Annotated in this window: 47 protein-coding genes, 1 pseudogene and 1 CRISPR repeat array; of the genes and pseudogenes, 19 read left to right on the forward strand and 29 right to left on the reverse strand. The window is 71.6% G+C overall.

The genetic code is table 11. The features are described 5' to 3' along the window. The first annotated feature begins 228 nt into the window (after nt 1–228). The 3 genes from ACRWK8_RS13720 to ACRWK8_RS13730 all read left to right on the forward strand — a co-directional run bounded on the left by ACRWK8_RS13720 (nt 229) and on the right by ACRWK8_RS13730 (nt 1,647). Complete coding sequence (locus ACRWK8_RS13720; protein WP_378742232.1) at nt 229–1,077, forward strand: helix-turn-helix domain-containing protein; 849 nt, start codon at nt 229–231, stop codon at nt 1,075–1,077. A 9-nt stretch (nt 1,078–1,086) separates the two neighbouring features. Further along, nucleotides 1,087–1,275 carry a DUF397 domain-containing protein gene (locus tag ACRWK8_RS13725; protein WP_431870625.1) on the forward strand — a complete coding sequence of 63 codons (189 nt, stop codon included), beginning with the start codon at nt 1,087–1,089 and terminating at the stop codon, nt 1,273–1,275. A gap of 267 nt (nt 1,276–1,542) precedes the next feature. Further along, entirely contained in the window at nt 1,543–1,647 is a 105-nt protein-coding gene (locus ACRWK8_RS13730) for a DUF397 domain-containing protein (protein WP_378742228.1), read from the forward strand. A gap of 114 nt (nt 1,648–1,761) precedes the next feature. Here ACRWK8_RS13730 and ACRWK8_RS13735 read toward each other — a convergent pair. Beyond that, nucleotides 1,762–2,129: pseudogene (locus tag ACRWK8_RS13735) on the reverse strand (GntR family transcriptional regulator); the annotation flags it as partial. 24 nt (nt 2,130–2,153) lie between these two features. Between ACRWK8_RS13735 and ACRWK8_RS13740 the strand changes: the two are divergent. Further along, complete coding sequence (locus ACRWK8_RS13740; RefSeq protein WP_378742459.1) at nt 2,154–2,615, forward strand: NUDIX hydrolase; 462 nt, start codon at nt 2,154–2,156, stop codon at nt 2,613–2,615. A gap of 171 nt (nt 2,616–2,786) precedes the next feature. After that, a CRISPR array of direct repeats spans nt 2,787–3,627; the repeat unit is 29 nt; unit sequence GGGTCCATCCCCGCGTGCGCGGGGAGCAG. Between the two features lie 207 nt (nt 3,628–3,834). On the opposite strand, the gene ACRWK8_RS13745 is transcribed toward ACRWK8_RS13740, so the two are convergent. The 3 genes from ACRWK8_RS13745 to purN are packed head-to-tail and all read right to left on the reverse strand — an operon-like array spanning nt 3,835 to nt 6,884. Beyond that, nucleotides 3,835–4,692, reverse strand: a complete 858-nt coding sequence (locus ACRWK8_RS13745; RefSeq protein ID WP_431870627.1) for a bifunctional methylenetetrahydrofolate dehydrogenase/methenyltetrahydrofolate cyclohydrolase — start codon at nt 4,690–4,692, stop codon at nt 3,835–3,837. Nucleotides 4,693–4,713: 21 nt separating this feature from the next. Continuing rightward, nucleotides 4,714–6,276: a bifunctional phosphoribosylaminoimidazolecarboxamide formyltransferase/IMP cyclohydrolase gene (purH, locus tag ACRWK8_RS13750; protein WP_378742224.1), complete on the reverse strand. Its 1,563-nt coding sequence runs from the start codon at nt 6,274–6,276 to the stop codon at nt 4,714–4,716. Then, nucleotides 6,273–6,884 (reverse strand): phosphoribosylglycinamide formyltransferase, encoded by a 612-nt coding sequence (purN, locus tag ACRWK8_RS13755; protein ID WP_378742222.1) that lies wholly within the window; start codon nt 6,882–6,884, stop codon nt 6,273–6,275. Before purN ends, purH begins: the two co-directional genes overlap by 4 nt. Before the next feature lie 326 nt (nt 6,885–7,210). On the opposite strand from purN, the gene ACRWK8_RS13760 reads away from it, so the two are divergent. The 9 genes from ACRWK8_RS13760 to ACRWK8_RS13800 all read left to right on the forward strand — a co-directional run bounded on the left by ACRWK8_RS13760 (nt 7,211) and on the right by ACRWK8_RS13800 (nt 18,042). Continuing rightward, the gene (locus ACRWK8_RS13760) at nt 7,211–7,603 is read left to right on the forward strand and encodes a DUF4190 domain-containing protein (protein ID WP_378742220.1); all 393 of its coding nucleotides are present in this window, start codon (nt 7,211–7,213) and stop codon (nt 7,601–7,603) included. A 236-nt stretch (nt 7,604–7,839) separates the two neighbouring features. After that, entirely contained in the window at nt 7,840–9,972 is a 2,133-nt protein-coding gene (locus tag ACRWK8_RS13765; protein WP_431870630.1) for a chain length determinant family protein, read from the forward strand. Then, nucleotides 9,969–11,381: a ligase gene (locus ACRWK8_RS13770; protein ID WP_431870632.1), complete on the forward strand. Its 1,413-nt coding sequence runs from the start codon at nt 9,969–9,971 to the stop codon at nt 11,379–11,381. The genes ACRWK8_RS13765 and ACRWK8_RS13770 overlap by 4 nt, the downstream gene beginning before the upstream one ends. Then, a complete protein-coding gene (locus ACRWK8_RS13775; protein WP_378742216.1) occupies nt 11,378–12,601 on the forward strand; it encodes a phosphotransferase in 1,224 nt (407 codons plus the stop codon). Before ACRWK8_RS13770 ends, ACRWK8_RS13775 begins: the two co-directional genes overlap by 4 nt. Nucleotides 12,602–12,722: 121 nt before the next feature. Continuing rightward, a complete protein-coding gene (locus ACRWK8_RS13780) occupies nt 12,723–13,598 on the forward strand; it encodes a sulfotransferase family protein (protein ID WP_431870634.1) in 876 nt (291 codons plus the stop codon). Further along, entirely contained in the window at nt 13,568–15,151 is a 1,584-nt protein-coding gene (locus ACRWK8_RS13785) for a lipopolysaccharide biosynthesis protein (RefSeq protein ID WP_431870636.1), read from the forward strand. The genes ACRWK8_RS13780 and ACRWK8_RS13785 overlap by 31 nt, the downstream gene beginning before the upstream one ends. A 71-nt stretch (nt 15,152–15,222) precedes the next feature. Continuing rightward, entirely contained in the window at nt 15,223–15,681 is a 459-nt protein-coding gene (locus tag ACRWK8_RS13790) for a glycosyltransferase family 28 protein (RefSeq protein WP_378742210.1), read from the forward strand. Beyond that, nucleotides 15,678–17,213, forward strand: a complete 1,536-nt coding sequence (locus tag ACRWK8_RS13795) for a glycosyltransferase (RefSeq protein WP_378742208.1) — start codon at nt 15,678–15,680, stop codon at nt 17,211–17,213. The genes ACRWK8_RS13790 and ACRWK8_RS13795 overlap by 4 nt, the downstream gene beginning before the upstream one ends. Nucleotides 17,214–17,457: 244 nt before the next feature. Beyond that, entirely contained in the window at nt 17,458–18,042 is a 585-nt protein-coding gene (locus ACRWK8_RS13800; protein WP_431870639.1) for a GNAT family N-acetyltransferase, read from the forward strand. A gap of 43 nt (nt 18,043–18,085) precedes the next feature. Here the strand turns inward: ACRWK8_RS13800 and ACRWK8_RS13805 are convergent, their stop codons facing one another. The 11 genes from ACRWK8_RS13805 to glmU form a co-directional block, all read right to left on the reverse strand. Further along, nucleotides 18,086–19,186: a glycoside hydrolase family 26 protein gene (locus tag ACRWK8_RS13805; protein WP_378742202.1), complete on the reverse strand. Its 1,101-nt coding sequence runs from the start codon at nt 19,184–19,186 to the stop codon at nt 18,086–18,088. 128 nt (nt 19,187–19,314) lie between these two features. Continuing rightward, on the reverse strand, nt 19,315–20,208 hold the full coding sequence (locus ACRWK8_RS13810) for a sulfotransferase (protein WP_378742457.1): 894 nt from the start codon (nt 20,206–20,208) through the stop codon (nt 19,315–19,317). A gap of 201 nt (nt 20,209–20,409) precedes the next feature. After that, a complete protein-coding gene (locus ACRWK8_RS13815; protein WP_378742200.1) occupies nt 20,410–21,567 on the reverse strand; it encodes a S8 family peptidase in 1,158 nt (385 codons plus the stop codon). 463 nt (nt 21,568–22,030) lie between these two features. After that, complete coding sequence (cysN, locus tag ACRWK8_RS13820) at nt 22,031–23,299, reverse strand: sulfate adenylyltransferase subunit CysN (protein ID WP_378742199.1); 1,269 nt, start codon at nt 23,297–23,299, stop codon at nt 22,031–22,033. Between the two features lie 63 nt (nt 23,300–23,362). Then, nucleotides 23,363–24,295 carry a sulfate adenylyltransferase subunit CysD gene (cysD, locus tag ACRWK8_RS13825; RefSeq protein WP_378742197.1) on the reverse strand — a complete coding sequence of 311 codons (933 nt, stop codon included), beginning with the start codon at nt 24,293–24,295 and terminating at the stop codon, nt 23,363–23,365. A 60-nt stretch (nt 24,296–24,355) separates the two neighbouring features. Further along, nucleotides 24,356–25,147, reverse strand: coding sequence for a 3'(2'),5'-bisphosphate nucleotidase CysQ (locus ACRWK8_RS13830; protein ID WP_378742195.1), 792 nt, complete (start codon nt 25,145–25,147; stop codon nt 24,356–24,358). A gap of 3 nt (nt 25,148–25,150) precedes the next feature. Further along, nucleotides 25,151–26,674 carry a sugar transferase gene (locus tag ACRWK8_RS13835; RefSeq protein ID WP_378742193.1) on the reverse strand — a complete coding sequence of 508 codons (1,524 nt, stop codon included), beginning with the start codon at nt 26,672–26,674 and terminating at the stop codon, nt 25,151–25,153. Nucleotides 26,675–27,054: 380 nt separating this feature from the next. Then, a complete protein-coding gene (gene pth / locus ACRWK8_RS13840) occupies nt 27,055–27,690 on the reverse strand; it encodes an aminoacyl-tRNA hydrolase (RefSeq protein ID WP_431870643.1) in 636 nt (211 codons plus the stop codon). A 105-nt stretch (nt 27,691–27,795) separates the two neighbouring features. After that, a complete protein-coding gene (locus ACRWK8_RS13845; RefSeq protein WP_378742189.1) occupies nt 27,796–28,395 on the reverse strand; it encodes a 50S ribosomal protein L25/general stress protein Ctc in 600 nt (199 codons plus the stop codon). Nucleotides 28,396–28,752: 357 nt separating this feature from the next. After that, the gene (locus ACRWK8_RS13850) at nt 28,753–29,721 is read right to left on the reverse strand and encodes a ribose-phosphate diphosphokinase (protein ID WP_431870645.1); all 969 of its coding nucleotides are present in this window, start codon (nt 29,719–29,721) and stop codon (nt 28,753–28,755) included. A 17-nt stretch (nt 29,722–29,738) separates the two neighbouring features. Continuing rightward, nucleotides 29,739–31,205 carry a bifunctional UDP-N-acetylglucosamine diphosphorylase/glucosamine-1-phosphate N-acetyltransferase GlmU gene (glmU, locus tag ACRWK8_RS13855; RefSeq protein WP_378742184.1) on the reverse strand — a complete coding sequence of 489 codons (1,467 nt, stop codon included), beginning with the start codon at nt 31,203–31,205 and terminating at the stop codon, nt 29,739–29,741. Nucleotides 31,206–31,758: 553 nt separating this feature from the next. On the opposite strand from glmU, the gene ACRWK8_RS13860 reads away from it, so the two are divergent. The 4 genes from ACRWK8_RS13860 to ACRWK8_RS13875 all read left to right on the forward strand — a co-directional run bounded on the left by ACRWK8_RS13860 (nt 31,759) and on the right by ACRWK8_RS13875 (nt 34,948). After that, the gene (locus tag ACRWK8_RS13860) at nt 31,759–32,754 is read left to right on the forward strand and encodes an acyl-CoA desaturase (RefSeq protein WP_378742182.1); all 996 of its coding nucleotides are present in this window, start codon (nt 31,759–31,761) and stop codon (nt 32,752–32,754) included. 14 nt (nt 32,755–32,768) lie between these two features. After that, nucleotides 32,769–33,419: a TetR family transcriptional regulator gene (locus ACRWK8_RS13865; RefSeq protein ID WP_378742180.1), complete on the forward strand. Its 651-nt coding sequence runs from the start codon at nt 32,769–32,771 to the stop codon at nt 33,417–33,419. Between the two features lie 88 nt (nt 33,420–33,507). Continuing rightward, nucleotides 33,508–34,017 carry a MarR family winged helix-turn-helix transcriptional regulator gene (locus tag ACRWK8_RS13870; RefSeq protein ID WP_378742178.1) on the forward strand — a complete coding sequence of 170 codons (510 nt, stop codon included), beginning with the start codon at nt 33,508–33,510 and terminating at the stop codon, nt 34,015–34,017. A 43-nt stretch (nt 34,018–34,060) separates the two neighbouring features. Then, nucleotides 34,061–34,948 carry a GDSL-type esterase/lipase family protein gene (locus ACRWK8_RS13875; protein WP_431870649.1) on the forward strand — a complete coding sequence of 296 codons (888 nt, stop codon included), beginning with the start codon at nt 34,061–34,063 and terminating at the stop codon, nt 34,946–34,948. An 81-nt stretch (nt 34,949–35,029) separates the two neighbouring features. Here ACRWK8_RS13875 and ACRWK8_RS13880 read toward each other — a convergent pair whose 3' ends face one another. Then, nucleotides 35,030–35,521, reverse strand: coding sequence for a glutathione peroxidase (locus ACRWK8_RS13880; RefSeq protein ID WP_378742172.1), 492 nt, complete (start codon nt 35,519–35,521; stop codon nt 35,030–35,032). Between the two features lie 86 nt (nt 35,522–35,607). Next, nucleotides 35,608–37,386, reverse strand: coding sequence for an ABC-F family ATP-binding cassette domain-containing protein (locus tag ACRWK8_RS13885; protein WP_431870651.1), 1,779 nt, complete (start codon nt 37,384–37,386; stop codon nt 35,608–35,610). Between the two features lie 198 nt (nt 37,387–37,584). Here ACRWK8_RS13885 and ACRWK8_RS13890 point away from each other — a divergent pair, with 198 nt between their 5' ends. Next, the gene (locus ACRWK8_RS13890) at nt 37,585–38,094 is read left to right on the forward strand and encodes a lamin tail domain-containing protein (protein WP_378742168.1); all 510 of its coding nucleotides are present in this window, start codon (nt 37,585–37,587) and stop codon (nt 38,092–38,094) included. Nucleotides 38,095–38,140: 46 nt separating this feature from the next. Here the strand turns inward: ACRWK8_RS13890 and ACRWK8_RS13895 are convergent, their stop codons facing one another. From ACRWK8_RS13895 to ACRWK8_RS13905, 3 genes are all read right to left on the reverse strand, one after another. Then, nucleotides 38,141–39,040 carry a transketolase family protein gene (locus ACRWK8_RS13895; RefSeq protein ID WP_378742166.1) on the reverse strand — a complete coding sequence of 300 codons (900 nt, stop codon included), beginning with the start codon at nt 39,038–39,040 and terminating at the stop codon, nt 38,141–38,143. 14 nt (nt 39,041–39,054) lie between these two features. Then, nucleotides 39,055–39,765 carry a thiamine pyrophosphate-dependent enzyme gene (locus tag ACRWK8_RS13900; protein ID WP_378742164.1) on the reverse strand — a complete coding sequence of 237 codons (711 nt, stop codon included), beginning with the start codon at nt 39,763–39,765 and terminating at the stop codon, nt 39,055–39,057. 82 nt (nt 39,766–39,847) lie between these two features. Beyond that, entirely contained in the window at nt 39,848–40,798 is a 951-nt protein-coding gene (locus ACRWK8_RS13905; protein ID WP_431870654.1) for a 4-(cytidine 5'-diphospho)-2-C-methyl-D-erythritol kinase, read from the reverse strand. 259 nt (nt 40,799–41,057) lie between these two features. Here ACRWK8_RS13905 and ACRWK8_RS13910 point away from each other — a divergent pair, with 259 nt between their 5' ends. Next, nucleotides 41,058–42,929, forward strand: a complete 1,872-nt coding sequence (locus ACRWK8_RS13910) for a serine/threonine-protein kinase (RefSeq protein WP_431870656.1) — start codon at nt 41,058–41,060, stop codon at nt 42,927–42,929. A gap of 94 nt (nt 42,930–43,023) precedes the next feature. Here the strand turns inward: ACRWK8_RS13910 and guaA are convergent, their stop codons facing one another. From guaA to ACRWK8_RS13955, 9 genes are all read right to left on the reverse strand, one after another. Beyond that, nucleotides 43,024–44,604: a glutamine-hydrolyzing GMP synthase gene (guaA, locus tag ACRWK8_RS13915; RefSeq protein WP_378742157.1), complete on the reverse strand. Its 1,581-nt coding sequence runs from the start codon at nt 44,602–44,604 to the stop codon at nt 43,024–43,026. A 129-nt stretch (nt 44,605–44,733) separates the two neighbouring features. Next, complete coding sequence (galE, locus tag ACRWK8_RS13920) at nt 44,734–45,747, reverse strand: UDP-glucose 4-epimerase GalE (RefSeq protein WP_378742455.1); 1,014 nt, start codon at nt 45,745–45,747, stop codon at nt 44,734–44,736. Between the two features lie 150 nt (nt 45,748–45,897). Then, complete coding sequence (locus ACRWK8_RS13925) at nt 45,898–48,357, reverse strand: DUF8508 domain-containing protein (RefSeq protein ID WP_378742155.1); 2,460 nt, start codon at nt 48,355–48,357, stop codon at nt 45,898–45,900. A gap of 215 nt (nt 48,358–48,572) precedes the next feature. Next, nucleotides 48,573–49,472, reverse strand: coding sequence for a hypothetical protein (locus ACRWK8_RS13930; protein WP_431870659.1), 900 nt, complete (start codon nt 49,470–49,472; stop codon nt 48,573–48,575). Next, a complete protein-coding gene (locus ACRWK8_RS13935; protein ID WP_431870661.1) occupies nt 49,394–50,590 on the reverse strand; it encodes a GTP-binding protein in 1,197 nt (398 codons plus the stop codon). The genes ACRWK8_RS13930 and ACRWK8_RS13935 overlap by 79 nt, the downstream gene beginning before the upstream one ends. 187 nt (nt 50,591–50,777) lie before the next feature. Beyond that, the gene (locus ACRWK8_RS13940) at nt 50,778–53,315 is read right to left on the reverse strand and encodes a polynucleotide kinase-phosphatase (RefSeq protein ID WP_431870672.1); all 2,538 of its coding nucleotides are present in this window, start codon (nt 53,313–53,315) and stop codon (nt 50,778–50,780) included. Between the two features lie 50 nt (nt 53,316–53,365). Continuing rightward, complete coding sequence (locus ACRWK8_RS13945) at nt 53,366–54,886, reverse strand: 3' terminal RNA ribose 2'-O-methyltransferase Hen1 (RefSeq protein WP_431870663.1); 1,521 nt, start codon at nt 54,884–54,886, stop codon at nt 53,366–53,368. A 63-nt stretch (nt 54,887–54,949) separates the two neighbouring features. Beyond that, on the reverse strand, nt 54,950–55,432 hold the full coding sequence (locus tag ACRWK8_RS13950) for a hypothetical protein (RefSeq protein WP_431870665.1): 483 nt from the start codon (nt 55,430–55,432) through the stop codon (nt 54,950–54,952). A 117-nt stretch (nt 55,433–55,549) separates the two neighbouring features. Next, on the reverse strand, nt 55,550–56,584 hold the full coding sequence (locus tag ACRWK8_RS13955) for a hypothetical protein (protein ID WP_378742146.1): 1,035 nt from the start codon (nt 56,582–56,584) through the stop codon (nt 55,550–55,552). Nucleotides 56,585–56,729 lie beyond the last annotated feature (145 nt).

Here is a 56,729-nt window from a genome sequence, read left to right on the forward strand (position 1 = left end):
GAGGGATCGGGGCGCCATCAGCGCACACCTCCTGGAGCTCAAGTGCCAGGTAGGAAGCCCAGCTTGGGATTGAGTAAACTCAGGAAACCATGAAAACTTCAGACTTTCAATGTCTTTAGATTTTCCTGTTCACCATACTCTGAGGATTTCAACCTGTCTGTTACTGGATGACCGAATCGCCGACCAGCCGTAACATCCTCAGAGACACCGCCCCAGGAGAGAGCCCCCATGTCTGATCCATCACGTCCAAGCGTCCGCAGGCGACGGCTCTCTGAGGAGCTCCGCCGCTACCGGATCGCAGCGGGGATGACCCTGGACGATGCGGCAGCCGCCACCGAATGGAGCATCGGCAAGGTCTCGAACATCGAAACCGGTGTCCGTCTTCGCCCCAGCGTCGTCGAGGTGCGAGCCCTGCTGGACGTCTACGGAGTAGATGACCCACAGCGTCGCGAAGCTCTGGTCGCCATCACCCGCCAGGCAGGGAAGAAGGGCTGGTGGACGAAGTACAGCGACGTCATCCCAGACGAGTTCCCGGTTCTGGAATCTGATGCGACCGCCATCAGCACATACCAGCCGATGATCGTTCCGGGGCTGCTACAAACACCGGGCTATGTGGAACTTTTGGCGAGATCGGCAAACCTAGTCCGAGACCCCGTAGACATTCTGCGCGTGGTGGACGCACGCCGCCGCAGGCAGGAGATCCTCGCCAGTGAGAACCGGCCAGGCCTCTGGGCAGTGATCGACGCGGGAGCGATCGAAAGACTGCGCGCCAACCCAGAGGTATGCCGTGAGCAGGCTGGGCACTTGGCCGATATGGCTGACAACGGTGAAGGCATCACGATCCAGGTGGTCCCGTTCAGCGCTGGCATCCACGCAGGGGCGAAGGGCAGCTTCGTTCTGATGGACTTCGCAGCAGCCGAACCAGTTGTCTACCTCGAAATGGACCAAGACGGCCTATTTTTGGAGGAGCCAGACGAAATTGCCCGTTACCGAACCCTCTTTAATCACCTCGTGAGCAGGGCCCTCGGCGTTGACGAGAGCGTCGCCTACCTGCGTGACATTGCCAAGGCATCCTGAGAGAGCAAAGTGAACCTCATTCCCAATCCCGACACACTCAGCTTTCGTACGTCGAGTTACAGCGACCGGAGCGACTGTGTCGCTGTCGCCGACATCCCCGGGGGCACCGTAGTCCGCGACTCAAAGTATCCCGAGCGTGGCTACCTGCCGTTCTCCGGACCGGAGTGGGTCGCGCTGCTACACAGCACGCGATCCTAAGCTGGCAGAAGGGAGCCCCCGCGGCTGCGAGGGCTCCCTGGTGCTCATTTCCGCGAATACAGTGCCCGCTGCCCCGTGGCAGCAAGGTATTCGAACACGTCAGCATGGACGCCTTGTCCAAGGCTGCGTCCATTGAGCTGATGAAGCAGCTCATCACGGACTAGAGGCACCACATGCATTCGTCCTCATCTGTCACCGGACTGGACTTCCGCAAGTCCAGCTACAGCGCTAACGCCAACGACTGCGTCGATCGCTGACACCCCGGCTATGCACGCCGTCCGCGACACGAAGAATCGTGAGGCTGGACACCTGGCCTTCGCCCACGGGGAGTGGTCAGCAGCCCTGCTTGCCGCAGTAGGCACCACTGGCTGATCTGGAGAAGGACAAAGGGCCCACACCGTGAGGTGGGGCCCTTCTTTGCATCCATCTGCGCTAACAGTATGTTTCCGCCCAGCCGACAGGAAGTAGGCGACCCTGTCAGCAGGCCACCGGTCCAACGGAGAGAACCTGGACACTGGGCTTCACCCGGCCTGCTCACTCTCCGCGATGTAAGCGGCCTTCCCAGCTCGGCGGTGCGAGCGCCGGAACCGGTCCGAGGACTTGCGGGTGACCGGAGGCCGGGACTTGACGAAGGGCCCCTTGCCCTGGAACGTCTCCACCAGCCCTGAGGTACGCAACTGGGCGATCGCCTTATGAACCGTTCCCAACGAAACGCCATAGCGTTCCATCAGAGCGTTCTCGCTCGGAACCTCCTCAGCGGGAGCCAACCGAGCGCTCCTGATCTGCTCCTCGATGTCATCCGCGATCTGGAGATACCGGGGCTTACCGGACGTTGCCCCTACAACGCTCGCGATGGTCCTTCCACACCTCCTATGCTCATGTATATGGGTGACAGCACTGGGGATCGGCCGTCAACGCCGCTCCATTCCGTGTCCGTCGCAGGAGCCGTCATCAATGACGACGGCCGGTTTCTTGCCGTCCGTCGTGCGGACAACGGAAGGTGGGAACTTCCTGGAGGTGTCCTGGAACTCTCGGAGACCCCGGAAGAAGGGGTACGCCGTGAAGTCTGGGAGGAGACCGGCATCCACGTCGAATTGGACCAACTCACCGGGGTCTACAAGAACACCACTCGGGGGATCATCGCCCTGGTCTTCCGCTGCAAGCCCTCCGGAGGCACGGAACGCCCTTCCACCGAGTCGACCAAGGTCAGCTGGCTCACACCCGACGATGTCACCGAGCTCATGACCGAGGCCTACGCGATCCGCCTCCTCGACGCCCTGGACCACAACGCCCCGCATGTCCGTAGCCACGACGGGCAGCGTCTGACCTCAGCCTCATAGCAGGACTCGGCCACACTTCCAGGGCCGTCTGAATATTCGATCACAGCCCGGGGGCCTGGTGCTCAATCCGGCTGCCCTGAGTCGATCGCTGACCATTCGCACCGCGCGGCACCACACACCCCGCGTGCGCGGGGAGCAGCCCAGCAGTGGTGATGACGGGGACCCGGCCTGGGGTCCATCCCCGCGTGCGCGGGGAGCAGTGCTCGGGATGCTCCCCCGGGAGCACAGTCCGGAGTCGCCGCGTTCCTGGCGGGTCCATCCCCGCGTGCGCGGGGAGCAGTCATCGAGGCCGCCCAGACCGACGTCGGCCAGGGGTCCATCCCCGCGTGCGCGGGGAGCAGCACCGACGCCCTCACCGTCATGCTCAAGACCCGGGTCCATCCCCGCGTGCGCGGGGAGCAGATCTCGGTGTCCGCGATCACCCGCGAGGTGACGGGTCCATCCCCGCGTGCGCGGGGAGCAGAGGCCCAGCAGCCGGTCGCGTTCAACGTGGCGGGGTCCATCCCCGCGTGCGCGGGGAGCAGTATCCACGGTGCGCCCCTGGGCGGCGTGAGCCGGGTCCATCCCCGCGTGCGCGGGGAGCAGACCGCGCCCACTGCACAGCTCCTCGCGGACGTGGGTCCATCCCCGCGTGCGCGGGGAGCAGTATCCACGGTGCGCCCCTGGGCGGCGTGAGCCGGGTCCATCCCCGCGTGCGCGGGGAGCAGCCCGGGCGCTGGCTCTGCCCCCGCAACCATCCGGGTCCATCCCCGCGTGCGCGGGGAGCAGGATCTGGCGGGAGAGCCGTGACCTGGGCGACGGGGTCCATCCCCGCGTGCGCGGGGAGCAGGCGACGCCCCCACGAACCACCGGAGGAACCATGGGTCCATCCCCGCGTGCGCGGGGAGCAGTCGGACGCTGACCACCCGGAAGTTCATGCCATGGGTCCATCCCCGCGTGCGCGGGGAGCAGGCGGAAGGGCCTACAAGCTCTCCGTCACCTGGGGGTCCATCCCCGCGTGCGCGGGGAGCAGACTCTTTGAACTGGCAACTCACCAGTGACAAGTAGCCATTTTTCCAACTTCTCGAAATACGGACACTGGGAACATTCCTCCCGTAGTCGCCATAAGGCTCAATGCTCTCCCAGGCCGCGTCGTTCGGATTGCCTTGCTCCAGCCAGCGCGAGCCCGTCAGCTGAGGGAGCGGCCCCGCCCGGGACCGCCCCCTCCACAAACCTGAGCCTAGAGCCCGGCGGCCTGGCGTTCGGCGGCCTCGACCACGTTGACCAGGAGCATCGCCCGGGTCATCGGGCCCACGCCACCGGGGTTGGGCGACACGTGCCCCGCGACCTCGGGAACGTCGAGCGCGACATCCCCGACCAGACCCTCCTCGGTGCGCGAGACACCCACGTCCAGCACGGCCGCACCCGGCTTGACCATGTCCTTGGTGATGATCCCCGGAACACCCGCACCGGCCACGACGATGTCCGCCCGGCGCGTGTGCTCGGCCAGGTCACGGGTACCCGTGTGGCACAGGGTGACGGTGGCGTTCTCCGACCGACGCGTGAGCAGCAGGCCCAGGGGACGGCCCACGGTCACCCCCCGTCCCACCACGACGACCTCGGCGCCCTTGATCGGCACCTCGTAGCGGTTCAGCAGCTCCACGATGCCGCGCGGGGTGCACGGCAGCGGCGCCTTCTCCATGAGGACCAGCTTGCCCAGGTTGACCGGCTGGAGCCCGTCCGCGTCCTTGTCCGGGTCGATCAGCCCGAGCACCCGGTTCTCGTCCAGACCCCGGGGAAGCGGCAGCTGCACGATGTACCCCGTGCAGGCCGGGTCCTCGTTGAGCTCGCGGACGGCCTGCTCCACCTGCTCCTGGGTCGCGTCGGCGGGCAGGTCGCGGCGGATGCTGGCGATCCCCACCTGGGCGCAGTCACGGTGCTTGCCGCGCACGTAGGAGTGGCTGCCCGGGTCGTCACCGACCAGGACGGTGCCCAGACCGGGGACGACGCCCTTGGCGTGCAGCTTCGCCACCCGCTCCGCCAGTTCCTCCCTGATGGCCTTGGCGGTGGCCTTGCCGTCCAGAACGGTCGCGCTCATGCGTAGCTCCTCGCTGACTGGTTAGTGGAAGAAGTGGCGGGTGCCGGTGAGGTACATGGTGACCCCGGCCGCCTCGGCGGCGGCGATCACCTCGGTGTCGCGCACCGACCCACCGGGCTGGACCACGGCGCGGACCCCGGCCTTGGTGAGGATCTCCAGGCCGTCCGCGAACGGGAAGAAGGCGTCGCTGGCGGCCACGGAACCCCGCACGCGCTCCCCGGCGCGGGAGACCGCGAGACCGGCGGAGTCGACCCGGTTCACCTGACCCATGCCGACGCCCACGGTCGCGCCGTCGGAGGCGAGCAGGATCGCGTTGGACTTGACCGCGCGCACCGCCTTCCAGGCGAACACGAGGTCGGCGAGGAGCTCCGCGTCGGCGGGCGCCCCGGTGGCCAGCGTCCACGCGGCCGGGTCGTCGCCCTCGGCGTCGATGACGTCGGTGTCCTGGACCAGCAGGCCGCCGCTGATCTGGCGGGTCTCCACACGCGGACCCCGGTCGGGTTGGGAGACCACCAGCAGGCGGATGTTCTTCTTGCGGGACAGCGTCTCGACGGCTTCGGGGGTGAAGCCGGGGGCGACGACCACCTCGGTGAAGACCTCGGAGATCTGCTCGGCCAGCGCGGCGCCGACCTCGCGGTTGGTGGCGATCACGCCGCCGAACGCGGAGACCGGGTCGCTGGCGTGCGCCTTGCGGTGCGCCTCGGCGTTGTCGGCGCCCACGGCGATCCCGCACGGGTTGGCGTGCTTGATGATCGCCACGCACGGCTCGTCGAAGTCGTGGGCGGCGCGCAGTGCGGCGTCGGCGTCGACGTAGTTGTTGTACGACATCGCCTTGCCGTGCAGCTGCTCGGCCCCGGCCAGGCCACCGGGCGTGGCCTCGGTGTACAGGGCCGCCTTCTGGTGCGGGTTCTCCCCGTACCGCAGGGCCGCCTGGCGGGTGTGCACGGAGGCGCGGAAGGCGGGCCAGCCGGTGCTCTCGGCCTCGGTGTCGGGGGCGTAGGTGCCCGCGAACCAGTCGGCGACGGCGGCGTCGTAGGCGGCGGTGTGCTGGAAGGCCAGCCCGGCCAGGCCCTTGCGCTCGTCGAGGGTGTAGCCGCCCGCGCGGACCGCTTCGAGGGTCGCTCCGTAGCTGGCGGGGTCGACCACGATCGCCACGCTGCCGTGGTTCTTGGCCGAGGCGCGCACCATGGCGGGCCCGCCGATGTCGATCTTCTCGATGCAGTCGGCCTCGGAGGCACCGGAGGCGACGGTGTCGGAGAAGGGGTAGAGGTTGACCACGACCAGGTCGAAGGGGGCGATGCCCAGTTCGCGGATCTTCGCGACGTGGTCGGGGTTGTTCTGGTCGGCGAGGAGACCGCCGTGCACGGAGGGGTGCAGGGTCTTGACCCGGCCCTCCATGATCTCCGGGAAGCCCGTGACGTCCTCGACGGGGGTGACGGGGACGCCGGCCTCGGTGAGGCGGGCGGCGGTGGAGCCGGTGGAGACGATCTCCACTCCGGCCTCAGCCAGGCCGAGGCCGAGCTCCTCCAGGCCGGTCTTGTCGTAGACGCTGATCAACGCACGCCTGATGGCCTGCTGGGTCACCGGGACTCCTTCGTGTCGGTGCGGCCGAACCGCACGTGCCTGCCGTCGATGGTCCAGCCCTCGCGGGCGAGGCGGCCGACCGTGTCGACCAGCATCCGCCGCTCCACGACCTTGATCCGCTCGTGGAGGCTGGACTCGTCGTCACCGTCCTCGACGGGCACCGCGACCTGGTCGATGATCGGACCGGAGTCGACGCCCTCGTCGAGGAAGTGGATGGTGGTGCCGGTGACGCGGACACCGTGGGCCAGCGCGTCACGCACGGCGTGCGCGCCGGGGAAGGAGGGCAGCAGGGCCGGGTGGATGTTGACGGCCTGGTGACGGCCGATCACGGCGGGCCCGAGGATGCGCATGAACCCGGCGGAGACCACGAGGTCGGGCTCGTGCTCCGCGATCCGGTCGGACATGGCCGCGTCCCAGGCGGACCTGTCGGAGAAGGAGCGGAAGGGGACGACGAAGGTGGGGATTCCGGCCGCGTCAGCGACCTCCACGCCCCGTGTTCCCTCGCGGTCCGTTCCCACTGCGACGATCTCGGCCCCGTAGGAGGGGTCCTTCGCGGCTTCCGTCAGGGCGGCCATGTTGCTGCCCGTCCCCGATATGAGAACCACCACTCGCGCGGACAAAGCGTGCGTCTCCCTCATGTGTAGAAGAACGGTGCGGGGACCGGGTCCCCACTCCCGGGGGCGCCGGGGGACGGCACAGCATCCGGGATGCGCGTACGCCTGGTACGGACGCCAGGCCTGGGCCTCGTCGGCCCGTCCGCGTTCCCACCCTATCGGGCCGGGTAGCGTCTACCTCACGCGGACCGGGCCGTCTCCGCCTCCGGTGGAGGCCTCGGAGGGGGTGCGCGGTCCCGTCTCACCAACGCCACGCGATCCGCTCGGGCGAGCGGACCACGGCGCCCCATGGTGCGGGGCGTCCCCGAAGGAGTGAACCTGTGACCGACAACAGCCCGGAGCCCCGTGCCGACGGCCAGCCGCCCAGGGTCGAGCGAGGAGGCCTGTGGGGGCTGTTCCTGGGCTTGGCGGGTCTGCTCTTCCCGCCCTACGGCGTCGTGCTGTCCGTGTTCGGTGTGGTGCAGGGGTTCCGTGCCCGACGCGCCGCGCGTTCGCACGGGTCGCAGGCTCCGGGCGCGCTGATGAGCGTGGCCCTGGGCGTGATCGGGATCGTCGTGTCCTCGGCCATGCTCTCGGTCCTGTTCGTCTACCAGGACCAGGCCGCGGAGTACCGCGCCTGCTCCGCCAGATCCCACACGGTGTCCACCCAGAAGGACTGCGACGAGGCGTGGGAGTCGAACACCGGGCTGCCCCCGGTGATCCTCGGCGGCTAGCCGAAACGACAGGGCTCCGAACAGGGGGCGGTGGGGGTCTCCCCTCACCGCCCCCTCCGTCGTTTCGGGTGCCTTCGCCCGACTCTGGGTGGATCGTCCCACGTCATAGCCGGTTTGCGGACATCACCACATGGGAAATGCGTGGTTTCCCAAACCACCAGCCGCAGCCAAAGGGATTACACTTAGTATGCAATCGTTCACTAAAAGTGCTGCCATGTCTGTGTGGAGAGGACCCGATGGACACCGACGTCCCAGGCCCGTCCGGACCGGAACTGAAGGAGTACACCGCGCTGCTGAGGCGCCGCTGGCGCCTGGTGGGCGCCGGGGTGCTCGGCGGGCTGGTCCTCGCCACCGCCGGTCTGTTCGCGGTTCCGTCGACCTACACCTCCGTGGCGGCCGTGCAGGTCCAGCCGACCGAGATGGCCGAGTTCACCGGCGAGCGGTCCGGCCGCCTGACCGGGGACGTCAACCTCGACAGCGAGGCCCAGGTGGTCGTCTCCGACCAGGTCACCCGTGGAATGGCGGCGGCGCTTCCCGGTGACCCCTCCCCCGCCGACCTGCGGGAGCGGATCGAGGTCACCGTCCCCTCCAACAGCAACATCCTCGAACTCCACTACTCCGCCCGCTCCCCGGAGGCGGCCCGGGACGGCGCCGACGCCCTCGCCACCGCCTACCTGGAGCACCGGGCGGAGCGGACCCGCGCCCTGATCGACGGACGGCTGGACGCCCTGCGCGACGAGCAGGACGCCCTGTACGAGCGGCTGTCCGAGCTCGACTCGGGCGGATCGGGCCCCGCGCAGGCGAGCGCCGACGCCCAGGCGGACGGGCTGCGCCAGGAGATCAGCGACCTCGGCAACGGCATCAGCCCGCTCAGCGCCCTGCTGGAGACCTTCTCCCCCGGCCAGGTGATCACCCCCGCCGAACTGCCCGAGTCCCCCTCCTCCCCCGTGCCCGCGCTGTGGCTGGTCGCCGGGGTCGCCCTCGGTCTGCTCACCGGGTTGCTGGCGGCCGTGGTCCGCGACCGCCTGGACCCGCGCGTGCACGACACCGAGGACACCGCCCGCGTGGGCACCGTCCCCGTCCTGCTGGACCTGTCCACCGCGCGGACGGCCGACCGCTCCGCCCCCGCCCCGGGGCTGCTCACCGACACTGACCCCGGCGGCCAGCACGCCAACGAGTTCGCGCACCTGGCCCGCGCCCGTCTTTCCGGGGCCTCCCCCGTAACCGACACCGGTGACGACGCCGACGACCGGCCGGTCCCCGGGCACGTGCTCGTGGTCGCCGGGACCACCCCGGGACGCGCGGGCACCGCCGCCGCCGTGAACCTGGCCGCCGCCCTGGCCCGGACCGGTTCCCCGACGCTGCTGGTCTGCGCCGACCCACGCACCGACGCCGCCGAGGTGCTCCTCGACCTGCCACCGGGGCCCGGACTCACCGAGGTCCTGGTGGACGGGGAGGACCCCGCCGACCTGGAGGCCCGCCCCACCGCCGTGCCGCGTCTGAGCGTGCTCCGCCACGGACGCCCCGGGACCGTCGCCCCGATCCAGGGCGGCGCCGCCGAACTGGTGGAGCTGCTGCGTCCGCGCGCCGCGTTCGTGGTGGTCGTGACCGCCTCCGTGGTGGAGAGCGCCGACGCCCACGCCCTGGCCGGGTCCGCCGACCTCCTGCTTCCCGTGGTCGAGCTGGGCCGGACCCGCCGTGCCGACCTGACCGCCCTGGTCGCCGCCGGTGCGCGGTTCGGGGTGACCGTCCCGGGCGTCGTCACCGTGCCCCGCCAGCCGGAGCCGGGGCCCGCAGCGACGCCGCAGGGGTCCGACGACGCCGCGACCACCGGGGCTGCCGCGACCACCGGGGCTGCCGAGGGCACGGAGTCCACCGGTTCCGCTGAGACTGTCGGGGCCGCCGGGGACACCGCGACCATCACGTCCACCGGGGCCACTGAAACTGTCGAGACCGCTGAGGTGGGCGCCGGGGTCGGCAAGGCCGCCGCGACCGCCAAGGCCGCTGACTCCGCCGCGACGGGTGGCGGTGGTACTGCTGCCGCTGAGGGCAAGGAGACAGCCGGGGGCACCGGGACCGTCGCGGCTGCCGGGATTGCTGAGTCTGCCGGGACCTCCGAGGGCACTGGCAATGCTGAAGCTGCCGGGGTCGCGGAGGCCGAAGCTGCCGTGGCCTCCGGGGCCGATGGGGCGGACGAGGGCACGGAGACCTCCGAGCCTGCTGAGGCCGTCGAGACCGCCGAGGGCGACGACGCCGGGGCCGAGGTTCCGGCGGGGTCGAACGGCGGACCCGCCAAGGGCAAGGCCACCGCGTCCGCGAAGAAGAAGTCGACCAAGCACAGGCCCGCGGCAGCGGGGTCACGGCGTTGACCGGCCGGGGCGCCGCCGTCGGCGGCCGAGACGTGCACGGTTCGGCCTGGGAGGTCGCTCCGCGACGCGGGGGCGCCCCGGTCACCGGGAACCCGCTGGTGTGGCTGCTGGCCGGGTACCCGCTGTGGTGGGCGCTGGGAATGGGCCAGTTCGCCTACTGGCTCTTCGCCGTCCCCATGCTGGCCGAACTGGTCCGCCGACACCGGACGGTCGGGCTGCGGGTCCCGCCCGGCTTCTGGCTGTGGGGGCTCTTCCTGGTGTGGACGGTCCTGGGCCTGGCCCTGGTCCCGTTGGAGATGCCCGGGACGGTTCCGGAGAGCGGCGGCTACCCGGGCGCCCTGCTCCGGGTGATCAACTACCTCGTGCTCACGGTGCTGCTCCTCTACGTGGGCAACCTGACCGAGCGTGAGCTCCCGGTCCGCGTCGTGGTGTGGGCGCTGGCGGTGCTGTGCGTGGTGACGGTCGCCGGGGGCTACCTCGGCATGCTCGCGCCCCGCTTCGAGTTCACGGCTCCGCTGGAGTACCTGGTCCCGGGGTCACTGGCGAAGGACCCCTACATGCAGACGCTGATCCATCCGGCGTCCGCCCAGGTCATGGACGTGTTCGGCGGGGTCGAGTCGGCCCGCCCGAAGGCGCCGTGGGAGTACACCAACGTGTGGGGCTACATGCTGTCCCTGCTGCTGGTGTGGGTCGTGGTCGGCTGGTTCGTCCAGGGGTCCGGGTGGACCCGGCTGGGCGCCCTGGCCCTGGTCGCCGTGTCCGTGGCCCCGGTCGTGCACTCCCTCAACCGCGCTCTGTGGGCCGGGCTGGCGCTCTCCCTGGCGTTCGGCGCGGTGCAGGCGGTGCGCCGGGGCCGCGTCGTCCTGGTCGGCGCCGGGGCGGTGGCCGTGGTCGCGGTGCTGATCGCCCTGGCCCTGTCGCCGCTCGCGGACGTGGTCCGCGCCCGGGCGGACAACCCGCACAGCGACAACGGGCGGGCGGCCACCAACGCCGCGTCCGTCGAGGCCGCCCATCTGTCCCCGGTCAACGGCTGGGGCACCACCCGGGAGGCGCTGGGCAGCTCCGACTCCATCGCGATCGGCCCCACGGCCGACTGCCCCGGCTGCGGGCAGCACGTGATCGGCAACGCCGGGCAGCTGTGGATCACCCTGATCTCCAGCGGCTGGGTGGGCACCGTCCTGCTCTTCGGGTTCTTCGCCTGGGTGGCCTGGCGCTACCGCGCCGCGTCCACTCCGGTCGGTCAGGGAGCACTGCTGACCGTCCTGCTTCTGTTCTGGTACATGTTCTTCTACGTCGCGCTGATGTCCCCCCTCGCCGTCACCATGATCGCCGTCGCCCTGCTCTGGCGCGGCGAGGAACCGGTGCTCCGGCGACGCGGGACCGCGCACACCGGCGGGGGTGCCTGGTGAACAGCGAGACCACCTATCTGACCGACCTCGCGGCGGTGTTGTGGCCCTGCGGGGGCCTGCTCGGCACGGGTGACGGGGCGGTGCGGCGCATGGCGTACCGCAACCGGGGCAACCAGTACCTACCGGTGCCCAACGCCCACAACCCCCGGGTGATCCTGCCCGCGCACAACCGCTCGGCGGCCACGAGGGGGATCACCTCCTTCGCCCAGGGGCACTCCCTGCGCGAGCGGCTGCGGACCCTGATGCTGACCAGCGCCTTCGCCACCGGGGTGGCTCCGCTGCTCCTGCGCGACCGGCTCTTCGTCGGCGCGGGGCCGGGGATCGAGCACGCGCTCACCACCGCCCTGGACCGCGAGCTGGCCATCGCGATCCACGTGGGCCCGCCGCGTGCCAACCGCAAACCGGTCCTGCTCCTGCTCACCCCGGGCGGGCGCACCATCGGCTACGCCAAGGTGGGCGTCAACGACCTCACCGCCCGCCTGGTGCGCGCCGAGACGCGGGCCCTGCACCGCCTGTCGCGGGCCCGGCTGCGGGACGTGACCGTGCCCCGCCCGCTCTACGACGGCGAGTGGAACGGCCACCCGATGCTGGTGCAGGAGGCGCTGCCGGTCGGCCACCAGACGGACCGGCCCACCCGGCACCAGCTGCTGCGCTGTGTCACCCAGATCGTGGGGATCTCCGAGGTGCGCGAGCGCAGACTCTCGGAGAGCCCCTACCGGAGGTCCCTGGACGAGCGGATCGCCCGGCTCGGCGCGCGTCCCGAGGCCACGCCCCTGCGTACCGCGCTGCACCGGCTGCCCGACGTGTCCCTGCCCTTCGGGGCCTGGCACGGCGACCTGACCAGGTGGAACATCGCGAGCACGGCGCGTCGTGCCTTCGTTTGGGACTGGGAGCGCCTCACCATGGACGCACCAGCGGGGTTCGACGCCCTGCACTTCGACCTCAACGAGTGCGTGCAGGCCGGGGTGCACCCGGGTGTCCACCGGTGGCTGGACAGCGGTACCCGGCTGCTCCGCGATCCGATGCTGGCGGGGTTCGGACTGCGGGACCACACCGTGTCCACGGTGATGGCCCTGTACCTGATCGACCTCGCCACGCGTTACCTGCACGACCGCCAGGCGGAGTCCGGCAGCGGCATGGCCGCCGTCGACGACTGGCTGCTGCCCGCGTTGGACGGGCTCCAGGAGAGGGCGGCCCACGAGGCCGTCCGCCCCGTCTGACGGCCGTGCCGGACCGCCCCGGCGCACGCCACGCAGTAGCAGCCGCGCCCGCTCCGCGGCTGGCCGACATCAGCCCGGCCCCCGTCCCCGGACGGGGGCCACGCACACAAGGAGCTCGCCCATGCCCCGGGCCACCTCGCCCCTGAACCGCCTGGCCGTCCCGGCACGGCGCGCCCTGCTGCCGCTCGCGGACGGCCTGGGCGGTGTCACCAGCGCCGCCCGGGCCGTGCCCGACTTCCTCATCTGCGGAGCCCAGCGTTCGGGCACCACCTCGCTCTTCAAGGCCCTGTCCCAGCATCCGGGGGCGACCGGGCCGGTCCTGCGCAAGGGCGTGCACTACTTCGACACCGGCCACCACCACGGACCGGACTGGTACCGCTCGCACTTCCCGCTGCGCGCGTCCCTGCGTCCCCGGTGGGGGCGGCCCCGGGTCCGGGTGTTCGAGTCCAGCCCCTACTACCTGTTCCACCCGCTCTCCGCCGAGCGGATCGCCAAGGAGCTGCCGGAGGCGCGGATCGTGGTGATCCTGCGCGACCCCGTCGAGCGGGCCTACTCGGCGCACGCCCACGAGACCGCGCGGGGGTTCGAGACCGAGCCGTTCGCGCGCGCCCTCGAACTGGAGGAGCGGCGGTTGGCCGGGACCGAGGAACGGCTGGTGGAGGACCCCGGCCACCACTCCCACTCGCACCAGCACCACGGGTACGTGGCGCGGGGCCGCTACGCGGACCAGCTGGAGCGGATGGAGGCGGCGGTGGGTCGTGAGCGCATGCACGTGGTGGACTACGCGGACCTGTTCGACGGCGGTCCCCGCGCGCTGGCCGGGATCCTGGACTTCCTCGGCCTTCCGCCGGGGCCGGACCTCTCCCTGGGGCGGCACAACGCCCGCAAGCGCGCGGTGATGCCCGAGACCCTGCGCGCCGAGCTCACCTCGCGTTTCGCGGACAGCGACGCCCGGCTGGCCACCTGGTGGGGGCGCACCCCCTCGTGGTGCGCGTGACCCCCACGGGGACACGGCGCGGGAACGGCCTGGGCCGGGTCCTGCGCGGCGGTGTGGTGAACATGGCCGGGGCGGTGGTGAGCGCCGCGCTCAACCTCGCGCTGATCGTGGCGATCACCCGGGCCTTCTCGCAGGACACGGCCGGACTGCTGTTCTCCGCCACCTCGGTGTTCCTGATCATGGCGGCGGTGGCCAACGCGGGCGCCCCGGACGGGCTGGTGTACTTCATCGCCCGGATGCGGGTGTTCGGCCGCCCCGAGGGCGTGCCGGTGCTGCTGCGCCTGGCGCTGGGACCCGCAGTGCTGGCGTCCTGCCTGGTCGCGGCCGGACTGATGGTCTTCGCCGGACCGCTGGCCGAGGCGCTGGGCTCGGAGGAGGCCGCCGCCTACCTGCGGACCCTGGCGCTCTTCCTGCCCTTCGCCGTGCTCACCGACTCCGCGCTGGCGGCGACCCGCGCCCACCACGACATGTCGGTGACGGTCGTGGTGGACAAGGTGGGCCGTCCGCTGGCCCAGCTGGGGCTGGTGGGGATGATCGCGCTGTCCGGTTCGGCCGGGCTGCTGGCCCTGGCCTGGGCCGGTCCGTACCTCCCGGCGGCGGTGCTGGCCTGGTTCTGGCTGGGCCGGATCGTGCGCCGCGCCGGTCCGGACGACCCGGCACCCGCCGAAGGGACACCGGCCGAACCGGCGGGGACCGAAACGACGGGCGCCGACCGGTCACCGGTCGGCGCCGAGGACCGCGACGAGCGGGTCACCCCGGCGGTGTTCTGGTCGTTCGCGCTGCCCCGCGCCCTGGGCGGGGTCGCCCAGATGGGGGTGCAGCGCGGCGGAGTGGTGATGGTGGCGCTGCTGAACGGGCTGAGCGGGGCGGCGGTCTTCACGGCCGCGACACGGATCATGGTCGTCGGCCAGTTCGGCACCCAGGCCGTGCTCTACGCGGCCCAGCCGCGCTTCGCCGAGCTCCTGGCCGCGCGCGACCACGCGGCCGTGCGTTCGCTGTACCAGGCGGGGACGGCCTGGCTGGTGTGCCTGAACTGGCCGCTGTACCTGACCGCGCTGGTGTTCGCCCCCGAGGTGATGCGGCTGTTCGGGGACGGCTACGAGTCCGGGGTCCTGGCACTGGTGATCGTGTGCGCGGGCCAGCTGACCGCCCAGGTGCTGGGCATGGGAGACCTCGTCCTGACGATGACCGGCCGCACCGGGCTGAACCTGCTCAACAACGTGATGTCACTGCTGGCCAACGTGGCGGTGTGCGTGCTCCTGGTACCCGCGTACGGGGCCGCGGGAGCGGCCGTCGCCCTGGTGGCCGCCGCGCTGGTCCGCAAACTCCTGCCCCTGTGGCAGCTGCGGTCCCTGGTGGTCCTGCACCCGGTGAGCCGCCCGGTGCTGGCCGCCACGGGCAGCGCGCTGGTGTGGTTCGGCGCCCTGCCGCTGTTCCTGGACGCGGTGACCGGCGGCGGAGTGCCGGTCCTGGCGGCGGCGGTGCTGGTGGGGGCCCTCGGGCACCTCGGCACGGTCTGGCGGCTGCGCGACCGCCTCGAACTGCGGAGGTGAACCCGGTCCGCCCGCCCACCGTGCGCACGACACCCACAAGCCAACACCCAGAGCAATGGACTGATCACCGTATGTCTGAACGACCGGTTCTCCTGGTGGCCTCCAGCGGCGGCCACCTCACCCAGCTGCGGTCCCTACGCCCCTGGTGGCGTGGGAGGGAGCGCGTGTGGGTCACCTTCCGCACCCCCGACGCCGAGTCCGCGCTCACCGACGAGTCGGTGCGCTGGGCGCACCACCCCACCACCCGCCACCTCGGCAACCTGCTCCGCAACACCGGCCTGGCCCTGCGGACGATGCGGGCGCTGCGCCCCGCCGCCGTGGTCAGCACCGGCGCCGGGGTGGCCCTGCCGTTCTTCGTCCTGGGCTGGCTGATGCGGATCCCCACCGTCTACATCGAGGTGTACGACCGCATCGACACCCCCACCCTCACCGCCCGGCTCTGCAAGCCGTTCACCCGGCTGTACCTCGCCCAGTGGGAGGAACAGCGCTCGTTCATGCCGACCGCCATCACCGTAGGACCGCTCCTGTGACCGAACAGACCACACGTCCCACCCAGAGCCCCGAGGGCAGCGACCACGCCGACGTGGTCGTCAGCCTCGGCACCGACCACCACTCCTTCGACCGCCTCGTGAGGTGGGTCGACGACTACGCCCGGCGCAACCCCGACCTGCGCGTCCTGGTCCAGCACGGGCACAGCCGGGCCCCGGAGAAGGCCTCGGGCACCCCGTTCCTGTCCGGAGAGGAGCTGTCCGAGGCGATGCGCGCGGCCTCCGTGGTCGTCACACACGGGGGCCCCGGAACCATCACCCAGGCGCGGGCCGCCGGACACCTGCCCGTCGTGGTGGCCCGCGACCCCGAGCTGGACGAGCACGTGGACGAGCACCAGCTGCTGTTCGTCCGCCGGGTCGAGGACGCGGGACGGGTGCGTGCCTGCGCCACCGCCCAGCAGCTGCACGCCTTCATCGACAAGGCCCGGGAGTCCCCCGAGGACTTCCGCGTGGACCCCGCCGCCGAGGACGGTCCCGACCGGGCCGCCCGGCGCGCCGGCGAGCTGATCGACCTGCTCACCGACGACCGGGACGGTGCCGACGGGGTCGAGGAGGGCGCCCGGCGGGACACGGGTTCCCGGGTGACGGCCGAGGTGCCGGGCGACACCTGGCCCGCCGTGACCGTGGTGGTGCCCACCCGGGACCGGCCCGAGCTGCTGCGGCGCACCCTGCGCGCGATCGTCGAGCAGGACTACCCGGGGCGCATCACCACCATCGTGGTGTTCGACAACGACCAGCCGGACCCCACCCTCACCCACGGTGAGGGGGACCGTCCGGTCCGTGTGGTGACCAACACGCTCACACCGGGGCTGGCCGGGGCGCGCAACACCGGGGTGCTCGGCGCCGACACGGAGCTCGTGGCCTTCTGCGACGACGACGACACCTGGATGCCCGAGAAGCTGAGGGCCCAGGTGGAGATCATGCGCGAGGAGCCGGACACGGACATGGTGTGCTGCGGCATCCAGGTGGTCTACGACCGGGTCGAGTCCGAGCGGATCCTGGAGCGGACCAGCGTCACCTTCTCCGACCTGCTGCGTTCGCGTCTGACCGAACTGCACCCGTCCACCTTCCTGATCCGGCGCCGGGCCATGATCGACGGCTGCGGAACCGTGAGCGAGGAGATCCCCGGAAGCTACGCGGAGGACTACGAACTCCTGCTGAGGCTGGCCCGGCGGGGTCCGATCCGCAACATCCCCGAGCCCGGCGTGCGGGTGCTGTGGCACCGCAAGTCGTTCTTCTCGGAGCGCTGGCAGACCATCTCCACCGCCCTGCGCTGGCTGTTGGAGCGCTACCCCGAGTTCGCGCTGGTGCCGCGCGGGTACGCGAGGATCGCGGGGCAGATCGCCTTCGCGGAGGCCTCGGCCAAACGGCGCGGCCGGGCTCTGCGGTGGATCGGCCGGACCCTGCGCAGCCGACCGTTGGAGGCCCGCGCGTACCTGGCCCTCCTGGTGGTGTGCGGGATGCCGCCCGCGTGGATCCTCCGCCTGCTCCACCTGCGCGGCAAGGGGGTCTGAGGTCGCGCCTGCCGGGTCGTCCTCGTTTCCGAGCGCGGACGACCCGGAGGGCCGTCCGGGTGCCCGCTCCCCCTCAGGTCCGGTGCCGACCGAGCGACGGTCCCGGCGGTGGCCCGGACCTCCTCTCCCAGGGCGGGCGGTCCGGCCCGACCGATAGCCTCTCCCCCGTGCCCCGCACGGGGTCGGGGCGAGCACACGACACCGGGGGGACGCCATCTTCGAAGCCGACACGACCGGAGGACCCGTGATCAGGGAGGCCGTCAGCGAGGACGTGGCCGGGGCGGCCGAGACCCTCACCGAGGCCTTCCGGGACTACCCCTTCACCCGGCACACGATCTCCGCAGACGACCACCTCGCCCGCCTCCGCGAGTTCCAGCGGCTCTTCCTGGCCGAGGTCGGCCTGCCGCACGGCCGGGTGTGGGTGAGCGACGACCTGTCGGCCGTGGCCGTCTGGTCCACGCCCGACTCGGGCGGGGCCGACGGGGTCGTGGCCGGACTGCTGCCCACGCTGGTCAACCTCGCGGGCGACCGTGCCGACGCCTACGCCTCGGCGGAGAAGGCCATGGAGGCGCACCGGCCGAAGGAGCCGGTCTGGTTCCTGGGCACCGTGGGGGTACGGCCCCGGGCCCGGGGCCGGGGGCTGGGCCGCGCGGTGATCCGCGCCGGTCTCCGTGAGGCGGACGCCGCGGGGGTGACCGCCTTCCTGGAGACGGCGACGCCCGAGAACGTCCGGCTGTACGAGTCGCTGGGGTTCGTGGTCACCGCGGAGTACGACCTGCCCGACGGCGGACCGCACACCTGGTCGATGTCCAGGCCGGTGGGCGGCTGAGACGCGGGACCGTCCCGGTGGCACCGGGACGGCCCGGCCGCGCTCAGTCGCGGGTCACCGCGTACTCCGCCAGGCGCCGGACCCGCTCGGGAAGGTTCACGTAGGGGTCCTTGCCCGCCTGCGCGAACCCGCGCCGGGCGTGCTCGTTGGCCAGGATCCGGAAGTCGCAGTCGGCGCCGACCTCGCTGTCCCACAGCTTGACGGCCCGCACCCGCTCGTAGCGCCTGAGGACGTCCGGGACGTCGGTGTACCACTTGGTGGTCGCGCTGGCGCCGATGTCGGTGGTCCCCATCTCCCCGATCATGACCGGCTTCCGGGGGTCGATGCCGTGCTTGGGGCCCTCCTGCTGGATCCACTCGTAGGTCGGGGCGAGGGCGTCCTCGAAGGAGTCGACGTGGTTCCAGTCGTTCATCTTCTCGCAGCCGGTCATGTTGTACGCCTCCCAGCTGATCCAGTCGACGTAGTCGTTGCCGGGCCACAGGCCCGGGAGCCGGTCCAGGTTGCCGGGCCACCCGGTCACGTTCCAGACCCAGATCGCGTTGTCCGCGCCCTCCGAGCGGTAGAGGTCGACGATGTGCCGCCAGGAGCGCACGAACTCCTCCGGGGTCCCCCGGTTGTTGTACCGGGCCTTGCCGTCGGCCTCGTGGTCGAAGGTGACGAAGTACGGGACGTCGAGTTCCGCGATGGCCCGCGCCTGGGACCGCAGCGAGGAGTCGAACTCGCCCGCGATGATGTCGCGGTAGGCGATGTCGGAGCGCCCCTGGGTGAAGCGGCGGGCCTCGATGTTGGTGTGCACGAAGCGGCCCTCGGCGATCATGCGCCGCTCGCGGTCGCCGGGGACGTCGGCCTGGTCGATACCGCGCCAGGTGTAGACGATGTCCATGTCGCGGTCGACCGCCGCCTCCAGCGCCGCCACGTCGTCGCCGTCGGGGCTGGCGCCCCACCAGACGCCGCAGGAGGGTTCGAGGATGTCCGAGACCGTGCACTGGGTCTCGACGGTGGAGGGCAGGCCGAGGAACGACGCCGAGTTCGGCACGGAGGGGCTCTGCCGAGGCCGGTCCTCCGCCGGTGCCGCGGCCTCGGTCGGGCCGTCACCCACGCTCGTCAGCCCCAGGGCGAGCAGGACCGCCCCCGTCGCCGCCATACCTCGTACCGGTCCGCCCACCATGGTCAACCGCCCCCTAGCTTCCCCGATGACAACCCAGAGTGTTCACGTAATGACAATACGTTATGTATCCCCCGTGCAACACCCTGGGAACCAGGTAGCGGACATCAGTACCCATAGCGACCGCGCGTGGGGGCGGTGACCGCCTCGACCAGACACCGGCGCCAGGGGGCCAGGTCACGCCGCCAGCCATGGTCGGCCCGGACGCCCACGGGACCCGCCTGGAAGCGCATCGGGTTCCCGGAGACGGCGTGCCCCTCCGCGAGCTCCACCCCGCCCTCGCCCAGACGGAGCGGGGCCCCCGCGTGCCCGGCGAAGGCCGCGACGCGCCCGAACTCGCCCTCCGGGTCGGCCACGAAGTCCTCGTACCGCACCCTCAGGGCCGGGAGCCCCTGGCGGGCGAGCTCGTCCAGCGTGGAGTTCTGGGTCATCCACTGCACGGCCGCGCGCCCCGCCGAGTAGCGCGCCATCTCCGGTTCGGAGCTGCCCGGAGCGGCGTCCGGCCGGGCCACCCGCTTGCTCCAGGAGTGCGCCACCGCCCGGGGGTCGCGCACGACGTGCAGGAGGCGCATACCGGAGCCGTACCGCCAGCGCAGGCAGGCGGCCAGGGAGGCGTGTTTACTCGCGTCCACGATCACCCGGGCCCCGCTGACCTCGGCGACGGCCGAGTAGAGCCGGTGGTAGAACTCGGTGTAGCGCGCGCTCCGGGCCGCGAGCGCGCCCTCCCCCGCGGAACCCTGGAGCAGCCCCGGGAGGTAGCGGGTCCGGTCGACACCGTCCTTGAGGCGCAGCAGCGCCTCCACGTCCAGGCGCTCCCAGCCGCCGAACCCCCGCTTGCCGACCTCGCTCCAGAAGCCGCAGTCGGCGAAGGGCAGACCGCACCCGCAGCGCTCGTTCTCCACCAGCCCCCGGCGCCACAGGTGCACGACCTCACCGACGGAGCAGAACCCGGGCAGCTCACCAAGAAGGCGTTCGATCAGCGTGGAACCGGAACGGCCCATCCCGCCGACGAACACCAGACGATATCCATCCACGACCCCAGGATATGACCTTTGGTGATGCCTGATGCACACACAGTGACTCCACTGTCGGGGGCGCACGGGAACGGCCCCGGGCGGGAGGTGTACTCCCGGCCCGGGGCCGTCCTTCTCTCGTCAGATCCGCTGGGTGTGGACGCGCGGGGACCCCACAACCCGGCCGGGTTACAGGCCCTGGACGTTCAGCAGCAGGTTCACGGTGCCGCTGGGAACGCCGCTGAGCTTGTCCGAACCACCGTTCTCGGTGAGCCAGTCCAGGATGACGCTCTGCTCGTCGTCACCGAGGGAGCTCTTGTACAGAGCGGCGGCGCCGGCCACGTGCGGGCTGGCCATCGAGGTGCCGGAGTAGCTGTCCGTGCCGCCACCGGGGATGGTGGACTCGACGTCGACGCCGGGAGCGTAGATGTCGACGGCCGGGCCGTAGTTGGAGAAGGAGGCGGTGGCGTCGGAGTCGTCGGAGGCACCGACGGTGACCACGCCCTCGGCGCCGCCCGGGGAGACGTTGCCCGCGTCCTGGCCCTCGTTGCCCGCGGCCACGGCCACGAAGACGCCCGAGTCGGCCAGGGCGTTGACGGCGTCGTCCACGGCCTGCGAGGCCGGGCCGCCCAGGGACAGGTTCGCGACCGCGTTGGCGTCGGCGTTCGCGGCGACCCAGTCGATACCCGCGATGACGTCGTCGTAGGTGCCGGAGCCGTCGTCACCGAGGACCTTGACGCCGTAGAGCGAGGCGCCCGGCGCCACGCCGTAGCTGTCGGCGCCCACGGTGCCCGCGACGTGCGTGCCGTGGCCCTGACGGTCGCCGCCGTCACCGCCGGTGGCGTCGAACCCGACCTCGGCGCGACCGCCGAAGTCCGGGTGGGAGTCGTCGATGCCGGTGTCGATGATGTAGACGGAGGTGCCGCTGCCGTCGGACTCCGTGGTGTAGGAGCCGTCCAGCGGCAGGTCCTCCTGGTCGATGCGGTCCAGGCCCCACGGGACCATGGTGGTGGCTTCGCCGACCTGCTCGATGTAGGCGACGCCGTCCTGGGCGCGCAGCTCCTGGACCTCGGCGTCGCTGAGCTCCGCCGAGTAGCCGTTGATGGTCTCCTCGTAGGTGTGGTTGACCTGGTCGGCGGAGATGCCGAAGGCCGACGGGGAGACCGAGCTGGCGTTCATGCTGTCCTCAAGGACCACGAACCAGTCACCGCCGGAGGCGGCGGAGCTCGTGTACACCGGCGCGAGCTCCGAGGCGCCGGCGGTGGCCCCGCTCAGCGCGAGGGGAATGGTGAGTGCACTGACCGCGACAGCGCTGAACGCGACCCTGCGAGTGGGGTGCTTCTTCACGCGGTTCCTCCTTGTGGGGGTTTCCATAGTGGGAGTACGCGACAGGTCATAACCGTGCGTATTGGCCCGATTGCGACGCTGTACGCGATTCGCACACTTTAGGCAGACTTGACCCCGGATTGCCAGAGGCTGAGAGAATTTTTCTCAACGATCACCCTCCGCACTCCTAGCCGATAGGCCAGAATCGCTCCGTTCGAGGTGACACTCTGCTTGGTCCCCACCCCTGCACACGGCCCTAACGCCGGGTAACTTGAGCTCCTCCAGACACACCATTGACCCGGAACCAATCGGCACCGAGGACCAGAAAAAGTGCTCCGAGGATTCACAACCTGAAATGTGCGCGTAAGAAACCGCGACCCGAGTGGTCCGGTCGGACCCACTCGGTCACCCCTCTCAGAACACACGAAACGGGGCCGCCGAAAGGCGACCCCGTGAGGAATGTTTGGCTATTCAGCGGGTACGTCTAGTCAGCTTTGACGACCATTCCCGCACCCACCGTGGTGTTGGTGGCCTCGTCGATGAGGATGAACCCGCCCGTCTGCCGGTTCTTGGCGTACTCGTCCACGAACAGGGGCTGGGTGGAGCGCAGCCGCACCCGCCCGATCTCGTTCAGCGCGAGGTGGTCGGCGGCCTCGTCCCGGTGCAGCGAGTTCACGTCCAGCCGGTAGCGCAGGTCCTTGACCACCACCTTCGCGGTCCTGGTCGTGTGCTTGACGAGGAGCCTGGAACGCGGCGTGAGCTTGCGCGCGTCCGTCATCCAGCACACCATCGCCTCGATGTCCTGCGACACCGTGGGGGTGTTGTTGGGGCGGCAGATCATGTCGCCCCGGGAGATGTCGATCTCGTCCTCCAGCAGGAGGGTGACGGACATGGGCGAGAACGCCTCCGCGACCTCCCCGTCCGCCGTGCGGATCTTCGCGATGCGCGTGGACAGACCGGAGGGCAGGTGGGTGACCTCGTCGCCGGGCTTGAGGACGCCGCCCGCGAGCTGGCCCGCGTAGCCCCGGTAGTCGTGCAGTTCGGGGTCGTCCGAGCGGTGCGGCCGGATCACGTACTGCACCGGGAAACGGGCGTCGATCAGGTTGCGGTCCGAGGCGATGTGCACGTTCTCCAGGTGGTGCAGCAGGGAGCCGCCCGTGTACCAGGGCATGTTCTCGGACTGGCTGACCACGTTGTCGCCGTGCAGGGCGGAGATCGGCACGAACGTGAGGTCGCGCGCGTCCAGCTTGGCGGCGAACTCCGCGAACTCGGACTTGATCTCCTCGAAGCGGTCCTGGGAGTAGTCGACCAGGTCCATCTTGTTCACCGCGAGCACCAGGTGCGGCACCTGGAGCAGGGTGGTGAGGAAGGCGTGGCGGCGGCTCTGCTCCTGGAGGCCCTTGCGGGCGTCCACCAGGATGATCGCGAGGTCGGCGGTGGAGGCACCGGTGACCATGTTCCGGGTGTACTGGATGTGCCCGGGGGTGTCCGCGATGATGAAGGTGCGCCGGGGCGTGGCGAAGTAGCGGTACGCCACGTCGATGGTGATGCCCTGCTCGCGCTCGGCGCGCAGTCCGTCGGTGAGCAGCGCCAGGTTGGTGTGCTCCTCACCCCGGGCGACGCTGGTGCGCTCCACCGCGTCGAGCTGGTCCTCGAAGATGGACTTGGAGTCGTACAGCAGGCGCCCGATCAGCGTGCTCTTGCCGTCGTCGACCGAGCCCGCCGTGGCGAACCGCAGGATGTCGTTGCTCATGTTGCCTGTCCAATGCGCGAAGTGTGGGGCGGTTCAACAACCGTGGGGACGAGTGGGCGGAGGCTAGAAGTAGCCCTCGCGCTTGCGGTCCTCCATGGCGGCCTCGCTGGCCCGGTCGTCGGCGCGGGTCTGGCCGCGCTCGGTGATCCGGGTCGCGGCGATCTCCGCGATGATGTCGTCCAGTTCCACGGCCGAGGACTTGACCGCCCCGGTGCAGGTGAGGTCGCCGACGGTGCGGTAGCGCACGGTCTCGGTGAAGGGGACCTCGGTCTCGTCGCGCTGGATGAGCGGTGAGTCCGCGAGCAGGATGCCGTCGCGCTCGAACACGCTCCGCTCGTGGGCGAAGTAGATCGAGGGCAGTTCCAGCTCCTCACGCTGGATGTAGCCCCACACGTCGAGCTCGGTCCAGTTGGAGATGGGGAAGACCCGGATGTGCTCGTCGCGGTTGATCCGGGTGTTGAACACGTTCCAGAGTTCGGGGCGCTGGTTCTTGGGGTCCCACTGGCCGAACTCGTCGCGGAAGGAGAAGACCCGTTCCTTGGCCCGGGCCTTCTCCTCGTCGCGGCGGGCGCCCCCGAAGGCCGCGGTGAAGCCGTTCTCCTCGATGGCCTCCAGCAGCGCCGAGGTCTGGAGGCGGTTGCGGCTGGCCCAGCGGCCGGTGGGCTCGGTGACCTTGCCCGCGTCGATCTGCTCCTGGACCGAGGCCACCACCAGCCGGACCCCGGCCTGGGCGACGCGTCGGTCCCGGAACTCGATGACCTCGTCGAAGTTGTGCCCGGTGTCCACGTGCATGACGGGGAACGGGATCGGGGCGGGCCAGAAGGCCTTCTCCGCCAGGCGCAGCATCACGATGGAGTCCTTGCCGCCGGAGAAGAGCAGCACGGGCCGCTCGAACTCCGCCGCCACCTCGCGCATGATGAAGATCGCCTCGGCTTCGAGGACGTCCAGCTGGGAGAGCTGGTAGCGCCCGAGCGCCTGCTGACTCGCCTGACCCATGGAATCCGCCTTAGAAATACCGACACTCACGTCCGGTTCCGCGGCGGTGGGTGCTGCGGTTCAGCCCCCCGCGTGCGGACCGGCGCTGTCAAGGTCCGCGCCGTCGCGGATGCTTGCCAACAACATACCCGACAATTCCGATCGGCATACAAGGACATCGGGGAGTAGCGGGTCGGCTACGTTGTAGCGCAGCTCCGAACCGTCGATCCGCGACGTGTGCAGGCCCGCCGCGCGCGCGACCGCCACCGGCGCGGCGCTGTCCCACTCGTACTGGCCGCCCGCGTGCACGTAGATGTCGGCGATCCCCAGCAGGACGGCGCAGATCTTGGCGCCCGCCGACCCCATCGGGATCACCTCGGCGCCCATCTGGGTCGCCATGCGCTGGACGAACGCCGGGGGCCGGGTCCGGCTGGCCGTGATGCGCAGCCGCTGCCCCTCGGGGCGCTCCTCCGGCAGCCACGGCGGGTCGACCGTGGACAGGCAGCTGCCCTGGGCGGGCAGCGCGACCGCACCGGCGACCAGGTCGCCGTTCTCCCACAGCGCCACGTGCACCGCCCAGTCGGTACGACCGGCCTCGGAGAACTCGCGGGTCCCGTCCAGCGGGTCGATGATCCACACCCGCCTGGCCCTCAACCGCGACTGGTCGTCGGCACCCTCCTCGGAGAGCACCGCGTCGCTGGGCCGCAGCCTCCCGAGCGCGGAGAAGAGGAACTCGTGCGAGGTGCGGTCACCCAGGGTGCGCAGGACCTCGGGCTCGTCGAATCCGTGGCGGGCGCGCAGGCGCAGCAACAGCTGTCCGGCCTCGCTCGCCAGGTCCCGAGCCACCTCATGATCGTTTCGGATGTTGTTCACCGGCTAGTATGCTCCCGCCCCACGGATCACCGCTGACCACGTCTTCCACAGGATCTGGATGTCCAATGTCAGCGACCAGTTTTCCACGTACCGCAGATCCAGACGGACCGATTCCTCCCAGGAGAGGTCGGATCGGCCGCTGACCTGCCACAGGCCCGTCATCCCCGGTTTGACCACCAACCGGCGGCGGACGTCGTGCCCGTACTGGGCGACCTCCTCCGGCAGCGGGGGCCTCGGACCGACGAGCGACATCTCGCCGCGCACCACGTTGACGAGCTGGGGAAGCTCGTCGAGCGAGTAGCGGCGCAGCCACGCCCCCACGGACGTGACCCTGGGGTCCCTACGCATCTTGAAGAGCACACCGTCGTGCTCGTTCCGGGCTTGGAGGATCGCCTTGAGGGCGTCCGCTCCGACCACCATCGTACGGAACTTGTACACGGTGAACTCGGCGCCACCCCGGCCCACGCGCGTCTGCCGGAAGAAGGCGGGTCCGCCGCCCTCCGAGCGGATCAGAACGCTCAGGACGAGGAAGAGGGGCGAGAGCAGGACCAGCGCCAGCGCGGCGGCGCAGCGGTCGAAGGCGCCCTTGACCACGCGGCGGGTGCCCTCCAGCTCGGGGTGCTCCACGTGCAGCAGGGGCAGGCCCGCCACGGGACGGATGGTGGTGCGGGGTCCGGCCACCTCCATGAGGGCCGAGGCCACGGTGAGGTCGGTGCCGGTCTTCTCCAGCTCCCAGGCGAGTCGGCGCAGTTCCACCCCGTCCATCTCCGGGCAGGCCAGGACCGCGACCGAGTCGGCACCGACCAGCGCGGCGGCGTCGGCGGCGTCGGTGAAGGACCCCAGGACCGGACAGCCCTCCACCTCGGTGACGTCCGATTCGTGGGCGGGCAGGCACACGCCCACCACCCGCATGCCGTGGTAGATCTCGTCGCGGAACCGCCGGATGAGGTCGCCGGCGCCGACGCTGTGGCCGACGATCACGACCCCGCTCATACAGGCCCCGGAGCGGCGCCGACGGTGCAGCGCCTTGCGGCGCGCGTAGCGCAGGCTGAGGGAGAGCAGGACGATCAGCGGCAGGGCGATGAGCACGTAGCCGCGCGCGAGGTCGAACTTGACGGCGTAGGCGCCGACCGCCACGGTCGCGGCAAGGAACGCTCCGGCCACCGCGACCCTGCGGTACTCCTCGGTGCCGATCCCCAGGAAGCGGCGTTCGTATCCGCCGCCGAGCCGGACGAACAGGACCCACACCGGCGGCAGGACCAGGGAGAGCAGCAGGTAGGGCGTGGTGGTTCCGGCCAGAAGGGCGTCGTTGAACCGGACCGCGCTCCCGGCCAGGGTCGCCACGACGGCGGCGGTGAGGTCCAGCGCGACCAGGCCGAGGACGTAGGGACGGAGCCAGGCCTCGGCCCGGGGTCCGGTGTTGACCGGAATCCGCCGGATCCCCCGGACCGGCGTGCCCGGCCGAACCGGATGCTCCCGTCGCCGCGCCGAGGGCTGTCCCTGGACGATCCCACTGGTTGTGACCACGTTTCCCCCAAGACCACTGACGGCCGCGAATGCTCACGATGGGTGACCACCCCTGGGCGCGCGCTACCTCAGCGAAGGGCAGGGATGGGTTCTCTCCGGGCGCGAAACGACGTCCGCCCACCCGAACAGTAACCAAAAGTAGTGGAAAAGTCGCTGTGGGTCGCGGACTGTTGGGGAAGAAGTCCCAATCCCACCAAGAATGTGTCTGTCCCGAGACCGCCCGGGCCCTTTCGAAGGGGACACGGCGGGGCCGGGATCCGCCCTGACCGAAATCCGAAGCAGAACGTGACCGGCTCCAGCGGGCGGGGGCCGGGAGCCGGAGCCCCCCGCCTCCGGCCCCCTGTACGGGGCCGGTCAGGCGTGCGGGTCGGGCGTGCGGGTCAGGCTGCGGTGTGGAAGATGTTCTGCGCCCGGCCCAGACCGTCCTTGAGGATGGTGCGCACCGCGTCGGCGGCGCGCTCCACGTTCAGGTCCAGCTCGGGGGCCTCGGTCGAGGAGAAGTCCCGCAGCACGTACGCGGCCGGGTCCATACGCCCGGGCGGGCGGCCCACCCCGAAGCGGACCCGCAGGTAGTCCGGGCCGGACAGGGAGGCGGTGGTGGACTTCAGCCCGTTGTGGCCGCCCGACCCGCCACCCTTCTTGAGCTTGAGCGCCCCGTAGTCGATGTCCATCTCGTCGTGCACGACGATGATCCGCTCCATCGGGACCTTGTAGAACTTCGCCAGCCCCGCGATCGGGCCGCCGGAGACGTTCATGAAGGTGCGCGGCTTCGCCAGCACCACGGGGGCGCCCTCGATCCGGGTCTCCACGACCTCGGCGTGCGCCTTGTGGACCTTCCAGCGCTCGCCCTTCTCGGCGGCCAGGGCGTCCACGACCATGAAACCGGCGTTGTGCCGGTTGCCCGCGTACTTGGGGCCCGGGTTGCCCAACCCGACCACCAGCCAGCGCTCCGCCTCGGCCATGTCCTCGCCGTCCCCGCTCTTCCGGATACCCAACCTGCTCAACAGACTCCACATGCCGACCGACACTATCGGCACCCGGAGCACGCCCCCGCACGACGAACGCGCGGCCCCCGGATCGGGGACCGCGCGCTCAGAGCCGTGTGGGGCTGGGGACCGCGCCTACTCGGCGGCGGCCTCCTCAGCGGCCCCGGCGGCCTCGGTGCTGGTCTCCGGCTCCTCCTCCACGCGCGGCGCGGAGACGGTGAGCAGGATCGACTCGGGGTCGGTGACCAGGGAAACGCCCGCGGGCAGCTTCAGGTCGCCGGCGGTCGGGGTGGCGCCGACCTCCAGGCCGTTGATGTCGAACTCGACACCCTCGGGGATGCGGGTGGCCTCGGCCTCCACGGTCACGGTGACGAGCTCCTGGTTGAGCACGCCGGGAGCCTTGACCTCACCGGTGAGGGAGACGCTGATCTCGACCTCGACCTTCTCACCCTTGGAGACGACGAGCAGGTCGACGTGCTCCAGGAAGCCCTTGATGGCGTCGCGCTGCACGCTCTTGGGGAGGGCAAGGTTGTCCTTGTCCAGGCCGTCGAGGCGAATCAGGACGTTCGGGGTCTTCAGGGCGAGCATGAGCTCGTGGCCCGGCAGGTTCAGGTGGCGGGGCTCGGTGCCGTGGCCGTAGAGGACGGCCGGCACCTTACCCGCGCGGCGGGCGCGACGGGAGGCGCCCTTGCCGAATTCCGTGCGGGGCTCGGCAGCGATACGTACCTCGGACACGACAAAACTCCTCGGGTTCAACCCCGCAGTACGGGGAACACGACTCCAGTAGTACGAACGATTCTCGCCCTCGGCGAAGAATTGCGACGGGGTCACCCAGCTCGCTGAGGACTCGACCGCCCTGGTTCCAGGCGTGCCCGGCGAGCCGTCACCGGACCCGTCCGGCCCGGGAACGCTCGTCGCGCACCCCTGCCCGCGTTGTTTCCAGGCGGAGACACGAAAGGAAACCACCCGGACACGGGGACACTCGGCCAAGTCTACTGTCTCTGGTGACGACTCCGTACATGGCCCGTCCCGGGACCGGCTCCGGCCCCGGCCGGGGGCACCCGCGCCGTGCGCGGGTGCCGGCGACAGCGACTAGTCGAACAGGCTCGTGACCGAACCGTCGGTGAAGACCTCGTTGATCGCGCGGGCGACCAGCGGGGCGATCGAGAGCTGCGTGAGCTTCTCGAAGGCGCGCTCCTCGGGGACGGGGAGCGTGTTGGTGATGACCACCTCGGAGATGCGCGAGTTCTGGAGGCGGTCGGCGGCCGGACCGGACAGCACACCGTGCGTGGCGGCGACCAGGACCTTCTTGGCGCCCTGCTCGAAGAGGGCCTCGGAGGCCTTCACGATGGTGCCGCCGGTGTCGATCATGTCGTCGACCAGGACGCACACGCGGTCCTTGACCTCACCGACGACCTCGTGGACCTTCACCTGGTTGGCGACGTCGGGGTCACGGCGCTTGTGGATGATGGCCAGAGGGGCGCCCAGACGGTCCGCCCAGCGGTCGGCGGTGCGCACGCGCCCGGCGTCCGGGGAGACCACGGTGATCTCGGCGTGGTCGACCTGGCTGGCGATGTGGTCGGCCAGGATCGGCAGCGCGAAGAGGTGGTCGACCGGGCCGTCGAAGAAGCCCTGGATCTGGTCGGTGTGCAGGTCCACCGCCATCATCCGGTCCGCCCCCGCGGTCCGGAAGAGGTCGGTGACCAGGCGCGAGGAGATGGGCTCGCGGCCCCGGTGCTTCTTGTCCTGGCGGGCGTAGCCCAGGATCGGGGTGACCACGGTGATCCGCTTGGCGGAGGCGCGCTTGAGCGCGTCCACCATGATCAGCTGCTCCATGATCGACTCGTTGACCGGGTCGGCGTGGCTCTGGATGACGAACGCGTCGCTGCCGCGCACCGACTCCAGGTACCGCATGAAGATCTCGCCGTTGGCGAAGGTGTCGAACCGGGTGGGGACCACCTCGATCCCCAGTTCCTTCGCCACCTCCTCGGCCAGGGCCGGGTGCGTACGCCCCGAGAACAGCATCAGTTGTTTCTGGCCGGTGGCCTTCATGCCGGTCACGTGTTTCTCCCCCACAGTCACTGCTTGTTAGCGGCGTCGGCTCTGTGCCGTTCCGCCTGCTCCGCCGCCTCGGCGGGCGGAGTTCCCGGACGCTTGCGCCGCGTCCAGCCCTCGACGTTACGCTGCCGGTGTCCTTCGGAGATCGCCAGGGCACCGGGCGGGACATCGTCGCGGACCACGGTCCCGGCCCCGGAATAGGCTCCGTCGCCCACGGTCACGGGAGCGACGATGGTGTTGTCGCTGCCGATGCGGACGTGGTCGCCGATGGTGCTCCGGGACTTGGTGACCCCGTCGTAGTTGACGAACACCGAGGAGCAGCCGATGTTGCTGCCCACACCGATGTCCGCGTCCCCGACGTAGGTCAGGTGCGGGATCTTCGAGCCGGTGCCGACGTTCGAGTTCTTGACCTCGACGAAGGCACCGGCCTTGGTCCGCTCGGCCAGGCGGGTGCCCGGCCGCAGGTAGGTGTAGGGGCCGACGGTGGCCCAGGGGCCGATCTCCGCCCCGTCCGCGGTGGTCTCGCGGACCTTCGCGCCGTCACCGACGAGGGTGTCGCGCAGGTCGGCGCCGGGGCCGACCTCGGCGTCCTCACCGATGCTCGTGGTGCCGTAGAGGCGGCTGTTCGGGTGGACCACGGTGTCCGCGCCGATGCTGACCCCGGCGTCCACCCAGGTCGTCGCGGGGTCCACGATGGTCACGCCGGAGAGCATGTGCCCGGTCAGGAGGCGGTCGTTCAGGACGCGGCGCGCCTCGGAGAGCTGCACGCGGTTGTTGACGCCCTGGACCTCGTTCCAGTCCTCGGCGCTCCAGGCGTCCACCCGGTGGCCGTCGGCGCGGAGCAGGCCGACCGCGTCGGTGATGTACTCCTCGCCCTTGGCGTTGTCCGTGGACAGGCGCTGGACGACCTTGCTCAGGAGGGCGCCGTCGAAGGCGTACATCCCGGAGTTGATCTCGTCCACGAGGTGCTGCTCGGGCGTGGCGTCGGCGTGTTCGACGATCTCCGTGAAGGAGCCGTCGGCGTCACGCACGATGCGTCCGTAGCCGTGGGGGTCGGGGACGCGGGCGGACAGCACGGTGACCGCGTTGCCCTCCTTCTCGTGTGCCCCGACCAGCGACGCGAGTGTCTCGCCGCGCAGCAGGGGCGTGTCCCCACAGGTCAGGACGACGGTTCCGGAGAGATCGACGCTCTGGGCGGCGAGGTCCTCGACCGCCATGCGCACGGCGTGCCCGGTGCCGTTCTGTTCCTCCTGCACCGCCGTGACGGCTTCGGGGGCGACCTCGGCCAGGTGGGCTCGCACCTGGTCCCGGGCGTGGCCCACGACCACCACGGTGTTGCCGGGTTCGAGTTCTCTGGACGCGTGGAGCACGTGGCCGAGCATGCTGCGGCCGTTGAGTTCGTGAAGGACCTTGGGAAGCTTCGACTTCATTCGGGTGCCCTCACCCGCCGCGAGGATGATCACGGCAGCCGGACGGTTCACGCTCACTGGAGGAGACCCCTCGTGATAGCTGGCATATGAACGTCGGCTCACCCTTCGGCGGCGCGACCCGCATGCCGCGCGGGCGGCCGTCGGATGACCAGCGGCCGACATGGGAAGGATACATGTGTGACACCGGCACACATCAGGCGCGTGAGGGGGCGCCGCGCGCGGCGCCCGGCGGACTCCCGCAGGGGCGGGCCAGCCGGACGCCGGTGTGAGTTGTGCCGCCGTCCCTCTCCCGTGTCCCGCACGGGGTGCGTCCCGCCCCTCGGAGGGGGCGGTCGCGCGACGGCGGGGGTTGCTCCCGGACCAGGGCTCGAACCTGGACGATGGGGACCAAAACCCCAGATGCTGCCGATTACATCATCCGGGAACGTTCCGGACGCTCGCCCGGACGCTCGACACCAACATAGCGCCTCCACCCGGGGGCTTGCCAAACCTACGGGGTCGTAGGTTACGGTTACGTAGGAATAGGTTGGGCCGTCTCGGCGGGTGCCTCGTACCCGTGACGCCGTCCCGACCGGTGACGACGTTCTCCGTGACGAGGTGTGCAAGACCCATGACCGCTGCCCCAGAGGTGCCGACCGAAGGCGCCGAGAAGCCCACCGGCACCGCCACCGCCACCGCCGCTCCCAAGCGCGAGGCGATCCCCGAGTACGAGCCCGAGCTGCGTGGCAAGGCCGAGCGCTACACCGTCTTCGCCTTCGTGTTCGTGCCCCTGATCGCGCTGCTCGCCGCGGTGCCCTTCTTCTGGGGCTGGGGCCTGTCGCTGCTCGACATCGCCATCGCCACGGTCTTCTACGTGATCAGCGGCCTGGGCATCACCGTCGGCTTCCACCGCCACTTCACCCACGGTTCCTTCAAGGCCAACCGCCCGCTGCGGATCGCGCTGGCGATCGCGGGCTCCATGGCCATCGAGGGCAGCGTCATCAAGTGGGTGGCCGACCACCGCCGCCACCACAAGTACGCGGACGCCGAGGGCGACCCGCACTCGCCGTGGCGCTTCGGGGACGACTGGAAGTCCGTGGCCAAGGGCATGTACTACGCCCACATGGCGTGGATGTACCTGGACGAGAAGAAGACCTCCCCCCGCCGCTTCACCCCGGACCTGCTCAAGGACAAGGACGTCGTCCTCGTCGACAAGCTGTTCCTGCCGATCGTGCTCTTCTCGCTCTTCGCCCCCGCCGTCATCGGCGGCCTGGTCACCATGTCCGTCTGGGGCGCGGTCACCGCGTTCTTCTGGGCGAGCCTGGTCCGCGTCGCGCTGCTGCACCACGTGACCTGGTCGATCAACTCGATCTGCCACACCATCGGCGAGGAGAACTTCGAGGTCCGCGACCGCTCCCGCAACGTGTGGTGGCTGGCCATCCCGTCCTTCGGTGAGTCCTGGCACAACCTGCACCACGCCGACCCCACCTGCGCCCGCCACGGTGTGCTCAAGGGCCAGATCGACATCTCCGCCCGGGTCATCTGGGTCTTCGAGAAGTTCGGCTGGGCCACCAAGGTGCGCTGGCCCAACAACGAACGGCTCGCTGCCAAGCGGGTCAAGGTCTAGGATCAGTAACCATCATGGGAGCAGCCGACAGCGAGCAGAGGACCCGCGTGCGCCGCAAGCGCATGACGGGCAAGGAGCGTCGGCAACAGCTGTTGGAGATCGGCCGGGAGCTGTTCGCCGAACGCGGGTTCGACGCGACCTCCGTTGAGGAGATCGCCGCGCGGGCCGGGGTGTCCAAGCCCGTGGTCTACGAGCACTTCGGCGGCAAGGAGGGCATCTACGCCGTCGTCGTGGACCGGGAGATGCGCACGCTCCTGGGCATGATGGGCGAGGCCCTCACCGCGGACCACGCCCGCAGCAAGATCGAGAAGGCGGCCCTGGCCCTGCTGCGCTACGTCGAGGAGGACAGCGTCGGGTTCCGGGTGCTCACCCGCGACTCGCACGTGGCCTCCGGGACCGGCAGTTTCGCTGGCCTGATCAACGACATCGCCAGCCAGGTCGAGCACATCATGGCGGACGAGTTCTCCGAACGCGGCTACGACCCGGCGCTCGCCCCGATGTACGCGCAGGCCCTGGTGGGCATGTGGGCGCTGACCGGACAGTGGTGGCTGGAGGTGCGCAAGCCCAAGCGTGAGGTGGTGGCGGCGCACCTGGTCAACCTGGCCTGGAACGGGCTCTCCGCGCTGGAGTCCAAGCCGAGGCTGGACACGCGCCGCAAGCGTTGAGCCGAGCCCCGGACACGGGTGGCACCAGTGGGGCGGGTATTCGTATACCCGCCCCACTATCTTGATGTCAAGAGATATGCTGGGTGCCATGCGCGATGAGGTGGATGGGCTGATCGAGGCGTGGCGCTCCGAGCGGCCGGACGTGGACGTGACGCCCCTGGAGGTGTTCAGCCGGGTGTCCCGGCTCGCCCGCCACCTCGACCGTGCCCGACGCACCGTCTTCACCGAGCACGCGCTGGAGCCCTGGGAGTTCGACGTCCTGGCCGAGCTCCGCCGCTCCGGCCCGCCCTACGAGCTCAGCCCCGGGCGCCTGCTGCGCGCCACCCTGGTCACCTCCGGGACCATGACCAACCGCGTGGACCGGCTGGCCGCCGCCGATCTCGTGCGCCGCCGCCCCGACCCCGCCGACAAACGCGGCGTGCTGGTCCGGCTTACCGCGAGGGGCGCCGAGCGGATCGACGCCGCACTGGCCTCACTCCTCAGCTACGAGGAGACCCTTCTGGCCCCGATGCCCGCCGCCGAGCGCGAACAGCTGGCATCGTTACTGAGAAGCCTTCTCGCACCCCTCGACAGGAGCCCGTCCGGCCCGCAGGGGTGAGAACCGTCCGGGCCCGTGGGAGAGCACGTTGAGAATCCGTTGGATGGCCGCCGTCGCCGCGACCCTCGTCGTCGCGGGCTGCTCCGCTGAGGAGGCCGGGGAACCCGTTCCGGCGCCGAACCACTACCTGTCCCTGGGCGACTCCCTGACCGTGGGGGTGCAGCCCGACGAGCGGGGTCGGGGCCGGGAGACCTCGGAGGGGTACACCGACGTCCTGTACCGCTCGCTGAAGGACACCGACTCCTCCCTCCGCCACGAGCGCATGGGCTGCGGCGGCGAGGACACCACGACCTTCGTCGGCGGCGGCATCCCCGGGTGCGACGACCGTTACGAGGAGGGCGCCCAGCTCGACCAGGCCGAGGAGTTCCTGCGGGAGCACGGCGACGCGGTCGACCTGGTCACCCTCACCATCGGGGGCAACAACTTCACCGGGTGCGTCGAGGGCGTCCACGAGGAGGCGCTCGGCATCGACGGGATCAGCGTCGACGAGGCCTGCGTGGCGGACGGCCTGGAGCGCCTGGAGACCGAGGTGCCGGTGATCGCGGAACGGCTGGTCGACGCGGCGGACCCGAGCACCCGGATCGTCGGGATGACCTACTACAACCCGTTCCTGGCCCTCGCCCTGCTGGAGGACCCCGACGCCTCCGGCGAGACGAGCCTGTCCGCCCGGACCGTGGAGATCCTCGACCAGGTGAACGCGTCACTGACCGCCTCCTACGAGGCCGCCGGGATCGACGTGGCCGACGTGGACGCCGCCTTCGACGGCTCGGACACCGAGGTCCCCGCCGACAGTGCCTCGGGCATGCCGGTCAACCTCCAGCGGATCTGCGACCTCACCTGGATGTGCGACACGGCCCGGGGCCCGGACATCCACACCAACCTCGCCGGCGCCCAGGCCATCGCGGACGCCTTCCAGGCCCGGATCCGCTAGAACACGGAACTGCTTCGACCCGCCCGGAGGAGTTCCTGGAGAGCATCGAGGACTACGTCGACTGCGGAACGGGCTGAGCGGTCAGGCGCCCTCGGGCAGGGAGCGCTCGATGAGCTCCACGATCTCCGGGGCGTCCGGGACGGTGGCCGGGCGGAACCGGTGCACCTCGCCGTCGGGGAGCACCAGGAACTTCTCGAAGTTCCACTTGACCCGTCCGGCGTGGCCCTCGGCGTCGGACGCCTGGGTGAGCTCCGCGTACAGGGGGTGCTGGCCGCGCCCGTTGACCTTCACCTTCTCGGTCATCGGGAAGGTCACGCCCCAGGTCATCGAGCAGTACTCCGCGATCTTCTCCTCGCCGCCGAACTCCTGGAGGAACTGGTTGCTGGGGAGGCCGATCACGGTGAACCCCCGGTCCTCGTAGCGCTTCTGGAGCTCCTCCAGCGCCCCGTACTGCGGGGTGAGCCCGCAGCGGGACGCCACGTTCACCACGAGGCGCACCTTCCCGGACCACTCACCGAAGGTGGTCTCCCGGCCGTCGATCATGGTCACCGGAATCTCGTCCAGGCCAGCCATGGCGTCTCCTCCTGAGGTTCGGAACCGTACCGGCAGCCTACTGCCGGTGGAGGCCGACCAGCGGGCCCGCCTGTCGCGGTGACCGGTCAGTCCCCGATCAGCTCGGCCTGCTCCAGCCAGACCATCTCCAGCTCCTCCTTCTCGGAGGCGAGGGTCCGGGCCTCGGCGTCGAGGTCCGCGAGCCGGGTGTAGTCCTCGGCGGCGGCGGCCATCTGCTCGTGGAGCTGTTCCTCGCGCTTGGCGATCTTGTCCATCCGCCGCTCGACGCGCTGCATCTCCTTCTGGGCGGCGCGGCGCTCGGCCTGGGACACGGCCGGGGCGGCCGCGGGCTCCTGGACGGCGGTCTCGGAGGCGCCCAGCGGCACGGTGACCTCGCCGGCGCTGGCCTCCCGGCGCTCCAGGTACTCGTCCACCCCTCCGGGCAGGAACGCCAGGCCGCCGTCGCCCATCAGGGCGAGCACCCGGTCGGTGATCCGCTCCAGGAAGTACCGGTCGTGGCTGACCAGCACGAGGGAGCCCGGCCATCCGTCGAGGAGGTCCTCCAGCTCGGTCAGGGTCTCGATGTCGAGGTCGTTGGTGGGCTCGTCCAGCAGCAGCACGTTGGGCTCGTCCATGAGCAGCCGCAGCAGCTGGAGCCGACGCTTCTCGCCGCCGGACAGGTCACCGATCGGCGTCCACTGGCGCTCGCCCCGGAAGCCGAACTTCTCCAGCATCTGGCTGGCGGTGTAGTCGCGCTTGCCGATGGTGATGTGCTCGCGCACGTCCATGACGGCCTGGAGGGGCCGGGCGGTGGGGTCGAGTTCCGCGACGTTCTGGGACAGGTGCGCCAGCTTGACGGTCCGGCCGGTGCGCACGGTGCCGGAGTCGGGCTCCCGCTCCTCCGCGAGGATCTTGAGGAGGGTGGACTTGCCCGCGCCGTTCACGCCGACCAGCCCGACCCGGTCGCCGGGGCCCAGCTGCCAGGTGAGCTCGTCCAGGAGCGTGCGGTCGGGGATGGCGACCGAGACCTTCTTGAGGTCGATGACGGTCTTGCCCAGCCGTGAGCTGGCGAAGCGGACCAGCTCCACGGAGTCGCGCACCGGCGGCTCGTTCGCGATGAGCTGGTTGGCCGCCTCGATGCGGAACTTGGGCTTGGAGGTGCGCGCGGGCGCTCCCCTGCGCAGCCAGGCCAGTTCCTTGCGCATGAGGTTCTGGCGGCGGTCCTCCTCGGCCGCGGCCTGGCGGTCGCGCTCGGCCTTGGCCAGCACGTAGGCCGCGTACCCGCCCTCGTACCTCTCGACGGTGCCGCGCCCGACCTCCCAGGTGCGGGTGGTCACGGCGTCCAGGAACCACCGGTCGTGGGTGACGACCACGAGGGACTCCGGACGGCCGCGCAGGTGCTCGGCCAGCCACGCGATGCCCTCGATGTCGAGGTGGTTGGTGGGCTCGTCCAGGATGACGAGGTCGTGGTCGTCCACCAGCAGCCGCGCCAGCCCGGAGCGGCGGCGCTCGCCGCCGGACAGCCCGGACATGGGCACGTCGAGGTCCCAGCCGCCGAGCAGGCCCCGGAGGATGTCGCGGATGCGCGCGTCCCCCGCCCACTCGTGCTCGGCCCGTCCGCCCAGCACGAACTCACCGACGGTGCTGTCGGGGAAGTCGTCCCGCTGGTGCAGGAAGCCGACCCGCAGCCCGCGGTTGTGCACGACCCGGCCGGAGTCGGGCTCGGTCCGCCCCGCGAGCACGGAGATCATCGTGGACTTGCCACCGCCGTTGCGGCCGACCACGCCGATGCGTTCGCCCTCGTCCACGCCAAGGGACACCTTGTCGAGGAGTACGAGCGGCCCGTAGGCCAGGGACACGTCCTGAAGGTTGACCAGATTCGTCATCACCTTCCATTGTGCTGCCCCCGCGACGGTGAACGGACCGGCTGACCGCCGGGGACGACACTTTTCGCGTATCGGTTCCTTTCGGCCCCGTCCTCGGCGCGGACAGGCTAATCTTCTGCCCTGTCCTCGGCACCCCCGCTTGCGCGCCACCCCCCGGAGGCCCGCATCGCAGGACGGCGTGAACCGAAAGGGGAGCCCATGCGCTCCGTCCGTGCCGCCGTCGCGGCCGTACTCCTCACCGCGTTCCTCGTGCCCGTCCCGGCGCACGCCGCGTCCACCACGGGCGCCCTGATGATCACCCACGTGCGGCCCAACGCCGCCGGGGCCGACGTGAAGAACAACAAGCAGACCAATCTCAACGGCGAGTACTTCGTCGTGAAGAACGTGTCGAAGAAGACCGTCAACCTCCGGGGCCACGTCCCGGACATCACCTCGAACACCTACGGCCGGGCGCTGCCCTCGTACAACCTCCCGGCGGGGGCCGTCGTCCACGTGCACACCGGCTCCGGAACGAACCACCGGGACGCGAAGGGCACGCACCACGTGTACCGGGGCTACGCGCGCCACGTACTGCCCAACGACGGAAGCGGCCGCAACCCCGACCTCCGGTTGAAGAAGCCCGGCAGCAAGGACGACAACAAGGCCGCGGGCACGCTGAGCAGCTGTAACTGGGGCAAGGCGGCGGACGGCAGAACGTACGCCTGTTAGGAGGGGTCGCCCGGGGCCGCACCACGCGAGGCCCCGGGCGGGTTCGCTACACCAGGAAGAAGTCCCGGGCGGACTTGGCGATCCCCTCGACGTCCAGGCCGTGGAGCCGGTCGTGGTCGGCGGCGGTGCCGTAGGCGCGGACCTCGGCGCGGCGGGACACCCCCAGGGACGCCTGGCGGTGGCGCCGGTCGGCCAGGGCCTCGGCCACCTCGTGGGCGGAGGTGCCCTTGAGGTAGGGCTCCACGATCAGCACGTCGGCGTTGCCCGCCGCCCCGGCGAGCGCGCTGAGCCCCTCGTGGTCGAAGGGCCGGACGGTGGAGGTGTGGGCGACGGTGACGTCGAGGCCCGCCGTGGCCTCCAGCACCCGGTCCAGCATGGGTCCGACCGCCACCACCACCCCGGCGGAGCGGGACGAACCGGTGCGCAGCACGTTGAGGCGCGGACCGACGGGCAGGGCCGCCCTGTTGGTGTGGGTGGACAGCCGCAGGTACACGAGGTCGTCCCCGGGCACCGCCCTCTCCATCAGGGTCCGCACCTCGTCGGGGTGGCCGGGCACGTGCACGGTCCAGCCGGGCAGAGTGTCCAGGAGCGCCACGTCCTCGGGTGCCTGGTGGGTGCGCCCCTCGGCCGAGGTGTCGTGGGAGGCGCCGATGCTCACCAGGATCGCGCCCACGTCCTGGTGGCCGAGGGAGATCTTGATCTGCTCGAAGGGCCGCTCGACCAGGAACGGCGTGTAGCTGTGCACGATGGGGCGCATGCCGGTGAGGGCCAGGCCCCCGGCGACGCCGATCATCGCCTGTTCGCGGATGCCGAGGTCGATCACCCGGCCCGGGTGTCGGGCGGCGGCGCGGCGGAACATGCCCGCGGAGATGGCGGCGAGGACCAGCGCGGTCCGGGGGTCGCGGTCGAGTGCCTCGTGGGTGGCGGCGGCGAAGGTGTCACGCATGACCGGGCTCGCTTTCAGTTTCCGTTGCGGACGCGGGCGACGACGGCCAGCGGCCGTCCGGAGGTCGGGCGGGTGAAGGCGTCCTGGAGGGCGTCGTGGTCGCGGCCGCCGACCTCGCGGGGCTCCCAGCCCTCCACCTCGAACCGGCGTCCGACACCGCCGGGCCAGCCGTGGGTGGCGGAGGCGTTGTCGATCACCACGACGGTGAGGTTGTCGGCGCCCAGGCGCGCGGCGGCCGCGATGGCCTCGTGGTTGCTGCCCTCGTCGAGTTCGCCGTCTCCGACCAGCACCACCACGCGGGGTGCGGTGCCGTCCGCGCGGCGTGTCCCCTGGGCCCGCAGCCCGAGGGCGGTGCCCAGACCCAGCGGCAGGCCGTGGCCGAGAGAACCGCTGCCGATCTCCGCTCCGGGCACCAGGACGCGGTCGGGGTGGTGGCCGAGCGGAGAGTCGAAGGCGGTCCAACCGCGCAGGGTGGGCACGTCGAGGAAGCCCTTGGCAGCGAGGACGGCGTAGAAGGCGGCCGGACCGTGGCCCTTGGAGAGGAGGAAGCGGTCCCGCGCCGGGTCCTCGGCGGTCTCCGGGGAGACGGCGAGGACCCGGTCGTAGAGGACCCAGAGAACGTCGAGGGTGGAGTGAGCGGCGGCGTTGTGCTTCTCGTCACCCTCCATGAGCCCGATCAGCGCGGGGAGGTCGGCGTACCTGGAGAAGGTGGCTGGCGTCGTCATGTCACCAGTGTTCTTCCTCAACCATGGTTGAGGTCAACGGCGAGGACGCCCAGAATCCGGACACAAAATGACGTGATATACGTCACACGATGGTGGTTCCCGGGACGTCGCCGTCGGCCGCGATGACCTGCTCGCACAGGCCGGTGGCGCGCAGCGCGGCCACCACTCCGGCCTCCCGCTCCGCGACCGCGCCCGGGTCCTCTGCCCCGCCCCCGACCAGGAACGCGCACGTGGGCCCGGATCCGGACACCAGGGCACCGAGCGCCCCGGCACCGCGGCCCGCGTCCAGGGTGCGCCGCAGCTCGGGCAGCAGCGAGAGCGCCGCTGGCTGGAGGTCGTTGCTGAGGGAGGCGCCCAGGGCCACCGCGTCGCCGCTGGCCAGTGCCTTCTCCAGGGCGGTGTCCAGACGCGGTTCCGGGGCGTCGGGGCGCAGCCGGTCGTACTCACCGAACACGTCGGCGGTGGACAGGCCGCGCGGGGAGAGGGCGAACACCCACCGGTACCGCCCGGGGCTGACCATCGGTTCGAGGAGCTCACCGCGACCGGTCCCCACCGCCGTGTCACCCACCAGCCCGAAGGCCACGTCGCTGCCGAGCCGGGCGGCGAGGTCGAGGAGCCGCTCCCGAGACAGGTCACAGCCCCATAGGCGGTCGCAGGCCACCAGCGCGGCGGCGGCGTCCGCGCTGCCCCCGGCCATGCCGCCCGCCACCGGGATGCGCTTGTCGAGGTGGATGTCCACGGGGAAGCCCGCGCCCGTCTCCTCGGCCAGCAGGAGGGCGGCGCGCGCCGCGAGGTTGCCCTCGTCCAGCGGCACCCTGGCCAGGTGGGACTCGGACCGCCCGGTGGCGGTCAACGCGGTGAGGGCACGCGGCCGACGCGGCGACGCCGCCTTGACGGTAACCTCATCGAACAGCGAGACGGCGTGGAACACGTTCACGAGGGCGTGGAAACCGTCCTCGCGTCTGGGCCCCACCGCCAACTGGAGGTTCACCTTCGCGGGGACCCGCACGGTTACGGTGGTATCAACGGTCACGAGTCCCCAATCGTAAAGGAACCCCCACCTTGCGTGAACACAGACCCCTCCACGGGGCGCGCCGTGTTCACCGCCTCCCACCGGCGCGGACCTCCGCGCCCGGGAGGGCGGGTCCCCTTGATCCAGGGTTCGTCACCACTGTCATGTCAGCTACCGCCCGACCCCCGAACGACCCGATCCGGTCCGTGAGTGGGAATCAGGGCACAAACCCCGCTACCTTGGGGCAAGGCGGGGTTTGGACACCGTCGGGGAGGGTCGCTTGCCGTCGGATGGGCTCCCGAAGAACCTGGAACCGCTGGCCGCCGGAGATCCGGCCACCATCGGTCCCTACGTGCTGTCCGGGAAGCTGGGCAGTGGCGGCATGGGCACCGTCTACCTGGGCAGTACGCCGGAGAAGAACAACCAGGTAGCCATCAAGGTCATCCGTCCGGAGCTCGCCTTCGACGAGCAGACCCGGGCGCGCTTTCGCGACGAGATGGAGAACGCCCGCAAGGTCGCCTCCTTCTGCACCGCCAAGGTGCTCGACCACGGGACGTTCGAGAACCGTCCCTACATGGTGACCGAGTACATCGCGGGCACGGCCCTGGCCGAGCACATCGCCGAGCACGGGCCGCTGGACTCCTCCACGCTGCACGGCTTCGCCCTCGGCGTGGCCGCCGCGCTCGCCGCGATCCACCGCACCGGGCTGGTCCACCGTGACCTCAAGCCCGCCAACGTCCTGCTGTCGCTCTCCGGCCCCCGGGTGATCGACTTCGGCATCGCGCGGGCGATGAACACCGCGACCAACCACACCCAGACCGGCATCGTCATGGGCAGCCCCGGCTGGATGGCGCCCGAGCAGTTGCTGGAGGAGAAGGTCACCACCTCGGCGGACATCTTCGCCTGGGGCTGTCTGGTGGCGTTCGCGGGCAACGGCACGCACCCCTTCGGCAACGGCGACGCCATGACGCTGGGCAAGCGGGTGCTCTTCGCCGAGCCGCAGATCGGCAACCTGGACAGTCCGCTGGACCGCCTGGTGACCCGCGCCCTGGCCAAGGAGCCCGGCCGCCGCCCCACCGCCCAGGACCTGCTTCTGGAGCTCGCGGGCGGCGAGGACACCAGCAACCCCAACGACATGGTCTCGCACGCCCTGCACCAGTCGTGGCGGCCCAACCTGCCCCCGATGCCGCCGGGGATGCCGCACCCCGCGCACCAGACCATGACGGGCATGCGCCATCCTGCGCCCGGCCACTACCAGCAGCCGCCGCCGCAGATGCCGCCGCCCGCGCACCAGACCGGCAACTACACCCGGTCGCAGCACGTCCCGCCGCCGGGCCACCCCGTCGCCGGTCACCCTGCGGGGCCGCACCCGGTCACCCACGGCCAGCAGCAGCGCCCCGCCCCGGCGGGACCGCCCCCGGCGCAGCACCCGGCCGCCACCGGGCCCATCCCGATGGTTCCGGCCCCGGCCGAGCAGCAGCAGCGGGGCCCCCAGCCGTACGTGCCGCCGGTGCCGCCGCCCCCGCACCGGCCCGCCACCCCCAGCAGGAGGGGCGGCCTGTTCTGGGGCCTGCTCGCGGGCGGTATCGCGCTGGCCGTGCTGCTGGTGGTCGTGACCGTCCTCGTCCTCAACCGGCCCGGGTCCGGCGGAAGCGACCAGAGCACCCCGCCCGCCAACCAGGGACGGGAGGATCCCGCCCCGGATCCGAACGTGCCCGACGACGGCCTCGGCAACATGGACCCGGAGATGCCCGAGCCCACCAACACCGACGGGAACGCGGTGTCCGATGACGGCAGGGTCCGGTACAGCGTCGAGGTGCGCTGCCTGGACGCCATCCCGGGACGGTCGAGCATCGAGGGCGGGGTGTACTGCGTGGCCGACCTGGCGTTGGAGAACCTCGGCGGCGACGAGATCGTGTTCAGCTCGGCCGAGCAGCGACTGGTCACCGACAGCAACCGTTGGATCACCGCCGACACCCCCACGTCCGAGGAGAAGAAGGGCACCCTCTGGGAACCGGTCGCCCCGGGCGAGGAGGCCAGCGGTGACCTGGTGTTCAGCGTGAGGTCGGGCGAGGAGCCCTCCATGCTGGTCCTCACCCACTCCGAGGACGCCGACGACACGGCGATCAACGTGTTCGTCACCCAGGACTGACGCGGAGCCCCCGGACCACGGGGCCGCTGAGACGGGTCGGGCCCGGCACACACCGTGTGCCGGGCCCGATCACGTCAGGGGGAGCGCCGCGCGGCTACTCCCACTCGATGGTGCCCGGAGGCTTGCTGGTCACGTCCAGCGTCACCCGGTTGATCTCGCGCACCTCGTTGGTGATGCGGTTGGAGATGCGGGCGAGTACGTCGTAGGGCACGCGCGACCAGTCGGCGGTCATCGCGTCCTCGCTGCTCACCGGGCGCAGGACCACGGGGTGGCCGTAGGTGCGGCCGTCACCCTGGACGCCCACCGAGCGGACGTCGGCCAGCAGCACGACGGGGCACTGCCAGATGTCGCGGTCCAGCCCGGCGCGGGAGAGCTCCTCGCGGGCGATCGCGTCGGCCTCGCGCAGGATCTCCAGGCGCTCGCGGTTCACCTCACCGATGATCCGGATGCCCAGTCCGGGGCCGGGGAAGGGCTGGCGCCACACCATCTCGGGCGGCAGGCCCAGCTCCTCACCGACCTTGCGGACCTCGTCCTTGAACAGCTCGCGCAGCGGCTCCACCAGCGTGAACTGGAGGTCGTCGGGCAGGCCGCCCACGTTGTGGTGCGACTTGATGTTCGCGGTGCCGGTACCGCCGCCGGACTCCACGACGTCCGGGTACAGGGTGCCCTGGACCAGGAACTCGACCTCGGCGCCGTCCTCACCGCTCTCCGCGACGACCTCGCGGGCCGCCTGCTCGAAGACGCGGATGAACTCGCGGCCGATGATCTTGCGCTTCTCCTCGGGGTCGGTCACCCCGGCCAGCTCCGACAGGAACTGCTCCTCGGCGTCGACCACCTTGAGCTTGGCGCCCGTGATCGCGACGAAGTCCTTCTCGACCTGGTCGGCCTCACCCTTGCGGAGGAGGCCGTGGTCCACGAACACGCAGGTGAGCTGGTCGCCCACGGCGCGCTGCACCAGGGCTCCGGCCACGGCGGAGTCGACCCCGCCGCTGAGCGCGCAGATCACGCGCTTGTCGCCGATCTGCTCGCGGATGCGCTCCAGCTGCTCCTCGACGATGTTCACCATCGTCCAGGTGGGGCGGCAGCCCGCACCCTCGTAGAGGAAGCGGCGCATCAGGTCCTGGCCGTGCTCGGTGTGCATGACCTCGGGGTGGAACTGGACGCCGAACAGGCGGCGCTCGGTGTCCTCGAAGGCGGCCACCGGGGCACCGGCGGTGCTGGCGGTGCTCTTGAACCCGGCCGGGGCCTGGACCACGGAGTCGCCGTGCGACATCCACACGCTCAGGTCCTCGGGCAGGCCCTCGAACAGCACGGAGTCGGCGCTGGCGGTCAGCGCGGTGCGGCCGAACTCGCTCAGGTCGGTGCGGTCCACGACCCCGCCCAGGGCGCGGGTCATGGCCTGGAAGCCGTAGCAGATACCGAAGGTCGGGACCCCGGTCTCGAACAGCTCGGCCCCCACGCTCGGGGCGCCCTCGGCGTACACCGAGGAGGGGCCACCCGAGAGGATGATGGCCTTGGGTTTCTTGGCGAGCATCTCCTCGACCGGCATGGTCGAGGGCACGATCTCGCTGTGCACGTGGCATTCCCGGACCCGTCGGGCGATCAGCTGCGCGTACTGCGCACCGAAGTCGACGACGAGGACGGTGTCGAACGTGCTGTCAGCACCAACGGACACGACGGAGGACCTTCCGCAGAAAAATGTGGATGTCCGTCCAGTCTAGGCCGTTCACCACGGTCGGGACGCAACGAAAGGTGTGCCTCCCCGCACGCGGACCGGGTGTCCGGACCAGGTGTCCGGCGCGGCTCAGCCCGCGAACCCTCCGGGGTTGGCGGACTGCCAGCGCCAGGTGTCGCGGCAGGCGTCGTCCACGGTCAGCTCCGCCTTCCAGCCCAGGTCACGGGAGGCGGCCGAGGGGTCGGCGTAGCAGACGGCGATGTCGCCGGGGCGCCGCGCGGTGACCGCGTACGGGACCGGCGACCCGGTGGCGCGCTCGAAGGCGCGCAGGCTCTCCATGACCGAGGTGCCCTGGCCGGTGCCGAGGTTGTAGACGCGGTGGCCCGGTGCGTCGGCGAGGTGGTCCACGGCGGCCAGGTGGCCCCCGGCCAGGTCCACCACGTGCAGGTAGTCGCGCACTCCGGTGCCGTCCGGGGTGTCGTAGTCGTCCCCGTACACGTGGAGCCGCTCACGGCGGCCGGCGGCGACCTGGGCGATGTACGGGAAGAGGTTGTTCGGGACGCCTTGGGGGTCCTCACCGATCAGGCCGCTGGGGTGGGCGCCGATCGGGTTGAAGTAGCGCAGGGAGATGATCCGCCACCGCCGGTCCGCGGTGGCGAGGTCGTCGAGGACGCGCTCCGCGAACAGCTTGGTGTTGCCGTAGGGGTTGGTGGTCGACAGCTCGGCGTCCTCCGGGATGGGTACGCGCCGGGGGTCGCCGTAGACCGTGGCGGAGGAGCTGAGGACGAGGTCGCGCACCCCGGCCTCGTCCATGACCTCGCAGAGGGTCAGCAGGGCGTCGAGGTTGTTGCGGTAGTAGCGCAGGGGTTGCTCGACGGACTCGCCCACCGCCTTGAACCCGGCCAGGTGGATGACGGCGTCGATCTCGTGCTCCGCGAACACCGCGCGCATGGCCCCGGGGTCGGTGCAGTCCACCCGGTGGAAGGCGACCGTGCGGCCCGTGATCCGCTCGACCCGGCGGACGGCCTCCTCGTGGCTGTTCACGAGGGAGTCGACGACCACGACACCGTGCCCGGCTTCGAGGAGTGCGACCGCGGTGTGGGTGCCGATGTACCCGGCGCCACCGGTGAGCAGTACGTTCATCATCGCTTCCCTGGGGTGGGCGGTGCGGACCCTCCCAGGATAGGGGCGCGGTGCGACCGGGCGGGAGGACCCTCGCGACGTGTCGGACCACCCCGGGTGCAAGGGGGCGGGCACCGTCTCCGGTGCCCGCCCCGTCGTGTCAGGGGGTGGTCACCTCCGGCCCGGAGAGGTGCTGCGCCGGGTGTCGATCCGCAGGACCTGCGGGTCGTGGTCGCTGACCTGGTCGTGGAACTCGGAGTTGATCCGGGCGATCTCGTAGTCGACCCGTCCGGCCAGGGCACCGTTGACCAGGATGTGGTCGAGGGCCTGGGAGTTGCCGTCGAAGACGTAGTTGTAGCCCTCGCCCTCGCCCAGCAGGTCCACCATGGGGTTGGTGAGCGTGCCGTCGCCGGTGAGGATGTCCAGGGTGGTCGAGAACTGGAAGTCGTTCAGGTCGCCCATCACCACGAGGTTGGCGTCGGGGTCGGCGGCGAGGAGGTCGTCGGCGAACTCGCGGACCAGGGTGGCCTGCCGGTGGCGCTGGGTCTCGCTGGTCCGGCGGGGCGGCTGGTTGACGCCGTGCAGGGATTCGTCGCCGCCCTTGGCGTTGAAGTGGTTGGTGACCACGTACACGTCGCGGTTGAGCGCGCGGAAGTGGCCGACCAGGGGCTTGCGGCTGGAGTTCCAGGCCTCGTCCGTCGGCGCGATCCGGCCCGGGGAGACGGACAGGCCGACGCCGCGCTCGCCCTCCACCACCTCCACGGGGGTGGTGGCGTCGCCGCCCTCGACGTCCACGAACTGGACCCTGGCGGGGTCGAAGAGGAAGGCGTTGCGGATGTTCCCGCCGGGCACTCCGCCGTCCTTCTTGTCCTCGGGGCTGATCTCCCGCCACTCATAGGCGGGACCGCCCGCCGCCGCGATGGCGTCGACCAGGCGGTCCAGGGTGACGTCGGCGGCCACGACGCCGTCGTCGGTCTCACTGCTGTTGTCCTGGATCTCCTCCAGTCCGACGATGTCCGGCGAGCCCAGGTAGCTCACGAACCCCTCCGCGAGGGCGTCGAAGTCGGCCTGGTCGTCCGCGCCGCCGAGGTTCTCGACGTTGTAGGTGGCCACGCCGATCTCGTGCCGCGCGGTGTCGCGGACCGGGACGCGCTCCAGGTCGCCGGGGACGTGCTCGCCCAGGCTGGTGGCGCGGATCAGGTAGCCACCGAACCGGCTGTAGGAGACGGGGCCCTCGGTGACGCCCGCGAGGGTGTCACCGACGTCGGCCTTCGGGAAGGGGCGCACGTCGCGGTCGAGCAGCGACTCGATCTTCACGCGGCCGGTGTTGGGGTCGTCGTAGGAGCCGTAGTGCACGCCGCCGTTGGGGGTGGGGTTCCGGTCGGGCCGGGTGGTCACCCACAGGGCGTGGTAGCCGTCGGTGGCCCCGACGACGGGGGCGTCCTCCACCCGGACGGTCATGTGCTCGTGGGCGGCCCAGAAGTCCAGGGCGTACTCGTCGGGCCGGAGTTCGAGCTCGGTGACGTCGCCGCCGTGGTCGGGGGCGAGGGCCTCGGGGATCGTGTCGGCGTCGAGCAGGACCGCCTCGGGCAGGTCGTTGCCCCGGGAGAGCGTGGTCCAGCGGGCCTTCTCCAGCTGGGTCGTGGTCTGTGCGCCCGCCTGGGGGCGGTACTCGCCCACCTGTCCGGCGGCCAGGACCTCGTCACCGACCGCGACGTCGGGGGTGGTGGATCCGGTGAGGACGAAGAGGGCCTCACTGGTGCGCGGGTCGCCGTCGCCCTCGGTGTCCTGGAACCAGAAGCCGCGGGCGCTGCCGAAGGCGTTGACGGCGGTGACCACGCCGGGCAGGCCGGTCACCTGCTCCCCGGCGTACGGGGAGGTGCGGGTGGTGCCCTGGACGTCGTGGATGCGCAGGTCACCGGGCTCGACCGGCTCCTCGGGCTCTCCCCCGCCGGGGCCCTCGACCGTCTCGCCCGCACTGTTGGTGGGGGTCGGCTCGCCCACGGTGAAGTCGGCGGAGTTGTTCCCGGAGTGGGTGAACGCCCCGTCCCGGGAGGCGGAGGTGGTGTTGCCGGTCCCGGGCGCGGGTGCCCCGGCGTGGACCACGGCGTCGCCGTACCCGACGACGTCGACGATCGTGCCGTCCTCGGCGCAGGTGACGGCGGTGCGGCACTCGACGGGGTCGGTGCCCTCCACCAGGAGCACGGCCCCGGCGGAGGCCGACATGTTGGTGTTGCCGGTGTCGTCGGGGGTGGGGAGGTCGGTGGTGCCGCCCGTGCCCGCCGCCTGGCGGATGAGGTGGTGCTCACCTGCGGCGACGGCGCCGCTGAGCGGGGTCACCTGGACCCGGGTGTTCGGGCCGGGGCGCGCGGGCAGGTACTGCACGCTCCACCCGGTGAGGTCGACGTCGGCGGCGGTGGGGTTGCCCAGCTCGACGAAGTCGTGGCGCAGCTGCGCGCCGCTGTTGCCGCCACCACCGTAGACCTCGCTGATCACGGGGGTGTCGGCGGCGGCGAGGGCGGGCAGCGGGGCCACGAGGCTGGCGCCCAGGGCGGCGGCCGCGAGCGCGGCGGCGGAGGCGAGGGTTCTCCGGCGGACCGGGACCGTGGCTCTGGAGGGGGTTGGGGACACGCCTGCTCCGGTTTCTGCGGGGATCGGGGGATCTGTGCGGCCACATCATCGCCGTCACGGGTGTCCGCTTGAAGGAGTGCGCGTGAAATGAAGGCGTCCCGGTGTCCGATTGTTGTGATCCCACCATGATCGGCGGCCCGGACCCCGGTGTGATCCTCCAAGGTCCGGGCCGCCCTCGCCCCACTGGTCCGGTCCACGGCCGTGGGCGGCGCGGTCTACCCGCCGGTCCCGGCGCGGCCCGCGTTGCCCAGGTGCACCAGGTACGCGTCGGGGTCCAGCGGGTTGCCGTCGGTGCGGTTCCGGCGCGGGGGCCGCCCCCGGACCGGCCGGTCACCCGCCGGTCGGCTCACCCAGGCGCCCTCGCCCCGGGTGGCCCCCGCGAGCGCCGCGCCGACGGTGTGGGCTTCACCCGCCCCGACCTCGCCGGTCACCCGCCAGGTGTCCCCCTCGGCCTCGGTCTCCCGGACCCGGGCCCCGTGCCCGCCGAGCAGGGAGAGCACGGCGCTGAGCTCGGTGGCGGGCACCGACAGCTCGAACGCGTGCACCGGAGCGAACACGCGGCTCCCCGCGCGTTCCAGGGCCCGCAGGGTCACCATCGGCACCAGGTGACGGAAGTGGGCCGCCTCCGTGAGCGGGGCGACGTAGCCGCTCCGCACCAGCGTCACCACGCAGTCGGTCACCGGCCACCCGTGGAGCCCCTGCCCGAGGGCGCCGCGCACGGCGTCCTCCACCGCCCGGTCGTAGGCGGGCAGCAGCGCCCCCAGTTCCGTCTCACGCCGGAACACCACACCGCAGCCGTCCTCGCCCGGTTCCACACGCAGCCCGACGGTGACCGGGCCACCGATCTCCCGGGCGAGGTCGACCGGTTCGACCGCGGTGCCGGAGCCGCACGGGCGTTCGGTGTGCACCACGTCGCTGGGCGCGAAGACCGCCTCGACCCGGAAGTCCTCGGACAGGGTGGCGGCCACGACCTCCTTCTGCACCTCGCCGTGGAGCAGGACGGACAGCCCCTCCCCCGGCACCGTGCGCAGCCGGATCAGGGGGTCCTGGTCCGAGAGCGCGGCCAGGGCCGAGTGGAGTCGGTTCGCGTCCTCCGGACGGACCGGCCGGACCACCGACTCCAGCGCCGGCCGGGCCAGGGGCGGGGCGGGGTGGGCCGACCGATCCGGTCACCGACCCGCAACCCGGGCAGGCCCCGGATCCGGCCGATTCCACCGGCGGTGAGGGGCCGGTCCCGCTCGCCCTCGGACCCGACCACCTCCAGCCGTGTGAGGCGTCCCTCGTGCGGTGCCCCGTCGGCGGGATCGGCGCGCTCGAACCTCACCCGGTCCCGAGCGCGCAGGGCTCCTTCGTACAGCCGCAGGTAGCCGGTCTTCTCGCCGGTCGGTGAGCGCTCGATCGCGAACACGGTGCCCCTGGGCTCCTCGGCGGCGTCCTCCCGCGCGGTGCCGTGGCAGTCGCCTCCGACGAGGTCGGGCCCGGGGTGGGCGGGCAGCAGGTCCGTGAGGGCCGACGTGAGCTTGGGGACCCCCTCCCCGGTGATCGCGGAACCCGACAGCACCGGGTGCGCGAGGCCGCGCAGGACCTGGGAGCGCAGGGTGGCGCGCAGGGCGGCGGGGCCCGGGAGCGGCCGGTCCTCGACCACGGCGGCCAGGAGCGCGTCGTCGTGTTCGGCGAGGAACTCCGCCGTGCGGGCGGCGTGTCCGGGGTCGTCCGGATCGTGGGCGCGCACCCGCGCGCGGGCGGATCCCGCGTCCGTGACGGAGTCCAGGGCGAGGGCGCGGTCGGTGAGGCGGTGCCGGATCTCCTCGAACACGCGCCCGGGCGCGGCGGCGCCCCGGTCGATCTTGTTGACGAACAGCAGCACCGGCAGGCGCATCTGGCGCAGCACCCGCATGAGCATGCGGGTGTGGGGTTGCACGCCCTCCACGGCGGACAACACCAGGACGGCGCCGTCGAGCACGGCGAGGGCGCGTTCGACCTCCGCGACGAAGTCGGTGTGGCCGGGGGTGTCGATCAGGTTGACCTGGACGGGGCCGGCCCGGAAGGACGCCACGGCGGTGCGCACGGTGATGCCGCGTTCACGTTCGATCCGGCCGGTGTCGGTCTGGGTGTCGCCGGTGTCGACGCCGCCGAGCCGGTCGGTGGCACCGGCGTCGAAGAGCAGGCGCTCGGTGAGGCTGGTCTTACCCGCGTCGACGTGCGCGAGGATGCCGATGTTCAGGGTGGTCACGTGCGGTTCCCAGGAGTGGTTCGATCCGGATGGTGGTCTCGGAGCTTCCGTGGGATCGCCGCATGCCGCCGGCCTCTCTGTCGTCGGTTCTGATCAGGGAAAGCATGCGGACACGGACGCGGGGCGCGCAAGGGGTTTTCCCGCGCGCCCCGCGTCCTCGACCGGCTCGGCCCGGCTGCCGCCCCGGCTACAGCCGAGGGTCGACCGGCTCGGTCTCCAGGGCGAGCACCGCGAAGACCGGTTGGTGCACCCGCCATAGCGGTTCACCTGCGGCCAGGCGGGTCAGTGCCTCCAGCCCGAGCTTGTGCTCGCGCATGGCCAGCCCGTTCTTGCGGCCGAGCCCGCGGTCCTTCAGCACCGCGATCCGCCCCGGGTCGGTGTAGTCGGCCCCGTAGACGATCCGCAGGTACTCGGGGCCACGTACCTTCAGGCCCGGCTGAGCGAGCCCCTTGCGGCCCTTCGCGCGGGGGCCGAGCAGGGGCTTGACCACCATGCCCTCGCCACCGTGGTCGACCATCTCGCGCCACCAGGCGGCGGCCGCCGCGCGGGAGGCCGGGTCGGTGGTGTCCACGACCCGGTAGCGGGTGGCCCGGACCATCCCTCCGTCCCCGGCGAGCTGCTCGGCCACGCCCATGTGCCAGAGGTGGTCGGCGTCGCCGTACTCCTTCCCCTCAGTGGCCAGGAGCGCGAAGGGGGCGTAGCGCAGCCCGTCCGCGCCCTCGGTGTCCCAGGTGTGGCGGCGGTAGACCTCGCTGAACGCCTCGGTCTGCTCGGTGCGGCGGTCGATGGTCGCGGCGAGCCCGGCGACGTCCACGCCCCGGGCCGTCGCCGCCGTGAGGGCGGCGGAGGCGGCGGGCAGGGAGGCCCGAGCGGCGGCCCCCACGGAGGCGTACTGCTCCCGGATGAGGGTGTGCGCCTTGGCGGACCAGGGCAGCATCTCGCCGTCCAGGGCCAGCCAGTCGGTACCGAGCCGGTCCCAGAGCCCGGCCTCGGTCACCGCCCGACGCAGTCGGTCCACCACCCCGCCCTGGACCTCGGGGTCCCGGAAGAAGGGGCGCCCGGTGCGGGTGTACACGGTACCGAGTTCACCCGGGACGAAGCGGCGCGCGGCCGCGGCCTGGTCGCGGCACAGCACCGCCACCGCCCGCGAGCCCATGTGCTTCTCCTGGCAGACCACCTCACCGATACCGGAGCCCAGATAGGCGGTGAAGGCCTCGTCCGGGTGCTCCAGCAGCTCGGGGTCGGCGGCGGTCGGCGCCGGAGCCATGGTCGGCGGCAGGTACACCAGCCAGCGGGGGTCCACCGAGAACCGGCTCATGACCTCCAGTGCGGCCATGGTGCTCTCGGGTGAGGCGCGCACGGTGCCGAACCCGGTCTCGACGGAGAGCCCGGCGTGGGAGTCGCTCGCGCCGACGTCCCCGATGTCGATGACCTGGCCGCTGCCGCGCTCGACGGGCTCGGGCGGGGACTCCACCAGGGGCCGCACGGGTGCGTACCAGGTACGCTCGGCGTCCACGTCAACGATCTCCCGCTCGGGGTAGCGCAGCGCGGTGAGCCTGCCGCCGAACACGCAGCCGGTGTCCAGGCAGAGGGTGCGGTTGACCCACTCGGCCCTGTGCGTGGGCACGTGACCGTAGACCACAGTGGCCCGGCCCCGGTAGTCGCGGGCCCAGGGCAGACGGATCGGCAGGCCGAACTCGTCGGTCTCGCCGGTGGTCTCGCCGTACAGCGCGAAGGAGCGCACCCGGCCCGAGGCGCGGTTGTGGTACTCCTCCTTGAGTCCGGCGTGCGCGACCACCAGGTCGCCGCCGTCCAGCACCAGGTGGCTGACCAGGCCGTCGCAGAACTCCAGGACCTCCTTGCGGAACTCCTCGCTCTCGCGGCCCAGCTGCTCCACGGTCTCGGCCAGGCCGTGGGTGAGGCGGCCCTTGCCCGTCCTGAGGTAGCGGACCAGCTTGTTCTCGTGGTTGCCGGGCACGCAGAGGGCGTCGCCGTCGGCGACCATTCCCATGACCAGGCGCAGGACGCCGGGGCTGTCGGGGCCCCGGTCCACGAGGTCACCGACGAACACCGCCGTGCGGCCGTCGGGGTGCCGGGCGCCGACCGGTCGGCCCCGGTCGTCGCGGCGCAGCGCGTAGCCGAGCTCCGCCAGCAGACTCTCCAGTTCGGAGCGGCAGCCGTGGACGTCACCGACGATGTCGAAGGGGCCGGTGAGCTCGGTCCGCTCCGGCCAGGGGCGCTCCAGCTCGATCCGGACGGCGTCGATCTCCTCCTGCCCCTTGAGCACGTACGTCCGCCGGATCCCCTCACGGGACATCCGCTTGAGGCCCTCCCTGAGGTCGCGGCGCTGGCGGCGGATCACGTGGTCCCCGAAGTCGCGGTCGGGGCGCGCGCGGTTGCGTTCGCGGGCCACCGACTCCGGCACGTCGAGGACGATCGCCGTGGTGAGGACGTCGTTGTCCTTCGCGATACGGACGAGCTGGTCACGGGCCCGGCGCTGGACGTTGGTGGCGTCCACCACGGTGAGCAGACCGCGCCGCAGCCGGATGCCCACGATCGTGCCCAACAGGGCGAAGGCGTCGGCGGTGGCGCTCTGGTCGTTCTCGTCGTCGCTGACCACGCCCCGGCAGAAGTCGGAGCCGATCACCTGCGTGGGCTCGAAGTGCCGGGCGGCGAAGGTGGACTTGCCCGAGCCGGAGACCCCGACCAGCAGGACGAGCCCCATCCGGGGCACGCCGAGCACGCGGGGCTCGCGGCCCTCGTCGTTCGGCTCGTTCACTTGGTGAAGACTCCCATCTGGGTCGGTGCGCCGGTCTCGGGGTGTTCGGGACCCACCGGGAGGCGGCGGACGGCGTAGCCGTGCGCGGCGGCGACCCGGTCGGTCCAGGCGGCGAACTCGGCGCGGGTCCACTCGAAGCGGTGGTCGGCGTGCCGGAACTCCCCCTCGGCCAGTCCCTCGTAGTGGCGGTTGTACTCGGCGTTGGGCGTGGTGACCACGACGACCCGGGGTGCGGCGTCACCGAAGACGACCTGTTCCATGGCGGGCAGCCGGGAGGGGTCGAGGTGCTCGACGACCTCCATGAGCACCGCCGCGTCGTGGCCCCGGAAGCGCCGGTCCCGGTAGACGACGGAGCCCAGCAGCAGTTCGGGGCGGGCCCCGGGCGCCGAGCGGTCCTCGTGGGCGTCGGCGAGGAGCGGCCGGTGGCGCCCGCCGCCGCCCGGGTGGCAGCCCCCGCAGAGCCTGCGGTGGGCGGCCTCCAGGCTGCCGAGGTGGACGTCCACACCGGTGACGCGCTCCAGGGAGCGGTCGCGGACCAGACGCTCCAGCAGCCTGCCCCCGCCGCAGCCGAGGTCGATGACGCTGGTGGCCCGTTCGGCGCCCAGGGCCGCCGTGACCGCGCCCGCGCGCTGGTCGGCCAGGGAGGGCTCGCGCTCCTCGACGGCCGGGTCGCGCGGGACCGTGGCGGCGCCGGGCGCCTCGGCGGTGGCGTCCTCGTCGTCCGGCCCTGGTTCGAGGTCTCCGGCCTCCTCCAGGCGCGCCAGGGCGGTACGCACGTACCTCTCCCTGCGGGCGAGGAAGCGACGGGAGATCCAGGCGCGCTCGGGGTGTCCGGCCAGCCAGCCCGGGCCGTCCTCTCCGACGACCCCGTCGACCGGTGCGCCGCCCGCCCGCAGGAGCTTGTCGATCTCGGTGGAGTCGACCCAGTAGTGCTTGTGGCCCCCCTCCATCGCGGGCAGCAGCACGTACAGGTGGCTCAGCGCCTCGGACAGCCGCAGGGTGCCGGTCAGGGTGAGCGACAGGTAGTGCGAGTCTCCCCACCCGGGCAGTCCGGGGTCGAGCGGGACCGGAACGGCCTCCACCGTCCAGCCCAGGGGCTCGAAGAGTGCCCGCGCCCTCTCGGGGCCGGGGCGGCAGGGCACGGCGGGCAGGTGCAGGACCAGCGGGAGGGGTGTGCGGGCCAGTTCGGGGCGCCGCTCGCTCGTCCCCCGGATCGCGGACCGCAGCACCCGGCCCAGCGCCACCGTGAACAGCGAGGAGGAGGCGTAGGGGCGGTCGTTCACGTACTGGGCGAGGGCGAAGTCCGGGGTGCTCACCGACGTCCGCGAGCGCAGCAGCGCCCGCGGGTCCACCTCCAGGAGGAGCGCGGCCGTGCAGCGTTCGTCGGTGGCCTCGGGGTAGAAGACGTGCGCCGTCCCGAAGGACTGCTCGAAGCTCTGCGCCTTGTCGGGGTGCTTGTGCAGCAGGTGTCCGAGGTCCGTCGCCGGCTGGGCCGTGGTGGTGATCGTCAGTAGCACCCGTGCATTGTTTCCGACCGGGCCGGTACCGACCAGTGCTTTTCGGTCCGGTCGGGTACGGGGTCAGACCCCGGCGGTGTCCCGGGTGCCCCGGGAACGGGTGGTCAGCAGCGCGGCGAGGGCGACCGGCAGGGGGAGGGAGACCAGGGTCAGGAGGTACCAGGGCACCCACGGGCTGGTGAGGTCGGCGAGGTCCGGGAACCGGTCCCACAGCCAGGTCTCCAGGACGATGGCCCCGCTGGAGGCGGCCACGCTCAGGACCAGGTAGAGGGGCAGGGAGTACAGGACGACGGCGAGGGGGCGGGGCACGCGCGTCAGTCTCAGCAGGAGCAGGGCCAGGGCGGGGGCGACGAGCAGGGTCACGGCCCCGGCGGCGAGCCCGGCGCCGATGTTGGCCCCGACCACCTCGTCGGACTGGACCGCGACGAGGAGGGTGCTGACCAGGAAGCCGAGGCCCTCGGCCAGGAGTGCCGCGCCCGCGCCCGCGGCGAGGCCGAGGAGTGCGGCGCGGAGCGGGGAGATCGCTTCGGGGGTCGTCTTCGTCATGTCACCAGTCTGTGCCGCCGCCACCCGCACCGCATGAGTACTCCTACTCACCCCGTGCGACGCCCGTTCCGTGCTCCCGTGGGGCGGGACGCCCGACCCGGTCCCGGCCCGCCCGGGTCACCGGGTGACGTCGTCCCCGGGCGTGGGGCGCGGGTCCACCCCGAGCTCGGACATGGCCAGGGCGGCCTCGGTGCGCGGGGAGCCGAAGAAGGCCCAGGGCACATCGCAGACGTACCGGCCGACCATGCCCAGGTGCCAGCGGGCCAGGTCCGCCTCTCCCGCCCGGTGGAAGGCCCAGCCGAACAGGTGGTGGGCCTGGACGTCCCGCACGTGCGGCACGGCCGCCGACGCCCACCCCTGGGCGAGCTCGAACAGCTCGCGGACGGCGTCTCCGTGCAGGCGCCCCATCGCCATGGAGCTGATGTACGCGCTGTTGCCCTCCCGGACGAGGCGGCGCTGCTCGCCCCGCAGGTACTCGGCGTGGGCCAGGGCGAGGACGGACGGCAGCGGGCTGCCCTCGGGCGCGGTGTCCGCGGCCGCCCCGGCGGCGGCGAACATCTCCTCCGCCGACCCTCCTCGGGAGGGGGCCAGCGAGCGGACCCGAGTCACGTGCGCCGGGTACAGGTGCGGCGCCCGGGAGACCGACTCGGTCCAGGCCTCCTCCCGCTCCGGGTGCTCCCCCAGCCCCATCGCGACGGTCTGGAGCGCGGCCCAGGGGGCGGCGTCGTCGGGGTTGAGCCGGGCGGACTCCCGGAGGGGGTCGCGAGCCTCGTGCAGGGCGGCCTCGAAGGCCTTGCGGTCGGCCTGACCGGCACCGGCCCCGCCGGAGGGCAGGGTCACGGCGCGGGCGAGCAGGGCGTGGCCGAGCCAGAGCAGGGCGTCGGCGGGGTCGGCACCCTCACCGACCAGCCCCGCGATCTCGTCGGGGCGGTCCACGGCGGCCCGGCCCAGGGCCTCGGCCTGGTAGGTACGGGCCTCGGGGTCCTCCCTGGTCTCCACGAGCAGGGTCGCGCCCGCCTCCGCGTCGCCCTCGCGTACCGCCTCACAGGCGGCGCGCACCAGGGGGTCCGTTCCGTAGGAGGCCGACACCAGCACCGCCTCCAGGTCGGTGCCCTGGAGGCCCCGCCCCGGTTTCCATCCGAATCGCCACATGCCAGCGAGGTTAGGACATGCGGAGGGGAACACGGACGGGGGGGGGGGGGGGGGGGGGGGGGGGGGCGGGGGGGGGGGGGGGGGGGGGGGGGGGAGGGGGGGGGGGGGGGGGGGGGGGGGGGGGGGGGGGGGGGGGGGGGGGGGG

It is taken from the genome of Nocardiopsis eucommiae, from assembly GCF_965344335.1.
In the GTDB taxonomy this organism is placed as follows: Bacteria; Actinomycetota; Actinomycetes; order Streptosporangiales; family Streptosporangiaceae; genus Nocardiopsis; species Nocardiopsis eucommiae.

Coding starts and splice junctions, on each gene's coding strand:
- ACRWK8_RS13720 (WP_378742232.1), top strand. CDS start 229: ATGTCTGATCCATCACGTCCAAGCGTCCGCAGGCGACGGCTCTCTGAG.
- ACRWK8_RS13730 (WP_378742228.1), top strand. CDS start 1,543: ATGCACGCCGTCCGCGACACGAAGAATCGTGAGGCTGGACACCTGGCC.
- ACRWK8_RS13740 (WP_378742459.1), top strand. CDS start 2,154: ATGTATATGGGTGACAGCACTGGGGATCGGCCGTCAACGCCGCTCCAT.
- ACRWK8_RS13745 (WP_431870627.1), bottom strand. CDS start 4,692: ATGAGCGCGACCGTTCTGGACGGCAAGGCCACCGCCAAGGCCATCAGG.
- ACRWK8_RS13765 (WP_431870630.1), top strand. CDS start 7,840: ATGGACACCGACGTCCCAGGCCCGTCCGGACCGGAACTGAAGGAGTAC.
- ACRWK8_RS13780 (WP_431870634.1), top strand. CDS start 12,723: ATGCCCCGGGCCACCTCGCCCCTGAACCGCCTGGCCGTCCCGGCACGG.
- ACRWK8_RS13790 (WP_378742210.1), top strand. CDS start 15,223: ATGTCTGAACGACCGGTTCTCCTGGTGGCCTCCAGCGGCGGCCACCTC.
- ACRWK8_RS13805 (WP_378742202.1), bottom strand. CDS start 19,186: ATGGCGGCGACGGGGGCGGTCCTGCTCGCCCTGGGGCTGACGAGCGTG.
- ACRWK8_RS13810 (WP_378742457.1), bottom strand. CDS start 20,208: ATGGGCCGTTCCGGTTCCACGCTGATCGAACGCCTTCTTGGTGAGCTG.
- cysN (WP_378742199.1), bottom strand. CDS start 23,299: ATGAGCAACGACATCCTGCGGTTCGCCACGGCGGGCTCGGTCGACGAC.
- cysD (WP_378742197.1), bottom strand. CDS start 24,295: ATGGGTCAGGCGAGTCAGCAGGCGCTCGGGCGCTACCAGCTCTCCCAG.
- pth (WP_431870643.1), bottom strand. CDS start 27,690: ATGTGGAGTCTGTTGAGCAGGTTGGGTATCCGGAAGAGCGGGGACGGC.
- ACRWK8_RS13860 (WP_378742182.1), top strand. CDS start 31,759: ATGACCGCTGCCCCAGAGGTGCCGACCGAAGGCGCCGAGAAGCCCACC.
- ACRWK8_RS13865 (WP_378742180.1), top strand. CDS start 32,769: ATGGGAGCAGCCGACAGCGAGCAGAGGACCCGCGTGCGCCGCAAGCGC.
- ACRWK8_RS13870 (WP_378742178.1), top strand. CDS start 33,508: ATGCGCGATGAGGTGGATGGGCTGATCGAGGCGTGGCGCTCCGAGCGG.
- ACRWK8_RS13875 (WP_431870649.1), top strand. CDS start 34,061: ATGGCCGCCGTCGCCGCGACCCTCGTCGTCGCGGGCTGCTCCGCTGAG.
- ACRWK8_RS13880 (WP_378742172.1), bottom strand. CDS start 35,521: ATGGCTGGCCTGGACGAGATTCCGGTGACCATGATCGACGGCCGGGAG.
- ACRWK8_RS13885 (WP_431870651.1), bottom strand. CDS start 37,386: ATGACGAATCTGGTCAACCTTCAGGACGTGTCCCTGGCCTACGGGCCG.
- ACRWK8_RS13890 (WP_378742168.1), top strand. CDS start 37,585: ATGCGCTCCGTCCGTGCCGCCGTCGCGGCCGTACTCCTCACCGCGTTC.
- ACRWK8_RS13895 (WP_378742166.1), bottom strand. CDS start 39,040: ATGCGTGACACCTTCGCCGCCGCCACCCACGAGGCACTCGACCGCGAC.
- ACRWK8_RS13900 (WP_378742164.1), bottom strand. CDS start 39,765: ATGACGACGCCAGCCACCTTCTCCAGGTACGCCGACCTCCCCGCGCTG.
- galE (WP_378742455.1), bottom strand. CDS start 45,747: ATGAACGTACTGCTCACCGGTGGCGCCGGGTACATCGGCACCCACACC.
- ACRWK8_RS13940 (WP_431870672.1), bottom strand. CDS start 53,315: ATGGGGCTCGTCCTGCTGGTCGGGGTCTCCGGCTCGGGCAAGTCCACC.
- ACRWK8_RS13950 (WP_431870665.1), bottom strand. CDS start 55,432: ATGACGAAGACGACCCCCGAAGCGATCTCCCCGCTCCGCGCCGCACTC.
- ACRWK8_RS13955 (WP_378742146.1), bottom strand. CDS start 56,584: ATGTGGCGATTCGGATGGAAACCGGGGCGGGGCCTCCAGGGCACCGAC.